Genomic DNA, 57,323 nt, shown 5'->3' with positions numbered 1-57,323 from the left:
CGGCGGCGCCCCCTGCGCAGCAGCAGGGGCAGAACACGGGCCATGGGCAGGGACAGGGCCACGGCCACGGGCAGGAGCAGGGGCAGGGGCAGAATCAGGCTCACGGCCAGGAACAGGGCCACGGCCAGGAACAGGGCCACGCGATATCCGGCCCGGACCGTTCCCCGGCGTCCGAGCCCGTGCCCGCACCAGGGCCGATGCCCGCGCCTGAACCAGGGCCCGCACCCGCACCAGGGCCGATGCCCGCGCCGGACCCGTTCTTGAACCCGGTCCTGGACCCGCCGTACGTACCGGGCCCGGTCGGCACTTCGGTCGGTACCGCCAATCCGGACCCCGCCTACGACGCCGAGACCATGGCGCTCCGTCAGGCCACGGAAGCAGGCGTCGCACACGGCGGGCCGGACGTTGTTTCACGTGAAACCGAGCCCGAAGCCCCGGCCACCGGCACGTCGACTTCGACGACACCGGCGACCGGTGGCCGTGCCGCACGCCGTAAAGCCGCCCAGGAGGCCGCCAAACGCGGTAACAGGCGTGCACGGCGTGGTTCCCCTTCGGGCGGTACGGACGCCTCCTCCTCGGCCGCTGAGACGCCTTCGGTGCCCATGACCCGGCTGGAGGCCCGTCGCGCCGAGCGGGCGAGCAAGGAGAGCCCGGGCACCGTCGTCAGCCGCGCCGTGGGCGAGGTGTTCATCACCCTCGGCGTCCTGATGCTGCTCTTCGTCACCTACCAGCTGTGGTGGACGAACGTCCTGGCGCACCAGCAGGCCGGCGGCACCGCCAGCAACCTGGAGCACGAGTGGGACGAGGGCGGCGAGGACCGCAAGCCCGACGCCTTCTCGGCCGGCCAGGGCTTCGCCATCATGTACATCCCCAAGCTGGACGTGAAGGTCCCGATCGCCGAGGGCATCGACAAGCCCGCGGTGCTGGACCGCGGCATGGTCGGCCACTACGACAAGAACAGCGTGAAGACCGCGATGCCCTGGGACAAGCAGGGCAACTTCGCGGTGGCCGGGCACCGCAACACGCACGGTGAGCCGTTCCGCTACATCAACAAGCTCACCAAGGGCGACAAGATCGTCGTCGAGACGCGCAGCACGTACTACACGTACACGATGGAGAGCATCCTGCCGCAGACCTCGCCCCGGGACATCGCGGTGCTCGACCCGGTGCCGAGGCGATCCGGGTTCACCCGCCCCGGTCGCTACCTCACGCTGACGACCTGCACGCCCGAATTCACCAGTACCTACCGGATGATCGTCTGGGGCAAGATGGTCGAGGAGCGGCCGCGGAGCAAGGGCAAGCCGGATGCGCTCGTCAGCTGAGCGAATGTAAGAGGGGTACCACGCGGTGACTGCCACCGGACACGACGAGGACACCGGCCCGGCGGCGGAGCCGTCGGCGTCCACGCCGCCGCGCCGCCTGCGCGGACGCATCGCCGCCGTCGTCAGCGTCGTCGGAGAACTGCTGATCACGGCGGGGCTGATCCTGGCCCTCTTCGTCGTCTACTCGCTGTGGTGGACGAATGTCCTCGCCGACCGCGAGGCGCACAAGCAGGGCGACACGGTGCGCAAGAACTGGGCGCAGGCCCCGAAGGGCCCCGGCGCGCTCGACACCAAGGACGGCATTGGCTTCCTGCACGTCCCGGCGATGCGCAACGGTGAGGTGCTCGTCAAGAAGGGCATCGACCCCGACGTCCTGAACGAGGGCGTCGCCGGCTACTACACCGAGCCCGTCAAGTCGGCCCTTCCGCAGGACAAGAAGGGGAACTTCTCGCTCGCCGCGCACCGCGACGGACACGGCGCGAAGTTCCACAACATCGACAAGCTCAAGGACGGCGATCCGATCGTCTTCGAGTCCAAGGACACCTGGTACATCTACAAGGTCTACGCGTCCTTGGACGAGACCTCGAAGTACAACGTCGACGTTCTGGGCGACATCCCCAAGGAGTCCGGCAAGCGCAAGCCGGGCCGCTACATCACGCTCACGACCTGCACGCCGGTCTACACCTCCAGGTACCGCTACATCGTCTGGGGCGAGCTGGAGCGCACCGAGAAGGTCGACGCCCAGCGCACCCCGCCGAAGGAACTGCGCTGAGGCCGGGACCGGCCCCACGGCCGGTCCCGGCCCCGACGACCCGTAGCGGCCCCGGCGGACAGTCCGCCTACGACAAAGCCCCGGCCTCCCAGAAGGGTGCCGGGGCTTTCCCGTACTCCGACGGTGGCCCGTCAGTGCCTGTTGTGCCGTCCCCACCAACCGCCTATGACGCCACCGTCGTCACCGCTGTCGCCGTCACCACCGTCCCCACCGTCCCCGCTGGGGCCGCCCATCGTGGTGAGTGTCACCGTCGTGGAGCCGGGGGCGGACGGGGTGTTGGGCTGCGGGTCCTGGGTGACCACGCGGGCCTTGTCGTCCTGTGAGCTGCCGCCCGCGAACTGGATGTTCGTGAAGCCGGCGTCCTGCAAGGCCTTCTTGGCGTCCTTGACGGACTGGCCGATGACGGTGGGCACCGGCTTCTGCTCGGCGGCCTTGCCGACGGTCAGCGTGATCGTGGACCCGTTCCGGGCCTGCGAGTTGCCGCCCGGGGACTGCGTGGTGACCTTGCCGACCTGGTTCGGGTCGGAGACCTCCTGCTCGTTCTTGCTGACCTGGAAGCCGAGGTCGGTGAGCTGCTTCTGCGCGGTGTTGAAGTCCTGACCGGTCACCGGCGGCACCGTCGTCGTGGGCGACTTCTTGGCGACCACCAGCGTGATCTTGGTCTTCTTGGTGCCCTCGCTCTGGCCCTTGGGGTCCTGGTCGACGACCGTGCCCTCCGGGCGCTCCGAGACCCGCTCGGTCTTCTGGACGTCCTCGAAGCCCTTGTTCTTCAGGTCGTCCTTCGCCTTGTCGAAGGTCAGGCCCGTGACGTCGGGGATGGTGACCTTCTCCGGCCCGGTGCAGAGCGTCACCGTCACCGTGTCGTCCTTGGCGACCGTCCCGCCGGCGGCCGGATCCTGCTTGGTGATCTGGTCCTTCTCGACGTTCTCACAGGCCGTGCTGCCGCCCTTGGAGACCTTGAAGCCGCCGTTGACGCCGGCCGACTTGGCCTGTTCCAGGGTCTTCCCGGTCAGCTCCGGCACCTTGACGTCGCTGCTGGTGTGCGTGTTGTTGAACATCGCCTTGCCGATGAAGATCGCACCGGCCAGGACGAGGATGCCCGCGACGACGAGCAGGATCGTGGAGGTGTGCTTCTTCTTCTGGCCGCCACCGCCGCGGCGCCGGTCGGGCCGCTCGTCGTAGCCGTAACCGCCGTCGTCCGGGTTCATCGGCGGCAGCATCGACGTCTGGCCGGCCGGGTCCTGCGGACGCAGCATCGCCGTCGGCTGGTCCTGGTCGTAGCCGACCGCGCCGAGGGCGGCGGTGGCCGCGACCGGCTGCCCGTCGAGGGCCGCCTCGATGTCGGCGCGCATCTCGTCCGCCGACTGGTAGCGGTAGTCCGGGTCCTTGACCAGCGCCTTGAGGACGATGGCGTCCATCTCGGGCGTGATCTCGGGGTCGAAGTTGCTCGGCGGCTGCGGCTCTTCCCGTACGTGCTGGTAGGCCACGGCGACGGGCGAGTCACCGACGAAGGGCGGCCGTACGGTGAGCAGTTCGTAGAGCAGACAGCCGGTCGAGTACAGGTCGGAGCGGGCGTCGACCTGCTCGCCCTTGGCCTGCTCGGGCGAGAGGTACTGCGCCGTGCCGATGACCGCGGCGGTCTGCGTCATCGTCATACCGGCGTCGCCCATCGCACGGGCGATGCCGAAGTCCATGACCTTCACCTGGCCGGTGCGGGTCAGCATGACGTTGGCCGGCTTGATGTCGCGGTGGACGATGCCGGCCCGGTGGGAGTACTCCAGCGCCTGGAGCACGCCGATGGTCATCTCCAGCGACCGTTCGGGCAGCAGCTTGCGGCCGGAGTGCAGCAGCTCACGCAGGGTGGAGCCGTCGACGTACTCCATGACGATGTACGGGATGGAGACACCGTCGACGTAGTCCTCGCCGGTGTCGTACACCGCGACGATCGACGGGTGGTTCAGCGAGGCGGCCGACTGGGCCTCACGGCGGAACCGGGCCTGGAAGGACGGGTCGCGGGCGAGGTCCACGCGCAGCGTCTTCACAGCGACGGTGCGGCCCAGGCGGGTGTCGTGGGCGAGGTAGACCTCGGCCATGCCACCGCGGCCGAGCACCGAGCCCAGCTCGTACCGGCCGCCGAGGCGACGCGGCTCTTCCATAAGCTTCTCCAGCCCTCTCCGTCAGTCCCGACCGCACCCGTGTGTGGTCCGGCGGTGTGCTGTTCGGGCATACCGTACCCGGCACGCCGTGCGGGGCCCGGTCGCGACCGGCACCTGATATCCGACCGGTATTGGCGTGACCGGGGTCACTTCTTGCCGTCGAGTACCGCCTCCATGACCTTCTTGGCGATGGGGGCGGCCAGCTTGCCGCCCGCGATGTCGCCGCGGAGCGTGTCCGAGCCCTCGATCACGACGGCGACGGCCACCGGCGTTCCCTTGGAGGTCTTGGCGTAGGAGATGAACCAGGCGTACGGGTTGTCCTTGTTGTCCTCGCCGTGCTGGGCGGTGCCGGTCTTGCCGCCGACGGTGACCCCGTCGATCTGGCCGTTGGTGCCGGTGCCGTTCTTGACGACACCCTCCATCATCTCCTGGAGCTTCTGGGCGTTCTCCGGCTTGAGCGGCTGGCTCATCGCCTCCGGCGTGTGCTGCTGCACGACGTTGAGGTTGGGGGCCACCAGCTGGTCGACCATGTACGGCTTCATCAGCTTGCCGCCGTTGGCGATGGCCGCGGTGACCATGGCCATCTGCAGCGGGGTGGCGCGGTTGGACGCCTGGCCGATGCCGGCCATCGCGTTCTGCGGCCGGTTGTCGGTCGGGTAGACGCTCTCTGCGGCCCGTACCGGGGTGTCGACCTCAGGGTCGTTGTAGCCGAACTTCTCGGCCTCGGCCTTCATCTTCTTGTTGCCGAGGTCGGCGCTGATCTTGCCGAAGACGGTGTTGCAGGACCAGCGCAGCGCTTCCTTGAGGCTGGCGTTCTCGCAGGGGATGTTGCCCTCGTTGTTCAGCGGCTGGTGCGCGGTGTCCGGCAGGTACCAGGGCAGCGGCGAGTCGGTCTTGGCGTTGATGTCGGTGTAGAGGCCGTTCTCCAGCGCGGCGGCGGCGGTGACGACCTTGAACGTGGAGCCCGGCGGGTAGGTCTGGCGCAGCGCCCGGTTGAGCATCGGGTCGTCCGGGTTGTTCTTCTTCAGCAGCCCGTTGTACGCCTTGGCGTCCTTGTCGGACATGCCGGCGAAGGTGGAGGGGTCGTACGACGGGGTGCTGGCCAGCGCCAGGATCGCGCCGGTCTCCGGGTTGATCGCGGCGACCGCGCCCTTGCTCTTGTTCAGGCCCTCGTAGGCGGCCTTCTGCGCCTTGGCGTTCAGGGTGGTGACGACGTCGCCGCCCTTTTGCTTGTCGCCGGTGAACATGTCGACCGTACGGCTGAAGAAGAGCTTGTCGTCGGTGCCGGACAGGATGCTGTCGTTGAGCTTTTCGAGCTGGTTGGAGCCGAACGCCTGGGACGCGTAGCCGGTGACCGGCGCCCACATCGGGCCGTCCTTGTAGGTCCGCTTGTACTTGAAGTCGCCGCTCTCGTTGGTGGTCGAGCCGGTGACGGCCTTGCCGTCGACGATGATGTTGCCGCGCGGCTGGCTGTAGCGCTCGATGGCCACGCGCCGGTTGTGCGTGTCGTTCTTCAGCTCGTCGGCCTGGACGAACTGCACCCAGTTGACGCGGATGAGCAGCGAGAGAACCAGCAGGCCGCAGAAGATGGCAACGCGGCGCAGAGGCTTGTTCACGGGCGGACCACCTGGGTCATCTCGGCGTCGGTCGAGGGCGCGGGGGCCGGGGCGGGACGACGGGCGGTGTCGCTGATGCGCAGCAGGATCGCGACCAGGGCCCAGTTCGCGATGACGGAGGAGCCGCCCTGTGCGAGGAACGGCATCGTCATACCGGTCAGCGGGATGAGACCGGTGACACCGCCGGCGACGACGAAGACCTGGAGGGCGAAGGCGCCGGACAGGCCGATGGCGAGGAGCTTGCCGAACGGGTCGCGGGCGGCCAGCGCCGTACGGATGCCGCGCTCGATGAGCAGGCCGTACAGCAGCAGGACCGCCATCACGCCGGCGAGACCGGCTTCCTCGCCGACGGTGGCGAGGATGTAGTCGCTCTTGGGCGCGATGCCGCCGATCAGGCGGGAGTAGCCCTGGCCGAGGCCGGAGCCGAGGATGCCGCCGGAGCCGAAGGAGTACATGGCCTGGGCGGTCTCGGTGACGCCGCCGTTGATCATCTGTAGGGGGTTGAGCCAGTTCTGCACCCGCTCCTGCACGTGCGACTCGAAGGTGGCCACCGCGACGGCGCCGCCGGCGCTGAGCAGCAGGCCGAAGACGATCCAGCTGGTCCGCTCGGTGGCCACGTACAGCATGATCACGAACAGGCCGAAGAACAGCAGGGAGGTACCGAGGTCGGTCTCGAAGACCAGGATCATCAGGCTCAGCGCCCAGATGACCAGGATCGGGCCGAGGTCGCGGCCGCGCGGCAGGTACAGGCCCATGAAACGGCGGCTGGCCAGCGCCAGCGCGTCCCGTTTGACCATGAGATAGCCCGCGAAGAAGATCGCGATGACGATCTTGGCGAACTCGCCGGGCTGCAGCGAACCGACACCGGGGATGGTGATCCAGATGCGGGCGCCGAACTTGGCCGGGAAGAAGATCGGTGCGATCAGCAGGACCAGCGCGACGACCATCGAGATGTAGGTGTAGCGCTGCAGGACACGGTGGTCCTTGAGGAAGATCAGCACGCCGAGGAAGAGGGCGACGCCGAGCGTCGACCACATCATCTGCCCGGGGGCCAGGGCGCCGCCGAGCTGCTTGGTGGTGATCTGCGGTTCCTGGTCCAGGCGCCAGATGAAGACCAGTCCGAGCCCGTTCAGCAGGGTCGCGATGGGCAGCATCAGCGGGTCGGCGTACGGGGCCCACTTGCGGACGACGAGGTGGGTGACGCCGGCCAGCAGGCCGAGGCCGAGGGCGTAGCCCAGGATGCCGGCCGGGACCGAGCCCTCCTTGGCCAGGCCCACGTTGATGTAGGCGAACACCGGGATGAGCACCGCGAAGACGAGCATGGCCAGCTCGGTGTTGCGGCGGCTCGGGGCACCGATCGTGCCCACGGTGGTCGTGGTGGTGGTACTGCTCATCAGTTCTACGGCCCCCTACGCCCTCACTGCTGGGTGCTGCAATTCTTTTCCAGCTTCTGCTGCTCCTCGGAGGGGGCGTCTGGCTGGTGGTGGGTGTGGGTTTCGGAGTCGCCTGGGGCGCGCCGGGCTTGCCGGGCTTGTTGTTCTTTCGGGCGTCTTCCTCGGCCTTCTTACGGGCCGCCTCGCGCTCCGCCGTTTCCCGCGTCTCCTTCGAGCGGCAGGCGTTGGCCTGCTTGCCCAGCTCGGTGACCTTGTCGATCGCCTGGTTGCGGCTGTCGACGGCGATGGTCTCCTTGACCTGGTTGCGCTGGTAGACGGGGAGGTACTTGAGTTCGATCTCCGGGTGGTCCTCGTCGACGTTGTTGAGCTTGATCCAGGCGAGGTCCTGGCTGATGCCCTGGTACAGCGCGACGTGATTGTCCTTGGCGCCGACGAAGTACTGCGTCTGCGTCCAGCGGTAGCCCGCGTACAGACCGCCGCCGACCGCGGCCAGCGCCAGCACGATGATCAGCGAACGTTTGATCCACCGGCCCCGGCCGCGCTCCGGCTTGAGGAACTCCTCGTCCGTGAACGCGCCGAACGAGCCCTGCGGCGGGCCCGTGACGCCGTTGTCGCCGCTGCCCGGCGGACCGAAGGAGCCGCCCGGCGCGCTCTGCGGCGTGTCCCGGTGGCGGCCCAGTTCGGCGGCGCGGGCGGCCGGCGTCTGCATCGTGCTGGGGTCGCTGAGCTGGTTCTGGTTCTCAGCGACGGCACCGACGACGACCGGGGTGTCGTTGAGGTGACCCGCGAGGGTGTCACCGGCGTCGACGTCCAGGACGTCGGCGACGATGCAGGTGATGTTGTCCGGGCCGCCGCCGCGCAGCGCCAGCTGGATCAGTTCCTGCACCGTCTCGTGGGGGCCGTGGTAGCTGGCGAGGGTGTCTTCGAGGGTCTGGTGGCTGACCACGCCGGACAGGCCGTCCGAGCAGATCAGGTAGCGGTCGCCGGCCCGTACCTCGCGGATGGACAGGTCGGGTTCGACGTGGTCGCCGCTGCCCAGCGCGCGCATCAGCAGGGAGCGCTGCGGGTGGGTGGTGGCTTCCTCCTCGGTGATCCGGCCCTCGTCGACGAGCCGCTGCACCCAGGTGTGGTCCTGCGTGATCTGCGTCAGGACGCCGTCGCGCAGCAGGTAGGCGCGGGAGTCGCCGACGTGGACGAGGCCGAGCCGCTGCCCGGTCCACAGCAGGGCGGTCAGGGTCGTGCCCATGCCCTCCAGCTGCGGGTCCTCCTCGACCATGACGCGCAGCTGGTCGTTGGCGCGCTGGACGGCCGTACCGAGGGAGGTGAGGATGTCGGAGCCGGGGACGTCGTCGTCGAGCTGGACGAGGGTGGAGATCACCTCGGAGGAGGCGACCTCGCCCGCGGCCTGGCCGCCCATGCCGTCGGCGATGGCGAGCAGGCGCGGGCCGGCGTAACCGGAGTCCTCGTTGCCCTCCCGGATCATGCCCTTGTGCGATCCGGCGGCGAAGCGCAGTGACAGACTCATACGCACCTCGCCCGTCGGCTCGGGGTACATCCGCACGGTGCCCACCCTCCGGTCGGGAGCACGCTCGGGTCCGTCGAGTGGACCGCCGCGGCTCGCTCGCTCCGCTCGCGCTCTTTCATGACGTAGCACTACTTCCGCAGCTCGATGACGGTCTTGCCGATGCGGATCGGGGCGCCCAGCGGAATCGGTGTCGGGGTCGTCAGCCGGGTCCGGTCGAGATACGTGCCGTTGGTGGACCCGAGATCCTCGACGATCCACTGGCCGTCACGGTCCGGGTAGATCCTGGCATGCCGGCTGGAGGCGTAGTCGTCGTCCAGCACGATGGTGGAGTCGTGCGCGCGTCCCAGGGAGATGGTCTGGCCCTGGAGGGCGACGGTCGTCCCCGTCAACGTGCCTTCGGAGACCACCAGCTTCGTGGGGGCCCCGCGGCGCTGACGGTTGTTGCCGCGACCGCCTTCCTGGCGGCGCTGCTGCGGCGGAGCGGCCTGCTGGCGCTGCTGCGAACGCGCCTCCTGGCCGCCGCGCCGGGCGGCGCCGCGCTGTGTGACACGCGTGCCGAACAGATCGCTGCGGATGACCTGTACGGCCACGATGACGAACAGCCACAGTACGGCGAGGAAACCCAACCGCATGACCGTGAGGGTCAGCTCTGACATTGCCCCCGCTTCACCCTTCGGCTTGCCGGTAAACGATGGTGGTACTGCCCACGACGATCCGCGAGCCGTCGCGGAGCGTAGCGCGGGTGGTGTGCTGCCCGTCTACCACGATGCCGTTGGTAGAACCCAGATCCTGGATGGTCGCAGGCGTTCCGACGCGGATCTCGCAGTGCCTACGGGAGACTCCCGGGTCGTCGATCCGTACGTCGGCGTCGGTGCTGCGGCCCAGGACGAGGGTCGACCGGGAGATCTGGTGGCGGTTGCCGTTGATCTCGATCCAGCGTCGCGTCGGCGCGCTCCGCTCCGCCCCGCCCCGGCCCTGGTACCAGCTGTCGGAGGCCGCGCCCGGCTGCGCACCGGCGCCGGGTGTCCCCGGGCGGGGCGCGGGCTGGGCGGCACCGGGCGGCGAGGTGGGCATGGGGGCGGGCCCACATGACCGCCGGGGCCGGACGGGCTGTTCCGGGGCGCGGTGGGGCGCTGGGCCGCGGCGGCGGCACCCGGATGCTCCTGGGACGTGCTGGACGCCAGGGTGCGGCTGCGGACGCGGTACAGGCCGGTGTCGAGGTCGTCGGCCTTCTCCAGGTGCACCTTGATCGGGCCCATGAAGGTGTAGCGCTGCTGCTTGGCGTAGTCGCGGACCATGCCGGAGAGCTCGTCTCCGAGCTGGCCGCTGTACGGGCTGAGCCGCTCGTAGTCGGGGGTGCTCAGTTCGACGATGAAGTCGTTGGGGACGACCGTGCGGTCGCGGTTCCAGATGGTGGCGTTGTTGTCGCACTCGCGCTGGAGGGCGCCGGCGATCTCAACGGGCTGCACCTCGGACTTGAACACCTTGGCGAAGGTGCCGTTGACGAGACCTTCGAGACGCTGCTCGAAGCGCTTCAGTACTCCCACGGGGCACCTCCTTCCTCAGTCTTCGTCAGGTCGGTCTTCGACAGGGTCGTCCTGATACTGCTTACTGATCGTATCCACGCGCCGGGAAATCGGCTGGTTCCCCTTTCCCGTCGTGAGGACGAGTGTCGCCCCTCACAAGGTTGCTCACTGCTGCTTGCTGGTGCGTCACTCCGGCGTAACCGCGATGGGGCCGCGGTGCCGCCGTGGTGAAACCCGCCGTGTCACCGGCCGCCGGGGCGGGCCCCGGCACCGCGATGGCTTCGCGATGGGACCGCGCCGGCGTTGCGATGGCACTGCGATCGTAGATGTGCCCCGCTCACAGTGTCCCGCAACCGCCGGGTTCGCCGACCGGGTGGGGCGGTGAGGCGGGGGCGGATGCGGGCGGGGGTGTGCGGGGGTGGCGGGAATCGGTCGAGGTGGCGGGATGCGGCCTGATCCCGGGGGGCGGACGCGGGTGCGGGGCGCGGGTTGGCGCCGGTGGGACCGGGGGTCGGGTGTGGCGGACGGGCTACTGCCGGGGTGGGTGGAGGGATGCCCGGGTGGGGTGAGCGGTGGCTGCCGGAGTGTGGCGGAGGGGTGATTGCCGGGTGGCTCGTAGGGGCGACCGACGGGTGGGGCGGAGGGGTGACCGGGGATCGTCCGGAGGGGGGATCGGTGCGGGGGCCGGTGCGGGGTGTGGCGGCCGGGTCGGGGTGACGGTGGTCGTGGTTCCGGCCGGTCTTCGCGGCGGCGCGGCCTTCGTGACGGGGCGACGGCGGGCGACGGCGGGATGTCGGCCGACGGGTGACGGAGGGGCCCGACGGGGTTCCGGGGCAGGTCACGGGCGGGTGCCGGAGAACGGATGTGATTCCACCCCGGACAGCGTGCTAATGTTCTGCATGTCGGAAGGCGCTCGCACAAGACCCGGACGGAAAGCCCGGATCGCGTGAGAGAATCGGATGACACACCCAATGCGCGGGTGGCGGAATAGGCAGACGCGCTGGATTCAGGTTCCAGTGCCCGAAAGGGCGTGGGGGTTCAACTCCCCCTCGCGCACAGATGAGACCCCCGGTCCGGGATTCCCGGACCGGGGGTCTTGCGTTGTCCCGGTGAATTTCCGCCCACGGCGCCACCGCCGTGCGCGCGCTGACGCCCAGTGAGTCCTACGTCACACCGGCGGGCCTGCGTCGCATCGGTGAGCGTCAGATCACGTCGCTGACGGCCGTACGGAAGGCGCGGGTGCGCGCGGTCTCGCGGTCCTGGTGCCAGACGAGTCCGAGTGCGGAGTCCGGCAGGCCGGTGACCGGTACGAACACGATGTCGCGGCGCCCGTGGTAGTCCGCCGTGGGGCGGCAGAGCAGCATCGCGCCGCGTCCGGCGGCGGCCAGGGTGAGGCCCTCCTGGAGGGTGCGGACGCCGGGCCCGGGCGGGATGGGGCGGCCGCCGGGGGTGCGGGTGGGGGCTTGGGCGTAGCGCCAGTACTCGGGGGCGGGGCCTTCGACGGTGACGAGCGGCCCGTCGGCCAGGTCCTCGGCGTCGATGGAGGCGCGGGAGGCGAAGGGGTGGCGTACGGAGACGGCCAGGGTCTGCTGCTGCTCGGAGAAGACCGGGCCCAGTACGAGGCCGGGTTCCTCGACGGGCAGCAGGACGACGGCGGCGTCGACCTCGGCCCGGTGCACCGGGCCGAAGGGGTCCTGGAGCGGGATCTCGACGATCTCCGTGGCGCACCCGGGATGGCGGGCCTGGAAGGTGTCGATGGCCCGCATGATGCGGTCGTCGGCGGTTCCCTGGAAGCCGACGCGCAGCCGGCCCTCGATGCCGCGGGCAGCGGCGACGGTGGACTCGACCGTGCCGCGCAGGGCGTCGTAGGCGGGGCGGAGGCCGGTGAGGAAGTCCGTACCCAGAGGGGTGAGCCGTACCCGGCGGCTGGTGCGTTCGACGAGGCGGGCGCCGACGCGGCGTTCCAGGGCGCGCAGGAGCTGGCTGACGCGGCTCTGGGAGACGTACAGGCGTGCGCCGGTGCGCCCGAAATGCAGTTCTTCGGCGAGGACGAGGAAACACTCCAGTTCGCGCATCTCCAGGCCGCCGGAGGTGACGGGCACGGTGTTGCCCCGGGGGAAGGGGTACTCCGGGTACTCCGGGATCGATGAGCCACGCTCATGGAAGCGTGAGACGTCCGCCGTTGTTCCCGCGGGCGGCTGCGCATTGGCTGGGGGACATGACGACGATCGAGGAAACGGCGGATCACGGCGGCGAGTTGCGGCCGGGCAGGGGCGCGGGGTGGCCCGCGGTGGGGGTGCTGGCGGCGGCCACGTTCACGGTGGTGACGTCGGAGATGCTGCCGGTGGGGCTGCTGACGCCCATCGGGGGCGCGCTGGGGGTCACGGACGGTACGGCGGGGCTGACGCTCACGGTGGCCGGTGTGGTCGCGGCGCTGGGGGCGCCGGTGCTGACCCTGGCGGTGGGCCGGGCGGACCGGCGGGTGGTGCTGTGCGGGCTGATGGCGATGCTCGCGGCGGCGAACCTGCTGGCCGCGTGGGCACCGGACTTCGGGGTGATGCTGGCGGCGCGGGTGCTGGTCGGGCTGGGCATGGGGGGCGTGTGGGCGCTGGCGGCGGGGCTCGCGGTACGGCTGGTGGCGGCGCGGTCGGTGGCCGCGGCGACGTCGTTGATCTTCAGTGGGGTGGCTGCCGCGTCGGTGCTCGGGGTGCCGATGGGCACGCTGATCGGGCAACTGGGCGGGTGGCGTGCGGCGTTCGTCGTGGTGGGCGTGCTGGCGGCGCTGGTCACGGGGGCGCTGGCCGTGCTGCTGCCGCCGCTGCCGGCCGAGGGGGCGGTACGGCTGGGCGGGGTGCTGAGACTGTTCCGGGACGCGCGGGTGCGTACCGGGCTGGTGGTGGTGGCGCTCCTGGTAGGCGGGCACTTCGCCGCGTACACCTACGTGCGGCCGGTGCTGGAGGAGGTGTCCGGGGTCGGTCCTGGGGTGATCAGCACGCTGCTGCTGGTGTACGGGGTCGCGGGGGTGGCGGGGAACTTCGCGGGCGGTGCGGGGGCGGGGCGGTCACCGCGCGGCACGCTGGTGGTGATCAGCGCGGTGCTGGCGGGGGCCGTGCTGCTGGTCCCTGTGCTGGGGGTGGGTGTGCCGGGTGCGGCGGCGTTGCTGGCGGTCTGGGGGCTGGCTTACGGAGGGGTGTCGGTCAGTACGCAGACGTGGTTGATGGTGGTGGCCCCGGAGGCGCGTGAGGGGGCGTCTGCGCTGTTCGTGGCGGTGTTCAACGCGGCCATCGCGCTGGGCGCCTTCGGTGGGGGCCGGGTGGCGGACGGTTGGGGGATCAGCGCGGTGCTGTGGAGCGGGGGCGCGTTGGCTGTGGGGGCGTTGGTTGCGGTGGGGGTGGGGAGGGGGCCGGGGATGGAGAAGGTGTGAAGGGAGAGGAGCGGAGGTGATGGGAGAGGGGGAGGGGGTGAGAGTGAGAGGGACGGGTCGGGGAGAGGTGGGGCGGGGTCGGTGTGCGGGGACGGTGGGGGTGGTGGGGTGCTGGGGCTTTGGGGGCTGCGACTTTCGTCGCGGTAGGGAGCGACGAATGGTGACTGTGTCGGCGGGCAGGGCGTGCCTACGCTCGGAGCGTGAACATCAGGGGGAAGGAACAGGTGGCGGGCCGGGCGGCGGTCGGCGCAAGGGTCCGCGCGACGGGCCGTGCGACGGCGGTCCGGGTCGCGGAAGTCCGTGCCGCGGTCGAGCGGGTGTGGCGGTGCCTGGCCCGTCCGGAGCAGTGGCCGCCGTACCGCGTCGTCGGTGAATCGCTGCTGGCCCTGCTGCTGGGGCTGATCGCGCTCGGCATGGAGAAGATCAGCGACAGCGGTGACGTCCGTACCTGGCTCGTGACGGCAGCGGTGGTGGTGCTCGTACCGCTGCGCCGCGCCCTGCCGGGTACGGTCCTGATCCTCGCGGCGGCGCTGAGCTGGCCGTGTGCGGGGATGATGGTGCTGCTGATCGTGGCGGGCTGGTCGGCCGGACGCCGGATCGCCGGCAGCGCGCGGGCCCTGGCGGTGTTCGCGGTGGCGCTGGTGGTGAGCACGGTGGTGCCGGTGGTCCAGGACCTCCCCTGGTGTCGCCGGAGAAGCTGATGATCCTGGCGGTGTCCTTCCTGGCGATAGTGGCCATGCCGGGCATCGCGAGCCGTTACTGGTCGCAGAACCGCACCTTGGTGGAGACACTCCACGCGCAGCGCACCCAACTGCTGCGGGAGAACGCGATGATCGCCCGTCAGACGCGGCTGCGTGAGCGGCAGCGCATCGCGCAGGACATGCACGACAGCCTGGGGCACCAGCTCACGCTGATCGCCGTGCACACGGGCGCGCTGGAGGTGGACTCCGAGCTGAACGGGCGGCAGCGGGAGGCCGTCGGTGTGCTGCGCGGCGCCTCGGTGGCGGCGATGCGCGAACTGCGCGAGGTCGTGGGCCTGCTGCGTGACGAGCACGAGCACGAGGACGCGGCCGCGGCACACCCGGCGCTCGGCGCGGGCACGGCTCCGGACGCGGGGCAGCGCGGGGTGGACCAGGTGGACGCGCTGGCCGAGGCGTCGCGTGGCGCGGGGGCGCGAATATCCGTCTCCCGGTCGGGGGAGCCGCGTGCGCTGACGCCGGCCGTCGACCGGGCCGCGTACCGCATCGTGCAGGAAGGGCTGACCAACGCGCACAAGCACGCGTCGGGAGCGCCGGTGGCGGTGGCCCTGCGCTACGAGCCGGACTCGCTGCTGGTGGAGGTCGTCAACGGGCCGGTGCCGCCGGGTGCGGCCGGCGGCCCCCAGGTCAGCGGCGGCCAGGGGCTGACGGGTCTGCGCGAGCGGGCGCGGCTGGTGGGCGGCATGGTGCACAGCGGCCCGGTGCCGGGCGGCGGCTTCCGGCTCGCCGGAGTCCTGCCGTACGGGCCGGTGGACGTGGCGACGACGGCCAGGAGCCCGACGCCGTGCCGACGGCCGGGCCGTCAGGGGCGGTCGACCCGGGCGGCCTGGATGGCCCGGACGGCTTGAGTGGTCCGAATGGTTTCGGTGGGCCGAATGATTTCGGTGGTCCGGGTGGCGGTTTCCCGGACACCGGTCGCGGGCGTCCCGTGGTGCGTACCGGCAAGGACGGTCAGCCGGTCATCGACTGGTCGCGGGTGTACGCGGCGCCGGACACGGCGATGTTCCGCGGGGAGGCGAGGCGCAGGGGGTTCGCCGTCGGGTGCGGTCTGGCGGCGAGCGTGGTCGTGGTCCTGGGCCTGGTGACCGTGTGGGGGACGGTCGAACTCTTCAAGGCGATGGAGGAGGGTTCGGTGTCACCGGGCACCTTCGAGCGGATGAGGACGGGGGCGCCGGAGGCCGAGGTGCGCGGACAACTGCCGTCGGAGTCGTTCCTGAACAGTGGGCTGAACGACCAGGGCCGGCGAAGCCGGAGGGCGCGCGCTGCGAGACGTTCGCATCCACCGAACCGTCCTCGGACTGGGATGAGGAGCGCGCGTTCCGGTTCTGTTTCAAGGACGGGAAGCTGGTGGAGAAGCGGACCTTCCTGGGGAAGGTCTGAGGGCGGCCGGGCGGACCGGCGCGTGAATGGGGGAAGATGGCGCTGTCCGTGGAAACAACCGAACGAGCCCGTGCGGGAGCCCGAGTGATCAGGGTGATCGTCGCTGACGACGAGCCGCTCATCAGAGCCGGTATCCGGATGATCCTCACCTCCGACCGGGACATCACGGTCGTGGCGGAGGCGAGCAACGGCAGGGAGGCGGTCGAGGCCGCGCGTGGACACGGCGTGGACGTGGTGCTCCTGGACATCCAGATGCCGGTCATGGACGGGCTGACGGCGCTCGCCGAGCTGCGCCGCGCGGCACCGGCCGTACGCGCCTTGATCCTGACGACGTTCGGGGAGCGGGAGAACGTCCTGCGGGCGATGGGCGAGGGAAGCGCGGGCTTCCTGCTGAAGGACTCCGCGCCGGACGAACTGATCCGGGCGGTGCGTGCCGCCGCCGAGGGCCATGCCTACATGTCACCGATGGCGACCCGGCATGTGGCCGATTCGCTGGTGGCGCGCGGCAGCGGTGCCGGCGGTGAGACCGGCGCGTCCCGTGCGGCACGGCGCGCGGAGGAGGCCAGACGGCGGCTGTCCGTCCTGACGGAACGGGAGAGGGAGGTGCTGTCCCTGCTCGGCGAGGGGCTTTCCAACGCCGACGCGGGCGAACGGATCCACATGAGCGAGGCAACGGTGAAGACGTACGTCAGCCGGATCCTGTCCAAGCTGGGCTGCGAGAACCGGGTACAGGCGGCGTTGCTGGCGCGCGACGCGGAGTCGGGGGCGTAAAGCCGCCCGACCCGGATCGAGTCCGGGCCGGGCGCGTGCCGGGCCTGTGCCGGATGTGCGCGGTCCCGTGCCGGATGTGTGCGGTCCTGTGCGGGCCCGGGACGGGCGCGGTGCGTCAGGCGGCGAGGCGTGCGGCGAGGGCCTTGGCCTTGTCGGCGGCTTCCTGGAACGCCTTGTCGCGGGAGGCCTCGTACAGCGGTATGAGTTCCGCCATCGCGGGGTTGGTGGGTGCCATCGTCAGCTCGGGGACGATGAAGTCGACCTCCATGCCGAACATGGTGCCGAGCACGGCCTCCAGGTAGTTCTGGACGTAGTCGAAGCCCTCGCGAGGCGTGCCCGGGGCGTACGAGCCGCCACGGCTGGTGACGACGGTCAGCGGCTTGCCCTTGAGCGTGGACTCGTCCCCGGTGGTCCGGCCCATGATGATCACGTGGTCCAGCCATGCCTTCACGGTGGAGGGGATCGTGAAGTTGTACATGGGGGCGCCGATGACGACCGCGTCCGCCTGCTCCAGCTCTTCCACCAGTTCGATGCGCTGCGCGAAAGCGGTCCGCTGCTCGGGGGAGTGGTCCTCCGGGGCACTGAAGGCGGCGGTGAATCCCGGGGCCTCCAGGTGCGGCAGCGGCGTGGCGGCGAGGTCGCGGTAGACGACGGTGCCGTCGGGGTGCTGCTCCTCCCAGGCCTTGCGGAAGGCGGCGGTCACCGCGCGGGAAGCGGATCCGTCGGCCGGGGAGAGGGAGGAGTCGAGGTGCAGGAGCGTGGCCATGATGCGGTCCTTCGGTCGTGGCCGAGTGACGGCCCGAGGATGAGTTCCGTTCGTACCTATGGATAGAACAGTAGCTTACTTTTCTTCAGTACCCAACGGCGGCGCAGTAACCTGGGTGCATGACGGAGCGCGGCGAAGAGGCATGCAGGCAGGTGGACACCGGCATGACGCGGGTCTTCGCGCTGTTCGGCAAGCGGTGGACCGGCCTGGTCGTATCCGTCCTTCTCGGCGGCCCGGTGCACTTCGCCGAACTGCGGCGGGCGGTCCCCGGCATCAGTGAGCGCATGCTCTCGGACCGGCTCACGGAACTGGCCGCGGCCGGTCTGGTCGTACGCGAGGTGGACGGCGGCCCGCCGCTGCGCGTCTCGTACCGCCTGACCGAGGCGGGGCGGGCGCTCGATCCCGCGCTCAAGGAGCTGTCCCGGTGGGCGGAGACGTACCTCGCCGACGGCGGGCAGTGCCCGGAACGCTTCCGGGGCTGAACGGGTCCGGGCGGGGCTGAACGGGTTTGGGCGGGGCTGGACAGGTCCGTGCGGGGCTGAACAGGCCTGAATGGGTCGGGACAGGCCTGAAGGGGCCGGGCAGGTCCGAACGGGGCTGGGTGGGTCTGGACGGGCCGGGCAGGCCCGGACGGGCTGGGCAGGCCTGAGCGATGGCGAAGGGCTGGGGAGCGGGGCCGGCGCGGCCCTGTCCGTGACTCTCAGCCGTGTCGTTCCTGCGCGGCGTTGTAGCGCAGCAGGTACGTGGCGAAACGGTCCAGGTCCTCCTCGTCCCAGTCGGCGAGCCGTTCGTGGAAAGCCTGGCGGCGGCTGGCGGTGACATTGGCCAGCATCTGCGCGCCCTTGGTCGTGGGGTGCAGCACCTGGACGCGGTGGTCGTCCGGATCGACGCGGCGTTCGACGAAGCCGAGCTTCTCCAGGGCGGAGATCTGCCGGCTGACCGTGGACTTGTCCAGGAGGTAGTGCGCGGCGAGGTCGGTCGCGCGGCATCCCTTCTGGTCGTCGAGGTGTGCCAGCAGCGTGTAGGAGACGAGCGAGAGCTCGGGGTGCATGCGGGCGGCGGTGGCGCGTGCCCGGCGGGCGAACGCGGTCATCTCCTGCTGGATCGTCTCGACGGATTCGTCTCTGCGGGCCACGGGTGCTTGCCTTTCGTTGAAGTAGTTGTATAGTACAACGTGAAATGAGAGTTGTATAAGCCAACTACTCGATGCTGAGCGACTAGCTTGAGAAGGCACGACGCATGAGTTCGGTCCGACGTCCTGACCACCACCGCCCCGATCACCGAGCCGATCTGCGGCACGTCCTGACCCACCTGATCACCCCGTTGCTGATGTGCATCGGGATGGGCCTGGCCTACCTGGGGGCGTTCGCGCATCCCGAGCCGCACCACCTGCCCGTCGCCGTGGTCGGTTCGGGCTCCCAGACGCAGGTGCTGGCCCAGTCGATCAGCGACAAGGCACACGGCGGCCTGGACGTCCGCACGGTCGGCAGCCGGGCCGAGGCCGAGGACCAGCTGAAGCACCAGGAGATCTTCGGCGCGTACGTGATGGACGCGCACGCCACCGGCGGCGGGGCACCGGCCTCGAAGAGCGACGGCGCGGCGGCGGCGAAGAACGGCGCCGGGGCGAAGGCGGCACCGGAACTGATGGTCGCGACCGCCGGCTCCGACACCACGGCGACCGTGGTGCAGAAGATCTTCACGCCCGTCGCGGCCCAGCAGGGCATGCCGCTCAAGGTCACCGACGTCGCCCCGCCGGCCGAGGACGACCCGACGAGCCAGGGTCTTTTCTTCCTGATGGTCGCGATCAGCATCGGCTCGTACGCCTCGGTCGCGGTGATCGGCGGCGCCGGGGCCGTCCTGCCGATCCGGTTGCGCGCGGCGCTGGCGGTCGGCACCTCGTTCGTGGTCAGCATCCTCGGGACGCTCTTCGCCGGCCCGGTCTTCCACCTCGTGGACCACGGGCTGTGGGGGCTGTGGGCCATGGCCTGGCTGTACTCGGCGGGCATCCTGCTGATCGGCACCGGGCTGCACACGTTCCTCAAGCGCTGGACCACGCTGGGCGTCATGGCGCTGTTCGTGATGCTCAACTTCACTTCTGCGGGCGGTGTCTTCCGCCCCGAGCTGCAGAACGGTTTCTTCGCCTCCCTCCACGCGTTCTGGAACGGCGCCGGCTTCGTCGAGGGCACCCGTAGCCACGTCTACTTCGACGGCAACGGGCTGGCCGGACACGTCTGGACCCTGGTGCTGTGGCTGGTCGTGGGCCTGGTGCTGGTCGGCGTGGCGTCCCTGGCCGAGGCACGCCGTCGGCGCGCGGCGGCGGCCGCGGCACAGAACGCGACGGCCGTGGCCGCGGCCGCCGTGGCCGCAACGGTGCCGGAACGCCACCCCGCCCACGCCGCGGCCGCCGGCGACGAGCACGCGGAGCAGTCCGGGCGGTCCGAGGAGGCCGAGGAGGAGATGGAAGAGGCAGTCGGCGTCTGATGCGACCGGGCTGACCGGCCGGTCGGTCCGACCGAGTCGACCGGCCCTCGCCCCCCCAAATCCGTCACACAGAGTTATCCACAGGCCCTGCCGCGAGGCGGGGCCTGTCTGTACCGTCGTGACCACGCGGCGGAGACCGCATCCCGGCGACCGGCGGCAGACCACCGGTTTCTGCGGGCGTTCCGACGCACCCGGACGACGGTGTCCGGGGCCGGGCAGGGGGCACGAAGGAGGAGGTGGCGGCGGTGACGCGATTGCCGTACGTAACGGGGTTCGCGAGGCCGGACGCGCGGGGACCCGCGCCGAAGGCGGTCGGTAAGGCGCTCCGGGAGCGGACACCACGTTCGGCGCAGGGCCGGTTCGCGCCGGATGCCGGGCGGCCCGACGCGGTGACGACCGTCGAGGAGTCCAACGCCGGCCGTCTGCCGGAACTGGTGCCCATACGGGTCGGCCGCATGGCTGCCAGTCCCTTCGCCTTCCTCCGCGGAACCGCGGGCCTGATGGCGTACGACCTGATGACCACCCCGGTGACCGGTATCGGCGCGCAGATATGCGGTGACGCGCACGCGGCCAACTTCGGTCTCTACGGCGACGCCCGCGGCAAGCTGGTGATGGATCTCAACGACTTCGACGAGACGCTGTACGGGCCTTGGGAGTGGGACCTGAAGCGACTCGTGGCCTCGTTGGTGCTGGCAGGCCGGGAAGCGGGGGCGAGCAAGGAGCAGTGTCGTGAGGCGGCCCGTGACGCGGTGGGCGCGTATCGCCGCACGATGCGGCTGCTGGCGGGCATGTCGGCCGCCGACGCCTGGAACGCGATAGCCGACGAGGAACTGGTCTCCCACGCGGACGCTCGCGATCTGCTGGGCACGCTGGAGCAGGTGGTGGCCAAGGCCCGGAAGAACACCAGCGCGCGGTTCGCGGCGAAGTCGACGGAGGAGATACCCGGCGGCGGCAGGAGGTTCGTGGACGCCCCGCCCGTACTGCGCCGCATACCGGACGCGGAGGCCGCCGCGGTCGTCTCCTCGCTCGCCGACTATCTGGACACGCTGCCGGAGGACCGGCTTCCGCTGCTGGCCAGGTACGAGGTGCAGGACGTGGCGTTCAGGGTGGTGGGCACGGGGAGTGTGGGCCTGCGCTCCTACGTGGTGCTGCTGCTGGACCACCGCGGTGAGCCACTGGTGCTCCAGGTGAAGGAGGCGAGGAGTTCGGCGCTGACTCCGTACGTGGAGAAAGTCGGCTTCCCTGCGCGGACGGTCGCCCACGAGGGCCGGCGGATCGTACGCGGACAGCGGCACATGCAGGTGGTGAGCGACAGCTTGCTGGGCTGGACAACGGTGCACGAGCCGCACGCGGGAAGCGGCGCGAACGGTGGTGACGCGGGTGAGCAAGCGGGGCGGGGACACGAGCGCGGGCGTGGCCGGGGAAGGGGCGAAGGGCGGGCAGAAGGGCCGGCCGAGCCGTCGGCCGAAGCGTGGTCGGTAGGGCCTGAGGCGCGGGACGAGAGGGCACGCGAGCTGCGGCCCGACGCACGGGACGAAGCACGGGTCGTCAGGGAGAGCGAGCTGTGGAGTCAGGGGCATGGTGAGCCTCGGGGGCAGGCGGGGTTCGAAGCGCGGGGCGGAAGGCGTGGCGAGGCGTGGGGTGGCCCACGGGCGAGGGCATCGGCCGAGGAGCTGGGGCAGCCAGGGGGAGGGCTGAGGGCTGGGACAACAGCTGATGGGGCGGACGAGACATGGGTTGGGCCGATGGGTGGGACGTCGGCTGAAGGGGTGGGGCGGACGTGGGCCGGTCCCGGGTTCGGGATATCGGCTGAGGGCGTGGGCGAGACGTGGGCTGAACCTAGCGCCGAGGGTCGCAGTGACGCGGTGGCCGAGGGGCGTGGGGCGCGGAGTGAGGGGCCTGGCGAGGCGTGGGCTGAGGGTGAGCCCTTGTCCTGGAGGCGGGGTGGGGGGCGGGGGAGGGGGCGGGGAGGCCTTACCAGGTGCGGCAGTTCCGGAACCGTAAGGGCAGCGTCGACCCGGCCGCCCTCGCCGGCGACCAGATAGACGACTACGCACGGATGACGGGTGCGTTGCTGGCCCGGGCCCATGCGCACAGTGCCGATCCGCGCGTGGTGGCGGGGTACTGCGGCAAGGGGGATGCCCTGGATGAGGCGCTGGCCGATTTCGCGGTGGCCTACGCGGACCGTACGGAGGCGGATCACGCGGAGTTGGTCGCGGCGATCAGGAAGGGGCGGATAGCCGCGGAGACGGGAGTCTGAGCGGGGTCGGTACGGGCCGTAGGGTGGCCGGGTGACGAACTCGCAGGCGGAGAACGCGCAGGACGGCCAGGACGCACACGCTGACCACTGGATCGCGGGGCATGCGGACCACGCGACGCAAGGGGGACACCAGGCCCAGACGGGCCAGGAGGGTCCGACGGGCCAGGCAGGTCAGGAGGATCTGACGGGCCAGACGGGCCAGATGGGTCAGGCAGGCCTGGTGGGCCGGGAGAGTCTGGTGAGTCAAGGGGCCCAGACGGGACCGGCAGGACAGGAGGCCCAGGCGGGGCATGAGGCCCAGGCGGGTCATGGGGCCCAGGCGGGTCAGGAGCAGGAAGGTCTGGCGGCCGATGCGGGGCCGGGTGGTCACGCCGGCCCTGGCGTCCCGGGTGCGGATGCGGGCCGCGCGCACGAGGGCGATGGCGCGGGCGGGGCTTCGACGCGGCGGTTGGCGCAGGCGGTGGAGGCCGCTGAGCAGGCACTGATCGAGTTCGAGATCGCGGTGGAGACCTTCCGGGTGGAGGTGGAGAACTTCTCCCGGCTGCACCACCAGCGTCTCGGTCCGATGTACGCGCGGCTGGACGAGCTGGATGCCCAGATCGCCGAGGCGATCGCAGCTCGTACGGGTGACCCCGAGGACGTACGCAAGGCACGGGAAGCGCGGGCGTCGGTGCTGCCCATGCCCGACGTCGAGGAACTTTTCCACGGGTGGATGGGGTCCGAGGGGCTGTACCCGGAGGCCGAGGCGATGCTCAACGAGCAGTCGGTCCGGCCGCCGCAGAAGGTGCGGCCGAGCGAGGAGGCCCGCCGGACCTACCGTGACCTGGTGCGCAAGGCCCACCCCGACCTGGCGCGCGACGAGGCCGAGCGGGGCCGCAGGGACGCGTTCATCGTGCGGGTGAACGCCGCGTACGCAGCCGGGGACGAGGCGGCGCTGCGCGAGCTGGCCCAGGAGTGGGAGGCCGGCCCGGTGCCGCGGGAGCAGCGGCCGAGCGAGAGTGAGGAGCTCTACGCGCGGCTGGAGTGGCTGGCGGAGCGCAAGGAGATGCTCGCGGCGGTCGCCGCCGAGCTGGAGAACGGTGCGATCGGCGCGATGATCAAGATGGCGCCCGAGGACCCGGACGCCCTGCTGGCGGAGATCGCCGAGAAGCTGCTGGCGGATGTGGCCGAGCGTGAGGCGTACCTGGCGCAGCTGGTCGGGTAGCGTCGGGTCCATGCATTTCGGATCTCTGCCCACGGTCAAGGTCGACGCGTTGACGCCCGACGACTTCCTTCTGGACGTCCGGGAGGACGACGAGTGGGAGGCGGGGCACGCCGAAGGCGCGCTGCACATCCCGATGAGCGAGTTCGTCGGCCGGTACGGCGAGTTGACGGAGCAGGCGCCCGACGGCGGCAAGGTCTATGTGCTGTGCCGGGTCGGTGGCCGTTCCGCGCAGGTCGCCCAGTACCTGATCCAGCAGGGCATCGACGCGGTGAACGTCGACGGCGGGATGCAGGCGTGGGAGGCTTCCGGCCGCCCGGTGAGGGACAGCAAGGGCGAGCCGGGCGCGGTCGTCTGACCTGTCGCTTTCGGCCGGTGGCTCAGCCGAGGGCGTGAGCGGCCAGCAGGTCGCCCAGAGCCTCTTCGTGTGCGGCGGCGGGGCCGAGGGAGAGTTCGAGCTGCTTCGCCCAGGCGTGGTAGCGGTGCAGCGCGTAGTCCGTGTCGGCGCCGAAGCCGCCGTGCAGGTGCTGTGCGGTCTGTACGACGCGGCGTACGCCCTCCGATGCCCAGATTTTGGCCACCGCGACGTCTCCTGCCGGTGGCAGTGCACCGTTCGCGCCGCTGCTGATGCGCCACGCGGCCTGCCAGAGGGTGGCCTCCATGGCCCGCAGGTCGATGTAGCGGTCGGCGGCCTGGACGGCGACGGTCTGGAAGGTGGCGACGGGGAAGCCGAACTGCTCGCGTTTCGCCGTGTAGGCGCTGGTCATGGCCAGTACGGTTTGGCCGAGTCCGAGAGCCAGCGCGCAGGTGCCGGTGGTGAGCAGGTTGCGCAGCCACTCCCAGGCGCCGGGGCTGGTGATCATCTCTTCGTCGCGGATCCGTACGGAGTCCAGGTGGACTTCCGCGTGACGTTCGCCGTTGGTGGAGGTCTGGTCGGCGAGGCGGACGCCGTTCCGGAGGCGGGGTACGAGGGCGAGTACGGCGGTTCCGTCGCCGGTGTGGGCGGGGATGAGGACACGGTCGGCGCTCTGCGCCCAGGGGACGGCGGTCTGCATGCCGTCGAGCACCCACTCGGCTTCTTCGCGGCGGGCGGTGACGGCGAGCTCGGCGGGGTCATGGCCGGTCCGTCCGGCGGCGGCGACCGTGAGGATCAGCTCACCGCGTCCGGTCCGGGGCAGTACGTCGGCGCGCAGCGCGTCGGCGGCACAGGTCTGGACAGCGAGGGCCGCCGCGCTGTTCTCCAGCAACGGTACGCGGGCCAGCACCTTGGCGGACTCACGGAGCACCAGGCAGAGCGCGATCGGGTCCAGGCCCGCACCGCCGTACTCCGGGGCGAGTACCAGACTCAGCAGGTCGGCGTCGGCCAGCTTGCGCCACAGGGGGCGGTCGATGTCGTCGGCCACGGCTCCGGCGGTGAGGGCGGGGCTCGGCACGCTGTCGGGAACGACGTCCCCGAAGACGGCCTCGGCCGCCTCGACGGCCGCCTGCTGCTCCTCGGTGAAGGTGAAGTCCACTGTCCTGTCCTCCCGCGTGCCCGCACGGCGACTGCCTGACGGGTCGTCAAGTTAAAACAGGTTGCAGTATTTGTGAATGGGGTCAGCGGTCGAAGTCCAGCTCGACCTCCTCCGTCACGGGATGCGACTGGCAGGCGAGGACGTATCCCGACGCGACTTCCTCGTCCTCCAGGGCGTAATTGCGGTCCATACGGACCTCACCCGTCACCAGGAACGCGCGGCAGGTGCCGCAGACGCCTCCCTTGCAGGCGTACGGGGCGTCCGCGCGGTTGCGCAGCACGGTCTCCAGCAGCGGTTCACCGTCCAGGACCGGCCAGCTGCCCGCCCGGCCGTCCAGGGTCGCGGTCACGGTGCTGTGCGCGGGGGTACGGAGGGATGCGGGGCCGCCGGGGAGGGAGGCGGGGCTCTCAAAGGTGGGGTCGGTAACCGCGGGGTCCGTGGAAACGGCGTCCGCGAAGGCGGCCTCTCCGGGCGCGGGCTCGGATATGTGGAAGATCTCTTCGTGGATGCGGTTCCGGGGGACCTGGAGGGCGCGCAAGGCGCGTTCCGCGGCCTGGACGAGGCCGTACGGGCCGCACAGGTACCAGCCGTCGACGGATGCCACGGGCAGCAGGGCGGGCAGCAGCGCGCGGAGCCGATCCTCGTCCAGCCGGCCGGAGGGCAGGCCCGACTGCTGGTCCTCGCGGGAGAGGACGGAGACGAGCTGGAAGCGTTCCGGGTAGCGGTCCTTGAGGTCGGCGACCTCCTCCAGGAACATCGTCGATGCTGCCGTACGGTCGCTGCGGACCAGGCAGAAGCGGGCGTCCGCCCGACGGGCCAGCAGCGTCGCGACGATGGACAGCACCGGTGTGATGCCGCTGCCGCCGACGATGCCGACGAAGTGCCCGGGACGGGGCTCCAGCACGAAGCGACCGGCCGGTGCCATGACGTCGACCGTGTCACCGACGGCCAGTTCCTTGAGGGCGTAGGTGGAGAACTCGCCGTCCTCGACCAGCCGTATCCCCACCCGCAGCGTGGGATCGTCCGTTGCCGGGGTGCAGATCGAGTACGTACGGCGGATCTCCCGGCCGTCCACGGTGCGGCGCAGCGCGATGTGCTGGCCCGGGACGTGCCGGAAGGTGGTGCGCAGCTCGGGTGGCACCTGGAAGGTGACGGCCACGGCGTCGTCCGTGAGCCGTTCGATCTCCGCGACCCGGAGCGGGTGGAACATCACAACTCCTTGAAGTGGTCGAACGGTTCGCGGCAGGTCTCGCAGCGGCGCAGTGCCTTGCAGGCGGTGGAGGAGAACCGGCTGAGCAGCGTCGTCTCGGCCGATCCGCAGTGCGGGCAACGGATGGCCAGCGCCACCGGCACGGGACCGCCGGCCGGGCCGGTGGGACGCGGCGGGGCTATGCCGAACTCGGTCAGCTTCCGGCGGCCCTCGGCCGTGATCGCGTCGGTCGTCCACGGCGGGTCGAGGACCGTGCGCACCTCGACTTGGGGGATGCCGTTGTCATGGAGGACGCGTTCGATGTCGGCGGACATGGTCTCGACGGCGGGGCAGCCCGTGTACGTCGGGGTGAGTTCGACCTCCACCTGCCCGGGGCCCGTGAGTCGCAGGCCGCGTAGTACGCCCAGTTCGGCCAGGGTGATGACCGGCAGCTCCGGGTCGGGTACGGAGCCGGCCAGGTCGCGCAGCCGTTCTTCGAGCGCGGTGGTCACCATGTCGCTCCCGGGTGGCTGCGGTGCAGGTGCTGCATCTCGGCGAGCATCCGGCCGAAGGGTTCGGTGTGCAGCCCCTGGCGCCCGGCCCCCGCGGTCCAGGCGCCGCGGCTCGGGCCCTCGGGGGCGGTGAGGGTGGCGCGCGTCAGGACGGACTCGACGCGGGTGGTCCAGGCGTCGTGCAGGGCGGGCAGGTCGACGTCCAGCCCCGGTACGGGCTCGAAGAGCTCGCCGGTGAAGCGCCACAGGGCGGTCAGGCCGCGTTGTATCCGCTCGTGGCTTTCTTCGGTGCCGTCGCCCAGGCGCAGGGTCCACTGCTCGGCGTGGTCACGGTGATAGGCGACCTCCTTGACCGCCTTCGCCGCCAGCGGGGCCAGGGGGCTGCTCTCGGAGGCCAGTTGGCCGTACAGCAGCTCCTGGTAGGTGGAGAAGTACAGCTGGCGGGCGATGGTGTGGGCGAAGTCGCCGTTGGGCTGCTCGACGAGCTGGCAGTTGCGGAAGGCCCGTTCTTCGCGGAGGTAGGCCAGTTCGTCCTCGTCGCCGGCGAGGGAGAGCAGGACGCGGGCCTGGCCGAGGAGGTCCAGCGCGATGTTCGCGAGGGCCACCTCTTCCTCCAGGACGGGGGCGTGCCCGGCCCACTCCCCCAGCCGGTGGGACAGGACGAGGGCGTCGTCACCGAGGGCCAGGGCCGGGGCAGCGGCGGCGACGTCCCGGGCGAGGGAGCCCGCGGGGGCGGGAGCCGCGGCGGTGCTGTCGGCGGCGGCCGGTGCCTGGGCGGTCGGTACGGGCTTCACAGGTGCTGCACCCCGTCCGGGATCTCGTAGAAGGTCGGGTGGCGGTAGGGCTTGTCGGCGGCCGGTTCGAAGAAGGAGTCCTTCTCGTCCGGGGAGGAGGCGGAGATCGCGGCGGACGGGATCACCCAGATCGAGATGCCTTCCGAGCGGCGGGTGTAGAGATCGCGGGCGTTGCGCAGGGCCATCTCGGCGTCCGGAGCGTGCAGGCTGCCCGCGTGGGTGTGGGACAGGCCGCGCCGGCTACGGACGAAGACCTCCCACAGCGGCCAGTCGGTGGGCTTCGCGGCGGGCGCGGCCGATGCGGCCGATGCGCTGCCCCGGTGAGCGGTGGGCGCGCTGCCGGGCGCTGGGGCCGGTGTGGCCGGTCCCGCTGACGCGGTCCCGGCTCCTCCGGTCCCGGCTCCGGGCCCGTCTCCGGTCCGGCTCTTCGGCCCGGTCGGGACTGCGGTGCCGTCCGCAGCCGGCCGGTTCTCCGGGTGCTCGCTGTTTTCCGTACCGTTCGCGGTCATCGGGTCCCCTCCCCGTGCTTGGCCGCGTACGCCGCCGCGGCGTCGCGCACCCAGGCGCCTTCTTCGTGGGCGCGGCGCCGTTGGGTTATCCGCTGCTCGTTGCAGGGGCCGTTGCCCTTGAGCACCTCGCGGAACTCGTCCCAGTCGATGGGGCCGAAGTCCCAGTGACCACGCTGTTCGTTCCACGTCAGGTCGGGGTCCGGGAGGGTGAGGCCGAGTGATTCGGCCTGCGGGACGCAGATGTCCACGAAGCGCTGGCGCAGTTCGTCGTTGGAGTGCCGCTTGATCTTCCAGGCCATGGACTGGGCCGAGTGCGCCGACTCGTCGTCGGGCGGGCCGAACATCATCAGTGACGGCCACCACCAGCGGTCCACGGCGTCCTGCGCCATGGCGTGCTGGGCCTCGGTGCCGCGGCTCAGGGCCAGCAGGAGTTCGTACCCCTGGCGCTGGTGGAAGGACTCCTCCTTGCAGACGCGGACCATGGCGCGGGCGTACGGGCCGTACGAACAGCGGCACAGCGGGACCTGGTTCGTGATCGCGGCGCCGTCCACCAGCCAGCCGATGGCGCCGACGTCGGCCCAGGTCAGGGTGGGGTAGTTGAAGATGGACGAGTACTTCTGGCGGCCGGAGTGCAGCTTGTCGAGCAGCTCGTCGCGGCCGGCTCCGAGGGTTTCGGCGGCGCTGTAGAGATACAGGCCGTGGCCCGCCTCGTCCTGCACCTTCGCCATCAGGATCGCCTTGCGGCGCAACGACGGGGCCCGGGTGATCCAGTTCGCCTCCGGCTGCATCCCGATGATCTCGGAGTGCGCGTGCTGCGCTATCTGGCGCACCAGTGATGAGCGGTAGGCGTCCGGCATCCAGTCACGCGGCTCGATCCGTTCGTCCGCGGCCACCGCCGCGTCGAAGCCTGTCTCCAGGGCCGCGAGGGACTCCTCGCCCGGCGCGATCGTCGTCATGTGATCCCCCTGCCTCCCGACCGACCGATCGTTCGGTTCAATGGTGTGGCCGCGCGTGCGGGGTGTCAAGCCTGTGGATAACTCAGGGGAGGATGTGCCGGGTGGGGCCGCCTAGGTACGGTTCCGGAGCGGTGAAAAGCCGCTCGGGATCTGGGAACGGGGCAGGAATGCAGCATTACGGGGACGAATCGCGGCCACCAGCCGCGCTCTCGCTACCGTCACGCGTCGTGGTGAGCGTCGTGGCGGGCGCCGTGACGCTGGCCGTCGTGATCCACCTGGCGATGATGTTCCTGCACGTGGCACCGCCCAACACGCTGAGCAAGCAGCACAGCGAAGTGATCAATGACTACGTCTTCCCGGAGTACGAGCAGAACTGGAAGCTGTTCGCCCCCAACCCGCTCCAGCAGAACATCGCGGTGCAGGTACGCGCCCAGGTGCGCACCGAGGGCGACGACCGGCTGACCACCGGCTGGACCGATCTGACCGCCGTCGACGGCCGGGCCCTGCTGCACAACCCCGTACCGAGCCACACCCAGCAGAACGAACTCCGCCGCGCCTGGGAGTACTACCTCAACACCCACGACGCACAGAACCGCACCTCCGGTGCGCGGGGTGAACTGGCGGAGCAGTACGTACGGCGGATCGTGATGCAGCGCATGAGCGCGCGGTGGGCGGCGCGCGGCAAGGTCGAGCAGATACAGGTCCGCTCGATGACCACGGCCGTCAGCCCGCCGTCGTGGAGCGCGGAGAAGATCAGCGAAAAGCCCAGGTACCGCGAGCTGCCCTGGTGGCCGGTCACCACGGACGACCTGCCCGAAGGAGCGAGGATCCAGTGACAGCGCACAGGTCGCCTTCGCAAGGGGCACGGGACGCGGCGGGCAACGGCTCCCCGGCGGCGGAGAGCCGCACGGACACGGACACGGGCACGCGCACGGGCACGGGCACGGAGGCCGCGGCGCGGGACAGCCGTACGGGCACGGACGCCCCGGCGGCCATCCCTGCTCAGAGCCGTACGGACGAAGCGGACTCCCCGGCCAAGGCCGACACCGCCTGGCCCGTCGTCACCCCACCCCCCGGCTCGCTCCCGGAGCCGCTCCCCGGTTCGTCCTCGGCGCCGTCCTCCGGCCCGGCCTCCGCACCCCCGCCCGCGCCGACGAGACGCGCATCGAACGCGCCTTCGGACAGGCCTTCAGGCGCGTCACCGGCATAGCCTTCGCCCCGTACCAGTCCGCCGTCATCCGTATCGGATTCGCGGCCACCTGGCTCTTCTTCCTGCTGCGGGAGTGGCCGAACCGGCACGAGCTCTACGGGCCCCACGGCCCCTGGAGCGGCGACATGGCGCGCCGGCTCCTCGACGGCAACGAGGCCTTCTCGATCCTGACGTGGACCGACAGCCGGGGCTGGTTCGAGCTTGTCTACGGGCTCGCCGTCGTCGCCAGCGCCCTGCTGCTGGTCGGCTGGCGGACCCGCACCATGTCGGTGCTGTTCATGGTGGGTGTGCTCTCGCTACAGAACCGCAGCATCTTCATCGGGGACGGCGGCGACAACGTCCTGCACCTGATGGCGATATACCTGGTGCTCACCCGCTGCGGGCAGGTGTGGTCGCTGGACGCGCGCCGCGCCGCGAAGCACGTGTGGCCGTCCGACGGTCCTCCGGAGCGCGACACCATCGGTGTCGTCCTGTGGGCGGGCCTCGGGCTGTGCCTCGCCGTCGCTCAGGTCCTGGGCCTGTCCGGCCTCTCCTGGTTCGGCCCCGGACCCTTCCCGAGCGTGGGCTGGGGCCTGACGTTCTGGATCCTGTGGCTCTCCCACGGTGCTTGGTGGGCGGCGCGGCGGTACGCCCCCGGAGAGCCGCGCCTCGTCCTCGACATGATCACCAAGCTGATCCACAACGGCGCCCTGCTGGTGATCGTCGTCGAGGTCTGCCTGATCTACGCCACGGCCGGCTGGTACAAGATCCAGGGGACGCGCTGGCAGGACGGCACCGCGGTGTACTACCCGATGCACCTGGACTACTTCTCGCCCTGGCCGGAGCTGTCCCGGGTGCTCGCCGACAACGGTCTGATGGTCATGCTGATCACGTACGGCACGGTGATCGTGCAGGTCGCCTTCCCCTTCACCCTCTTCAACCGCCGTCTGAAGAACGTGCTGCTGGTCGCGATGATCTGCGAGCACCTGTCGATCGCGTTCCTGCTCGGGCTGCCGTTCTTCTCGCTTGCGATGATCACGGCGGACGCGGTGTTCCTGCCGACGGTCTTCCTGGTGTGGCTGGGCGCCCGGGGCACCTCCGTACGCGACCGGGTGCTCCCACGCCGTACAGCGGTACGCGAGCGAACCCGCGCAGCGGTACGCGAGCGAACCCGTACAGCGGTACGCGAGTGACGCCGTGGACGGGAGCGGCGGATGTCCGGTCGGCGGACAGTTGAGATAGTGGGGAAATGATCGAGAACGGGACCTCGGACGATCCGGTACGGCGCTGGCGCGCGAGCGCCGGCGACCCGTCCTCGGTCCTCCTGGACGGCTTCCACGCGCTGAAGCACGCCCTGCGCTTCGGCGGGGACGTACGGCACGTCCTGACCAGCGACAAGCCCGCCCTCCTGGCGCTCGCCGAGGAACTCGCGGACGACCTGACCGCCGACCTCGAAGAGCTGGCGGAGCAGGTGCCGGTGGCGGCACTGCGCACGCTCCTGCCGAAGGTGCACCCCACGGGCGTCGCGGCCCTCGCCGTACGCCCCGACGCCGCGGCGAACCTGGCCCGGCTCCGCGAGGCCCCGCGACCCGCTCCCGTCGTACTCCTGGAGAACCCGCGCAACCTGGGCAACATCGGTGCCGTCGTCCGCCTGGCGGCCGGTTTCGGCGCCACCGGCGTGGTCACCACCGGCTCGCTCGACCCCTGGCACCCCAACGCCGTACGGGGCAGCGCCGGTCTGCACTTCGCCGGCGCGGTGGAGCGCCTGACGCTGCCGGAACTGCCGCCAGGACCGGTCTACGCCCTCGACCCCGAGGGCGCGGACATCCGTTCCGTGACGTTCCCCGACGACGCGATCCTGGCCTTCGGGTCCGAGCGGCAGGGCATCTCGGACGAGCTGAGGGAGCGGGCATCGGCGCTGGTCGCGGTGCCGATGCAGGCGCGGGTGTCCAGCTTCAACCTGGCCACGAGTGTGGCCATGGGGCTCTTCCACTGGATGTCCCGCGGCACGGCGGCACCGGCCGCCCCGGCTGGGATGACCGGAGCGGCCGCAGGGCCGACGCTCTTCTAACGCTCCCGGGCTTCAGCTCTCCCGGGCTTCAGCTCTCCTGGGCGGGCCTGCGCACCTCCACTGTCCGGAAGCGGTCGGCCACGAACGCGCCGTCGCACAGCGCCGCGTTGGCCGCCGGGTTGCCGCCCGAGCCGTGGAAGTCGGAGAAGGCGGCGGTCTGGTTGACGTACACCCCGCCGGTCAGGTTGAGGGACAGCTGCGCGCACTCCTCCAGGCACGCCTCCTCCACCAGCTTCTCCACCTCCCCGGAGGTGGTGTACGCGCCGACCGTCATGGCGCCCTTGACGCGCGTGGTGTGCCGCATCAGGTCCACCGCGTCCGCGGCGGAGTCGACGGCCACCGCGAAGGAGACCGGGCCGAAGCACTCCGAGAGGTAGGCGGCGTCGGCGCCCGCGCCCTCCCAGAGCTTGCGTGCGCCGTCCATCTTGACCATCACCGGCGTACGGACCGTGGCGTCGGGGAAGTCGGGGTTGGCCACCTCGCGGGAGGGCAGGGCCACCTCGCCCAGCCCGGAGGCCGCCTCGATCCGCTCCTTGACCTGCGGATTGACGATCGCACCCAGCAGGGCGTTGGCCCGCGCGTCGTCGCCCAGCAGCTTGTCGACGGCGGTCGCGAGGTCGCCGACCACGTCGTCGTACGACTTGGGGCCGGCGTCCGTGGTGATGCCGTCGCGCGGGATGAGGAGGTTCTGCGGGGTGGTGCACATCTGGCCGCTGTACAGGGACAGGGAGAAGGCGAGGTTGCCGAGCATGCCCTTGTAGTCGTCCGTGGAATCGATGACGACCGTGTTGACGCCGGCCTTCTCCGTGTAGACGCGCGCCTGAGGCGCGTTGGCCTCCAGCCAGTCGCCGAACTCGGTGGAGCCCGTGTAGTCGATGATGCGGACCTCGGGGCGCACCGCGAGGATCTTGGCCAGGCCCTCGCCGGGCCGGTCGACGGCCAGCGCGACCAGGTCGGGGAGAACCCGGCCTCGGCCAGCACCTCGCGTGCCACCCGGACGGTCAGCGCGAGCGGCAGCACGGCCCGCGGGTGCGGCTTGACCAGGACCGCGTTGCCGGTGGCCAGGGAGGCGAACAGGCCCGGGTAGCCGTTCCACGTCGGGAAGGTGTTGCAGCCGATCAGGAGGGCGACGCCGCGGGGAACGGCCTTGAAGGACTTGGACAGCTCGAGCGGATCGCGCTTGCCCTGTGGCTTGGACCAGGCGGCCTGCTCCGGGGTGCGGACCTGCTCCGCGTAGGCGTACGCGACGGCCTCCATGCCGCGGTCCTGTGCGTGCGGCCCGCCCGCCTGGAACGCCATCATGAACGCCTGACCGCTGGTGTGCATCACGGCCTGCGCGAACTCATGGGTGCGCGCGCTGATCCGCGACAGGATCTCCAGACAGACCAGCGCCCTGGTCTGCGGGCCTGCATCGCGCCACGCGGGCACCGCCGCGCGCATCGCGGGCAGCAGCACGTCCGGGTCCGGGTGCGGGTAGCTGATGTTCAACCCGATGCCGTACGGGGAGACTTCCTCGCCGGTCCAGTCGTCCGTGCCGGGCTGGTCCAGCTCGAAGCGCTTGCCGCGCAGGGCGTCGAAGGCGGCCTGGCCGTCCGCCGCCGCGTTCTCCCCGTAGGCCTTGGGGTGCTCGGGGTGCGGGGACCAGTACGCGCGGGTACGGATCGCCTCCAGCGCCTGGTCGAGCGTCGGGCGGTGCTTTTCGAGCAGCTGCGCTGCGGTCAGTTCGGCGGCCATCGAAGACCAACTCCTCGTCGGGCGGGCTGGGCCTGTGACGTCTCAGGGCGCCCGCCGCGTGGCGCGGACGCCACGCCGAGGCAGCGACGCCTCTGCGAGGACAGGTCCGAGGACAGGGCTGGGCACCATTTCGGCGACGGGGCTAGAGTAACCGAACGATCGGTCGGGGCAAGAGGGTCCGGCGAACCTGTGGACAACTCCGTCGGGGAGGATCAGCTGTCATGACAGCCATCGAAGCGGGCCGCACCGTCGCGGTCGTCGGCACGGGCACCATGGGGCAGGGAATCGCGCAGGTCGCGCTGGTCGCGGGCCACCCGGTGCGGCTCTACGACGCGCTGCCGGGCCGGGCCGCCGAAGCCGCCGAGGCGATCGGGCGCCGCCTGGACCGGCTGGTGGAGAAGGGCAAGATGGCGCCCGCGGAGCGCGCGGCGGCCCGCGCGCGCCTCACTCCTGCCACCGCGCTCCCCCAACTCGCCGACGCCGCACTCGTCGTCGAGGCGATCGTGGAGGAACTGGGCGCGAAGCAGGAACTGTTCGCCGCCCTGGAGGAAGTGGTCGGTGAGGACTGCCTGCTGGCCACCAACACCTCGTCCCTGTCCGTCACCGCCGTCGCGGGCGCACTCCGCCTGCCCGGGCGCTTCGTGGGCCTGCACTTCTTCAACCCGGCACCGCTCCTGCCCCTGGTCGAGGTCGTCAACGGCTTCACGACGGACGCCTCGGCGGCCACCATCGCGTACGAGACCGCCGCGGCCTGGGGCAAGACTCCCGTACGCAGCGCCGACACCCCCGGCTTCATCGTCAACCGCATCGCCCGCCCCTTCTACGCGGAGGCCCTGCGTGTCTACGAGGAGCGGGCCGCCGACCCGGCCACCGTCGACGCCGTGCTGCGCGGGTCCGGCGGCTTCCGGATGGGGCCGTTCGAGCTGATGGACCTCATCGGACAGGACGTGAACGAAGCCGTCACCCGATCGGTGTGGGAGGGCTTCTTCCGCGACCCGAAGTTCACGCCCTCACTGGCGCAGCGGCGCCTGGTGGAGGCCGGTCTGCTGGGCCGCAAGACGGGGCGGGGCTGGTACGACTACGCGGACGGCGCCCCCGGGCCGCGGCCGCACACCGCGGAACCGTGCCCGGCACCGGCGGCCGTGACGGTGCACACGTCCCTCTCCGGGCCGGCCGCCGTGCTCCAGGAGCTGATCGACGAGGCCGGCATCAAGGTCACCCGGGACGGCGCTCCAGGGGAGCACGAGGGCTGCATCCGGTTGCCGGGCGGCGCCCGCCTGGCGTTGACCGACGGCCACCCCGCTACCGGGGACGCGTCCGGCCCGACGATCCGTTTCGACCTGGCGCTGGACTACCGGGCCGCGGCCCGCATCGCCCTCGCGCCCGGTGCGGAGGCGTCCGAGCAGGACGTACGGGAGGCGGTCGGCCTCTTCCAGGCGCTCGGCAAGAAGGTGAGCGTCATCGACGACGTACCGGGCATGATCGTCGCCCGTACCGTCGCGATGGTCGTGGACTTCGCCGCGGACGCCGAGGCGCGCGGCGTCGCGAGCCGCGAGGACATCGACACGGCCATGCGACTCGGCGTGAACTACCCCGGCGGGCCTTCGGAGTGGGCCGCGCGCGTAGGACGGCGCTGGGTGTGCGACCTGCTGGAGACGCTGCGCCAGCAGTACGCCGACGGCCGTTACGGTCCGTCCCGGGCCCTGCGCCGCGGTTTGAAGCTGAACGGCCGGATGCTCTAATCATGACCATGGCCAAGCGCGACACCTACACGCCCGATTCGCTGCTGTCGGTCGCCGTCGAGGTGTTCAACGAGCGCGGGTACGACGGCACCTCCATGGAGCACCTCTCCCGGGCGGCCGGTATCTCCAAGTCCTCGATCTACCACCACGTGCGCAGCAAGGAAGAGCTGCTGCACCGCGCCATAAGCCGGGCGCTGGACGGGCTCTTCGGGGTCCTTCAGGAGCCCGGCGCGTGCACGGGGCGGGCCATCGAGCGGCTGGAGTACGTGGCCAGGCGTGAGGCGGAAGTGCTGATGGAGGAGCTGCCGTACGTGACGCTGCTGCTGCGGGTGCGCGGCAACACCGACACGGAGCGCTGGGCCATGGAGCGCCGGCGGGAGTTCGACGGCGAGGTCACCGAGCTGCTCAAGCAGGCCGCCGCCGACGGTGACCTGCGTGCGGACGTGGACGTCCGGCTGGCGACCCGGCTGCTCTTCGGCATGATCAACTCGATCGTGGAGTGGTACCGGCCGGGCCGGGGCGGCTCGGCGGACAGCGACGAGGTCGCCGAGGCCGTGGTGCGGACGGCGTTCGCGGGGCTGCGGACCTGAGGCGGGGCCGGGCCTGAGGCTGGTCCCGGACCTGAAGTGGGCCTTCGGACCCAAGGTGCCCCCGGGCCTGAGGCGGGACCCCGGACCCAAGACGGGCCCCGGGCCGGTCGCGACGCCCCTGAACGGCTCGCTTGCCTAGCTCTGCTCGGCTCCCAGATCGGTCTCCTCGAAGACGAGCAGGGTACGGGTGCTGAGCACCTCCGGGATCGACTGGATACGGGTGAGGACCAGCTCCCGCAGCTCCTGGTTGTCCTTGGTGTGCACTAACAGCAGGACATCGAAATCGCCGCTGACCAGGGCGATGTGCGCGGCTCCCGGAAGCTCGGTGAGCTGGGCGCGTACCGTGCGCCAGGAGTTCTGCACGATCTTCAGCGTGACGTAGGCGGAGGCGCCCTGCCCGGCCCGTTCCTGGTCTATGCGCGCGCTGAAGCCGCGGATCACACCGTCGTCGATCAGCCGGTTGATGCGCGCGTAGGCGTTGGCACGCGAGACGTGTACACGCTCGGCGACGGAGCGTATCGAGGCGCGTCCGTCGGTCTGCAGCATGTGCAGGATCGCGCGGTCGATGGTGTCCAAGGGGCGGGCGGGCCGCTGCCCGCCGCCGTTGACCATCTGTTCGTCCGGCATACCGCCTCGCCTCCCCTGGATGGACGCCCTGTCCTCATCTCAGGCTGTGGAGAACCGATTGTCCACAGGCTGAGCCCGCCTGTAGCCAAAATGTGCCGACGACCGAACAATCGGTAGGTGCGGGCCACTCGCCCGTCCCCGTCGTTCTTCTACCCGCCCGTCGTCCCTCACCGATCCCGGCCAGGCGCTCCGCGCCACTCTTTCCGAAGTCCAAGGAGGTGCTCGTCATGACGGTTCTTGAGCAGCGCGGCAGCAGGAGGAGCGGGAGCTACTGGCCCGCACCGCCGCCCGCGTGGCGTCCCCGCGTGGACCCCGCGCCCCTCCTGCCCGACGCGGAGCCGTACCGGCTGCTGGGCACGGACGCCGCCGGCCGGATCGATGCGGCACTGCTGTCGGACCTGTACGAGCAACTGGTGCGCGGCCGCCGGTACAACGCCCAGGCCACGGCCCTGACGCGGCAGGGCAGGCTGGCGGTCTACCCGTCGTCCACCGGCCAGGAGGCGTGCCAGGTCGCCGCCGCCCGGGTGCTGAAGGAGCAGGACTGGCTCTTCCCCAGCTACCGCGACACCCTCGCCGCCGTGGCCCGCGGCCTCGACCCCGTACAGGCCCTCACCCTCCTGAGGGGCGACTGGCACACGGGGTACGACCCGCACGAGCACCGCATCGCCCCGTTGTGCACCCCGCTCGCCACCCAGCTCCCGCACGCGGTGGGCCTCGCGCACGCCGCGCGCCTGAAGGGTGACGACGTGGTGGCGCTCGCCCTGGTGGGCGACGGCGGCACCAGTGAGGGCGACTTCCACGAGGCGCTGAACTTCGCCGCGGTGTGGCAGGCCCCGGTGGTCTTCCTCGTCCAGAACAACGGGTTCGCGATCTCCGTACCGCTCGCCAAGCAGTCCGCCGCGCCGTCCCTCGCCCACAAGGCCGTCGGGTACGGGATGCCGGGCCGCCTGGTGGACGGCAACGACGCGCCCGCGCTGCACGAGGTGCTCGGTGAGGCGGTGGAGCGGGCGCGCCGGGGCGGGGGACCGACGCTCGTGGAGGCGCTCACGTACCGCATCGAGGCGCACACCAACGCCGACGACGCCACGCGCTACCGCACCGAGGCCGAGGTCGAGGAGTGGCGTGAGCACGACCCGATAGCCCTGGTGGAGCGGGAACTGTCCGAGCGCGGACTGCTCACCGACGACTTCGTGCAGCGCACCCGGGACGGCGCCGAGGAGTTGGCCGCCGCTCTCCGGGACCACATGAACCAGGACCCGGCCCTGGAGCCGATGGACCTGTTTGCGCATGTCTACGCCGAGCAGACCGCCCAGTTGCGCGAGCAGGCGGCGCAGCTGCGGGCCGAGCTGGAGGCCGAGGCGGCGGGCGCCGAAGGGGCCACCGAAGGAGACACCGCCACCGAAGGAGACACCGCCGGTGGGGCGGCGCGCGGCGCGGCTGGGGAGGAGCGGCCATGACGGCGACAGCGGCGGAGGCCGGACGCAAGCCCGCCAGCATGGCGCAGGCGCTGAACCGCGCGCTGCGCGACGCGATGGCCGACGATCCGGCGGTCCATGTGATGGGCGAGGACGTGGCGGAGCTGGGCGGGGTCTTCCGGATCACCGACGGTCTGGCCAAGGAGTTCGGCGAGGAGCGCTGCGGCGACACCCCGCTCGCCGAGGCGGGCATCCTCGGTACGGCGGTCGGCATGGCCATGTACGGTCTGCGGCCGGTCGTGGAGATGCAGTTCGACGCCTTCGCGTACCCCGGGTTCGAGCAGCTGATCAGCCATGTCGCCCGGATGCGCAACCGCACCCGGGGCGCCATGCCGCTGCCGCTGACCATCCGCGTCCCGTACGGCGGCGGGATCGGCGGCGTGGAGCACCACAGCGACTCCTCCGAGGCGTACTACCTCGCCACCCCCGGGCTCCAGGTCGTCACACCGGCGACGGTCGCCGACGCGTACGGGCTGCTGCGGGCGGCCATCGCCTCCGACGACCCGGTGGTCTTCCTCGAACCGAAACGGCTGTACTGGTCGCGCGCCGACTGGGCCCCCGACACCCCGGAACCGGTGGCCGAACTGGGCCGCGCGGAGATCCGGCGGCCCGGGCGCAGCGCCACACTGATCACGTACGGGCCGTCGCTGCCGGTCTGTCTGGAAGCGGCCGAGGCCGCCACCGCGGAGGGCTGGGACCTGGAGGTCCTCGACCTGCGCTCGCTGGTGCCCTTCGACGACGAGACGGTCTGCGCCTCGGTACGGCGTACGGGCCGCGCGGTCGTCGTGCACGAGTCCAGCGGCTTCGGCGGTCCTGGTGGGGAGATAGCCGCGCGTGTCACGGAGCGCTGTTTCCACCACCTGGAGGCGCCGGTGCTGCGGGTCGCGGGCTTCGACATCCCGTACCCGCCGCCCATGCTGGAGCGCCACCACCTGCCGGGTGTCGACCGGATCCTGGACACCGTCAGCCGGCTCCAGTGGGAGTCGGACTGGACCGAGGGGAGCGGTGACTGATGGCCGTGGTCCGTGAGTTCACGTTGCCCGACCTCGGAGAGGGCCTGACCGAGGCGACGGTGGTGCGATGGCTGGTCGAGGTCGGCGAGGTCGTCGCCGTCGACCAGCCGGTGGTCGAGGTGGAGACCGCGAAGGCCCTGGTGGACGTGCCGTGCCCGTACGGGGGTGTGGTCACCGCGCGGTTCGGGGACGAGGGGGCGGAACTGCCCGTCGGGTCGCCTTTGCTGACGGTGGCGGTCGGGTCGCAGGCAGAGGCAGAGGCAGAAGCAGGGCAGGGGGCGGGAGCGGGTCGGGGAGCTGGGGAGGGTGATGCGGGTGGTGTGGAGACGGCGGGTGTGGCTGGCGAGGCTGGTGGCGTTGTAGAGGGCGGTGGTGCAGGCGCAGGGGCGGGTGCAGGGGCCGGTGCGGGTGCGGGTGCGGGTGCGTCCGAAGGGTCGGGGAATGTGCTGGTCGGATACGGCACGAGTGCCGCGGCGGCGCGTCGGCGGCGGGTCCGTCCGCCCAGGACGGGTGCTGGGATGGCCGGGGGCACGAGTGGCGGAGCGGGCGGGGTTTCCGGGGCGGGGCGAAGTGAGACTTCGGAATCGGAGGACATGCGGCGGGGTGGTGGGGCGACCGGCCCGGTGCCGGTGATTTCACCGCTCGTCCGACGGCTGGCGCGGGAGCACGGGCTGGACCTGCGGGAGATACGCGGGACGGGGCCGGAGGGACTGATCCTGCGTACGGATGTGGAGCTGGTGGTACGGGCACGGGCGGCCGGGGCCGGGAACCGAGCGGAGGCCGGAGCCGTTCACGGGGCAGCCGGGGTCGTGACCGAGGCTGGGACCGGTACGGGAACTGGATTCGGAGCCCGGGGCGGGTTCGAGGTTGGTGCCGGTGCCGGTGCCGGTGCCGGGGCCGGTGCTGGGTCCGGGGTGCGGGTTGGCGGCGGGCTCTGGGCCGGTAGTGGTGCGAGCGCGTCGGTGGCCGGGGCCGGGAGTCTGGCCGGTGCGGCGGCCGGTGCGGCGGGTGGCGCGGCGGGTGGCGCGGTGGCGTCCGTGGGGCTGCCCCGGGAGGCCGAGCGCATACCGTTGCGGGGGATGCGGGGCGCCGCGGCGGAGAAGTTTCGGCGCAGTCGCCAGGAGATCCCCGACGCGACCTGCTGGGTGGACGCCGATGCCACGGAACTGCTCGCCGCACGGCGGGACATGAACGCGGCCGGTGGAGCGAAGGTGTCGCTGCTCGCGCTGCTGGCCCGTGTCTGTACGGCGGCGCTCGCGCGGTATCCGCAGCTCAACGCCACCGTCGACCTGGAGGCCAACGAGATCGTACGGCTGCCTGCCGTGCACCTGGGCTTCGCGGCGCAGACCGAGCGCGGACTGGTGGTGCCGGTCGTACGGGACGCGCACCGCCGTTCGGCCGAGGGACTGACCGCCGAGATGGCCCGGCTGACCGAGGCGGCCCGGAGCGGTGCGCTCGGCCTCGCCGACCTGACCCACGGCACCTTCACCCTCAACAACTACGGCGTCTTCGGCGTCGACGGCTCCACGCCGATCATCAACCACCCCGAGGCGGCGATGCTGGGTGTGGGCCGAATAACGGCGAAGCCGTGGGTCCACGAGGGCGAGTTGGCCGTACGCCAGGTCGTGCAGCTGTCGCTCACCTTCGACCACCGGGTGTGTGACGGCGGTACGGCCGGAGGGTTCCTGCGGTTCGTCGCGGACTGTGTGGAGCGGCCGGCGGTGTTGTTGCGCACGTTGTGAGCGGGCCCGGTCGGTGACCGGGACGCTCCCGGCGATACTCAAGGGGTGACCGACCACCAGACCGCGCACGGCCAGGGTCCGCACGAGCAGGACCCGCACGATCAGGATCCGGGCGGCCGGCGTCCGGACGACCGGAGTCCGGGCGAGCAGCGTCCGTACGACGTCATCGTGCCGGCCGGAGGTGCTGCCCGGCGGCTCGGCGGGGTGGACAAGCCCGCGGTGTCCGTCGGGGGGCGGCCGTTGCTGGACCGGGTGCTCGACGCCTGTGCCGACGCGGCGACCGCCGTCGTCGTCGGGCCCGCGAGGCGCACCGCGCGGCCGGTCCTGCACGCCCGTGAGGAGCCGCCCGGCGGTGGGCCGCTGGCCGCGCTCGACGCCGGGCTGCGGCACAGTACGGCGCCGGTCGTCCTCGTGCTCTCCGCCGACCTGCCGTTCCTGACCGGCGTGACCGTACGGGCCCTGCTCGCGGCGGCCGCGGAGGACGGGGCCGACGGTGCGCTGCTCCGGGACGCGGAGGGCCGGGACCAGCCGCTGGTCGCCGCATACCGGGCGGAGCCGCTGCGCCGTGCGCTGGACGGCGTACGGGCCGAGCGCGGCGCGCTCGCCGGGCTGCCGTTGCGTGCGCTGACGGGGCGGTTGGCGCTGCGCCGGGTGCCGGATCCGACGGCCGCGGCGTCCTTCGACTGCGACACCTGGGAGGACATCGAAGCGGCACGCGCCCGCATCAGGGAGCATGGAACCGTGTTGGACGAATGGATCACCGCAGCCAAGGCCGAACTGGGCATTGAACTCGATGTCGACACGGCGGCCCTTCTCGACCTCGCGCGCGACGCCGCGCACGGCGTGGCCAGGCCGGCGGCGCCACTGACGACGTTCCTGGTCGGTTACGCCGCCGGTCAGCAGGGCCGGGACGTGTCGGCCCTGGCGGAGAAGGCGGCCGCGCTGGCCAACCGCTGGGCCGCCGAGGCCGCTGAGAACACCGGAGCCGCTGAGAGCACTGGGGGCGTCGGGAGTACTGAGGTCGCGGAGAAGAGCGGGGCCGCTGAGAACACCGGGGCCGCCGAGGGCACCGGGAAGGCCGGGGGCGCTGGGAGCACCGGGCCCGCCGACAAGGCCGGTGCCACGCCGGAGGCGGCATTCGGGGACGAGCCGGAAGCGAAGCCGGCGGAATGACGGACGGGGAGTTCGACGACGCGCTGGCGTTGGCCAACGGCGGCCAGGTCGAGATGCCGCGCCGCGACGCGCACCGGCCGGCCGGCCATGACGCCGACGCCCAGAGTGTGCCGGGCCGGTACGACGACGGGCGGCGCGAAGGAAGCCGGTACGACGACGGGCGGCGTGAGCGGAGCCGGTCTGACGACGGCCGCGCGGGACGCCGCGGTGCCGGTGCCGGCCGGGTGGCGGAGCCAGGTGACGGGTACGAGTACGGGAACGCGAGCGCTTACGGGAACGAGGCCGGGCACGGAAACGGAGCCGGGCACGGGAACGAGGCCGGTTACGGATATGGGGGCGGGCCCGCTTCCGGTGCTGCCGCGTCCGCCTCCGGTGGAGACCGTTACGCGCCGGTCTTCGACGACGGTTACGCGTGGATCTTCGAAGAGCGGGAGCCGACCCGGGACACCAGCAGAGGCGGAAGAGCGCCGACAGCCGGTACGGGCCTGGACGACGACACGCGCCGGGGCCCCTACACGCCGTGGGAGGCCGCCCCGCCCGCAGGAGCGCACGAGCCGTCGCGCGCCCCCGGTGGTGCGCCCGACCCATCGTCCGCGCCCGTGCCCCGTACGTCTCCCCCGACGCGCCCCACCCCGCCCGCGACGACCACGCCGACCACCCGGGCGGCCGACTCCAGCGCCTCGGACGGCACCGGCGCTCCCGACCGCCCCAGTGACCCCGAACGCCCCGGCGTTTTCGAAGGCCCGAGCACCCCCGGTTTCCCGCCACCCCCATCGACCCCAGCACATCCAGTACTCCCAGCACCCCCATCGACCCCAACACCCCCAGCACCCCCGACCACCACGGCCGACGCACCCGGCACGACCACCCCGCGCCGACCTCGTGGCGTACGGCTCGCAGGATCGCCGCCCGTGCGCCGCACGGCCCGTTGCCCCCGGTCGTCTGCCCGCTGGGCAGTGCGGCGCTCGGCCGTACCCTCGCCGAGCCGCTGGTCGCGCTCACCGACCTGCCGTCCTTCGACACCTCCGCGATGGACGGCTGGGCGGTGGCCGGGCCCGGCCCCTGGCACCTCGCCGCCCGTACCCGCCCGGACGAGCGGGAGCACGGCATCCTGGCCGGTCACGAGCCGTCCGAAGGCGTGGCCGACGGTGACGCGGTACCGATCGCCACGGGCGCGCGCGTCCCGCCCGGCGCCACGGCCGTACTGCGCAGCGAACACGGTGAGGTACGCGTCCGGTCCACCGGGGGCGCGCAGCTGTACGCGCCCGCCCCCGTGCCGCACGGTCAGGACATCCGGCCGCGCGGCCAGGAGTGCCGCCGTGGCGACCAACTGCTGCCCGCCGGAGCCCTGGTGACCCCGGCCGTACTGGGTCTGGCCGCCGCCGCGGGGTACGACGCGCTGACCGCGTACGCCCGGCCGCGTGTCGAAGTGCTGGTGCTCGGTGACGAGTTGCTGGGTTCCGGGCTGCCCGCCGAGGGGCTGATCCGGGACGCGCTCGGCCCGATGATCACCCCCTGGCTGCGCGCGCTGGGCGCGGAGGCCGGGCCGCCTCGCCATCTCGGGGACGACGCCGAGATGTTGTACGACGCCCTCGCGTCCTCGGAAGCCGATCTGGTGATCACCACCGGGGGTACGGCGTCCGGGCCGGTCGACCATGTGCATCCCACGCTGCGCAGGCTGGGGGCGGAGGTTCTGGTGGACGGCGTGACGGTACGCCCCGGGCACCCCATGCTCCTCGCCCGCATCCCGGACCACTCCCACCACCCGGGCCAACAAGGCCACCCGGGCCAACCGGATCACCCGGGCCACCCGACTCCCGGCCGTCTTCTCGTTGGGCTGCCCGGCAACCCCCTCGCTGCCGTGTCAGGCCTGCTCACCCTGGCGGAACCGGCACTGCGTACGCTCGCCGCCCGCCGCCGGCTGCCCTCCTACCGGGCGCCGCTGACCGCCGACGTACCCGGCCACCCGCACGACACGCGGCTGGTCCCGGTCGCCTTCCGGGACGGCGCGGCCGACGAGGGGGACGGTGACGGTGGCGCGGTCGTACCGCTGCGTTTCAGCGGGCCGGCCATGCTGCGCGGCATCGCGGCGGCCGACGCGATGGCGGTCGTACCGCCCGGTGGCGCCGCCCGCGGTGACGAGGTCGAACTCCTCGACCTGCCCTGGACCGCCGACGGAACGGCGGACGCGGTGACGGGATGGACGCCCGAGGCACCCGCCCCGTACGACGCAACCGCCCCATCCGCCCCGACCACCGAACGCGCCGCACCCGCCGCACCCGCTGCCCCCACCGCACCCAACACCAGCGACCGCCCCGAACCCCGCACCACCCCACACCCACGCTCGAACGTTTCCGCGCCCCGCCCGCCGGCCGACGCCGGCCCGGAAGCCACCCCACCCGGCCCAAAGCCGCCCGGCCCCCCTCCGTCCGGCCCAAAGCCGCCCGGCCCCCCTCCGTCCGGCCCCACGCCGTCCAGCTCCACCGAACCCGGCCCCACAAGCCAGACCGGACCCGCCGGCCCCACCGACCCGACCGGCCCGACCGGCCCCACCGACCCGACCGGCGGAGGCGCCGCGTGAAGCTCCCCACCCATGACGCCGCCGCGCGCGAGGTCCCCGAGGAGTCCAGCCACCGCGTCGTGCTGCCCCGCCGCACCCCGGTGGCGCCGCTGCGTCAGGTAGCGCGCCGGCTGCTGATGGCCCTGCTCGTGCTCGTCGCGACGGTGGCCATCGTCTGGGTCGACCGCGACGAGTACCACGACAACGCCAACGGCTCCGTCGACTTCCTCGACTGCGTCTACTACGCCACCGTCACGCTCTCCACCACCGGTTACGGCGACATCGTCCCGTACGGAGACGGCGCGCGGCTGCTGAACATCCTGCTCATCACGCCCCTCCGGGTCCTCTTCCTGATCATCCTGGTCGGCACCACGCTCGAAGTCCTCACCGAGCGCACCCGCGAGCAGTGGCAACTGAACCGCTGGAGAAACGCCTTGCGCGACCACACCGTCATCGTCGGATTCGGCACCAAGGGCCGGTCCGCGGCCCAGACCCTGCGCGCGACGGGCCTGACCCGCGACCGCATCGTCATCGTCGACCCGAGCCCCAAGGTCATCGACTCGGCGGTGGCCGAGGGCTTCGTGGGCGTGGTCGGCGACGCGACGCGCAGCGACGTCCTCGTACGGGCCGAGATCCAGCGGGCCCGGCAGGTCGTCATCGCCACCCAGCGCGACGACACGGCCGTCCTCGTCTCGCTCACCGCCCGCCAGCTCAACAAGAAGGCCAACATCGTCGCGGCCGTACGGGAGGAGGAGAACGCGCCGCTGCTCCGCCAGTCCGGCGCCGACATGGTCATCACCTCGGCCAGCGCCGCCGGCCGCCTGCTGGGGCTGTCGGTGCACAGCCCCAGCGCCGGTACGGTCCTGGAGGACCTGATCCAGCAGGGCAGCGGGCTGGACCTGATCGAGCGCCCGGTGGTGAAGGCCGAGGTCGGCAAGTCGGTACGGGAGACCGACGACCTGATCGTCTCCGTGCTGCGCGGGCACCGGCTGCTCGGGTACGACGACCCGGCGGCCAGCCCGTTGCAGGCCGCCGACCGGGTGATCACCATCGTCCGGGCCGCGTCGGCCGAACAGCAGGACGGCCCGACCAAGCCCGGCGTGAAGCCGATGATTCCCGGTACGGGGGTGTCCTCGATGGCCCCCGTGCGCCGGGACGACTAGGGCGCTTCTGACGGATCTCCGCGGCATCGCGACGCCCGGCACCCACTCTCGCCGCACGGCGCAAAGGGACAGGTGGCTCCGCCACATGACCCTTCACACCGCACACCGAGAGCACGCACCGAACACCGCTCGGTGTGCTCCACGGAGATCCATCAGAAACGCCCGAGAGCGTTCCGGCAGGTGGCGGAGTAGCCTCGCGGCCATGCGTGCGATCACCATTCCCGAACCCGGCGGTCCCGACGCCCTCGTATGGGCGGAGGTGCCCGACCCGCAACCGTCCGAGGGGAGGTCCTGGTCGAGGTGGCGGCCACGGCCGTCAACCGCGCCGACCTCCTCCAGCGCCAGGGCTTCTACGATCCGCCGCCCGGCGCGCCCCCGTACCCCGGCCTGGAGTGTGCCGGGCGCGTCAAGGCCCTCGGCCCGGGGGTCAGCGGCTGGTCGGTCGGCGACGAGGTGTGCGCGCTGCTGGCGGGCGGCGGGTACGCGGAGCAGGTCGTCGTCCCCGCGGGTCAGCTGATGCCCGTACCGAAGGGCCTCGACATGGCCGCCGCCGCGGCGCTGCCCGAGGTGACGTGCACCGTTTGGTCCAATGTGTTCATGATCGCGCACTTGCGGCCCGGTGAGACGCTGCTCGTGCACGGCGGCTCCAGCGGCATCGGCACGATGGCGATCCAGCTCGCCAAGGCCGTCGGCGCCCGGGTCGCGGTCACCGCGGGCAGCGCCGACAAGCTGGCCCGCTGCGCCGAACTGGGCGCCGACATCCTGGTCAACTACCGGGACCAGGACTTCGTCGAGGAGGTGCGCAAGGCCACCGACGGCAAGGGCGCGGACGTCATCCTGGACATCATGGGCGCCAAGTACCTCGAACCGAACGTCAAGGCGCTGGCCACCAACGGGCGGCTCGCGATCATCGGCCTCCAGGGCGGCGCCAAGGGCGAGTTGAACCTCGGCGCGCTGCTGACCAAGCGCGGCGCCGTCACCGCCACCTCGTTGCGCGGGCGTCCGCTGGCCGAGAAGGCGTCGATCGTCGCGGCGGTACGCGAACACGTGTGGCCGCTGATCGAGAACGGCCAGGTCAAGCCGATCGTGGACCGTACGCTGCCAATCGCGGAGGCCCCCGAGGCCCACCGGGTCGTGGACGCGAGCGGCCACGTGGGCAAGGTCGTCCTGACGGTCTGAGCCCACCGCCTCCGAGGCCGTCTGACGGTCTGAGCCCACCGCCTCCCGGGCCGTCTGACGGTCTGAGCCCACCGCCTCCCGGGCTGTCCGACGGTCCGAGCCCACCAGCTCCCGGGCCGTCTGACGGGTCTGGTCCCACCGCCTCCCGGGCCGCGCCACCCCCCTGGCCGTGTGCCCGATACGCCCGAGATGCCGCTGCCCACCCTCCGTGTGACGCTGAGGAGATCAGGCGACGGCTCCGCAGGCCCGGGAGGTCATGGGCGTGACTTCGGAACGCGTGACCCTGGGCCCGGTGGCTCCGGAACCTTCAATTCCGGTATGTGCGGTGCCGGAATCGCAGGTTCCAAAACCCGTGGCCGTGGCGCTGCGGCAGCAGCGGCGGCCCCGCCCTCACCGCTCTCGCCCCCGCTCCCGCCCCCGCCTCCAGACGGCCTCCGGCCTGCTGCTCTGCACCGCCGCGCTGCTGCCCCTACCCCACGCGACCGCCACCGCGTCAGCAGCCACGGCAGCGGCCATGGCTGCGGAGGCCGTTCTCGACGGCGGTGACACCTCCGGCCGTAGCCAGGCCCCCGATACGGGCCCGAGCACTCCCATCGCCACCCGCAGCCCCAGCCATCACCACAGCCATCACCACCACCCCCACAGCACCCCCCGCCCCCACGCCACCCAGCACTCCACCCCCGACCCGCTGGCCGCGCTAGAACAGGCCAACCCGCTGAGCCCCCTCCTCCCGGTCCCGCTCGGCCCCCTGTTCGGTTCCGGTGCGGGCCCCGCCCGTCCGGCCCTGCCGTCGGAGCCGCACCCGTCCACCCCGGACGCCGCTCCCTCGGCCGGCGGCGCGGGCGCTCCGGATGGTCACGCCTCCCGTACCCCGTCCCCCGCTGTCACCTCGCAACGCCCTGGAACGGCCTCTCCCGCCCCCGCGGCCACTCGGCGGGGTGATCTGACCGGACGGCTCGCCCGCCGCCCCTACGTGCCCCTGCCGCCTCTCCAGGCCCCCGCTCCGACGGCGTCCGCCGTCCGCTCGCACGGCCCCTCCCGCTACGCGCCCGGCGCGGTGCCCGGCGCCGCCTCAGCCGCGTCTCGGGCCCCGTACGCCGATTCCGGGCCGGGCAGCGGCGTCCACCGGGTCCTGCCGCTGGGCGCCGGCATGGCCCTGACCGGCCTCGGCCTCGGCTTCATCGCCCTGCGCCTGAGACGTTCCTGACCACGCTCCACATCCCCGGCCCGAAACCGGCCCAAAGCCCTCCCCGGACCTCTCCCCAAAGCCCACCCTGCCCTCTCCCCGAGCGCCCACCCGGGCCCCTCCCAAAACCCCACCCGGGCCCCTCCCCGAGCCTCTCCCCGAACCTCTCCCCAAAGCTCACCCACCCCCAGAGGTTGGATCACCTTTCTCCCAGGGCACAACCGTTCCTAGCCGGCTGTACGAGAGAATGGCGGCATGGATATGCCGATGAACGAACGGTCGCAGGAGAGCCCGCACGTCCTGGTGGTCGGCCCGGACGGAATGGCTCTCGGCAGCGCCGGCTCCGGTGGCGGGGACGGCGACGACGAGTCCCGTGAGGTTCCCGTGACGGACATGGTCGAACAGCCCGCAAAGGTCATGCGCATCGGCAGCATGATCAAGCAGCTTCTCGAAGAGGTGAAGGCGGCGCCGCTGGACGAGGCGAGCCGGGTGCGCCTCAAGGAGATCCACTCCAGCTCGGTCAAGGAGCTGGAGGACGGCCTGGCGCCCGAGCTGGTCGAGGAGCTGGAGCGGCTGTCCCTGCCGTTCACCGACGACTCGGTGCCCACGGACGCGGAACTGCGGATCGCGCAGGCCCAGTTGGTCGGCTGGCTGGAAGGTCTGTTCCACGGCATCCAGACCGCGCTGTTCGCCCAGCAGATGGCGGCTCGCGCCCAGTTGGAGCAGATGCGCCGCGCGCTGCCGCCCGGTGCGGTGCCGGCCGACGACATGGAACAGCCCAACCCCGGTCAGGGGGCGCCCGCTCGGGCCCGTACCTCTGACCCGCTCAAAGGGCCCGCCGCGCACCCCGCGCGCCGGGCCCTTCCGATGTGCGTGCCGGTGGTGCGGCCCGCCCCCGCCCCTACGAACGCTTCCCCGTGGACACGGTCAGGTGAATCTTCTCGCCGCCCTTGGGGTCCCACAGGTTGCTCGGGGACTGGCTGAGGACGGTGTTCTTGCCGTAGATGGAGCTGCTGCGCTCGGAGATCTCGTACGACCAGCCGGCCGCGTCCATGCACTGCTTCACCGAGGTCAGGTTCTTGCCGTAGAAGGAAGGCAGGAAGATCTTGCCCTTCTGGCTGTAGCTCTTGGCCGGGTCGGTGCAGCGCGTGGTGGAGATGGTGGCCGTCGGGTCCTCGGGCTTGACCGAGGGGGACGGCGAGTAGGTGTACGGGCTGGTGCGGCGCGTGTTCGTGTTCTCGCTGCCGCCGCTCAGGCCGATGCCGATGGCGATCGCGGTGACCACGACCACGCCGATGATGGCGGAGACGACGATCACCGGGGTGTTGCCACGGCCGCCGGAACGGTTGCCGCCCGGCCGCTGGCCGACCGGGGCGGGCGTCGGCGCGGGGGTCGACGGGCCCGCGTACGGCGGCGGGGTCTGGAAGCCGCTGTTGAACGGAGCCGGACCCTGAGCCGGGACCGGCCCCGACGTCCCGATCGGCCCCTGTGCCGGAACCGGCCCCTGAGCCCCCATCGGCCCCGAAGCCCCCATCGGCCCCGGACCCGGAATCGGCCCCGGATAGCCGCTGACCGGCGGCGGTGTCGCCGCCGCCGACGGCCCGAACCCCTGCCCCCCGGCCGCCGACGGGCCGGGCCCCATCCGCGGGCCGGCCTGCGGAGCGGCCTGCGTCGGCTGGTACGGCGTCTGGACGTTCGGCGGGACCGGGGTGTGGGGCCCGGCGGCGTTCGGGGAAGCGGTCGGGAAGACCGCGGAGGCCACCGAGGCGCCGCTGGTGCGGGCGCGCGGGCCCTCGCTGATGATCAGCGGGGTGGCGCCGGACTGGCCCGAACCGGCGACGCGCAGGCACTCGTCCCGCATCGCCTCGGCGGTCGGGAACCGCTCGTTGGGGTTCTTCTTCAGCGCGCGGGCGACCAGCGCGTCCACGGCGGGCGGCAGCGACCGGTTGATGCCGGAGGGGACCGGCGGTTCCTCCTGGACGTGCGCGTAGGCGATGGCCAGCGGGGAGTCCGCGTCGAAGGGGAGCCGGCCGGTCAGCAGCTCGAAGAGCATGATGCCGACCGAGTACAGGTCGGAGCGGGCGTCCACGCCGCGGCCCAGGGCCTGCTCGGGCGAGAGGTACTGCGGGGTGCCGACGACCATGCCGGTCTGCGTCATGGAGGTGACGCCGGACTGCATGGCGCGGGCGATGCCGAAGTCCATGACCTTGACGACGCCGCGCTTGTTCAGCATGACGTTGCCGGGCTTGATGTCCCGGTGGACCAGGCCCATCTCGTGGCTGGCCTCCAGGGCGGCCAGCACATCGGCGGTGATCTTCAGGGCCTTCTCGGTGGGCATCGCACCGTGCTGGGCGATGTCGGCGTCCAGGTCGGAGCGGAGCGGCCGGCCCGCCACGTACTCCATGACGATGTACGGCACCACGCCGCCGTCCCCGGCGCCGGAGGCGCTGTCGGACAGCGTGTCCTCGCCGGAATCGAACACCGAGACGATGTTGGTGTGCGTGAGCTTCGCCACGGACTGGGCCTCGCGCCGGAAGCGTTCGCGGAACGCCTGCTCGCGGCCGAGCTCGGTGTGCAGCGTCTTGATCGCGACCTCGCGGTCCAGGACGCTGTCGTACGCGAGGTGTACGGACGCCATGCCGCCGGCGCCCAGAAGATCACGGAGCTGGTAGCGTCCCCCGCCGACCGAACGGCCCTCGTACCCGTCCTGAGCGCCGTCCTGGCTCATGGTTCCGCTTCCCCCTTGGCGCGCTGTTCCCGCGCACGTGTTGCGGCGCGCCGCGCCTCGTGGCTGTTGCCGTGCCCGTCCGTGCCGCCCTGTGTGACCTGTTGACGTGCACAGACGTTACTCAACGTGGTGGGCCCCCGGTACCTGCGGCAGGTGGTGGGCCCGCGGCACGTGCGCCTGCGGACGTGCCGAGATCAGTATGGGTTGTACCGGGATCGTGGCCGAATCCCAGCCCAGTGTCCACCAGGGCGCGGACACGTCAAGCTGTGTGCCCGTTCCGTGACCGGATGCGCAAGATCCCATTACGGTCCCGGACCGTCCGGGCCGCCGATCGGCGTGCGACCGCCCGGGGTTAACTTGCGACAATGGGGCCGTAGAAGGTGTGATGACCGGTCCATCACGGGACCGGCGTGTGCCGCGGAGCCTGTAGCGTGCTCTAGCGAAGACCGAGACCTTACCGCTGTGATGCGGATCGATACGACGGCGAGGACCGATGGCACCGACGCAGAGCCCCCAGGGCCCGTCCGATCCTGATGCCACCGGCTCCCACTCTCCTGATGCAAATCCTTCCGATGCACCGGAGATGTGGGGCAATGGCGGTTTGGTGGGCGACGGACGCTACCGGCTCACGCACCGGCTCGGCCGTGGCGGCATGGCGGAGGTGTTCGCCGCCGAGGACGTGCGCCTCGGCCGCACCGTCGCCGTCAAGCTGCTGCGCGCCGACCTCGCGGAGGACCCGGTCTCCAAGGCCCGCTTCACCCGTGAGGCACAGTCCGTCGCGGGGCTGAACCACCACGCGGTGGTGGCGGTGTACGACTCCGGCGAGGACTACGTCGGCGGCACCACCGTGCCGTACATCGTCATGGAGCTGGTCGAGGGCCGCACCATCCGCGACCTGCTGCTGAACGCGGACGCCCCGCCGCCGGACCAGGCGCTGATCATCGTCTCCGGGGTGCTGGAGGCGCTGGCCTACAGCCACCAGCACGGCATCGTGCACCGTGACATCAAGCCCGCGAACGTGATCATCACGCACGGCGGCGCGGTCAAGGTGATGGACTTCGGCATCGCCCGCGCGCTGCACGGCGCGCAGTCGACGATGACCCAGACCGGCATGGTCATGGGCACGCCGCAGTACCTCTCGCCCGAGCAGGCCCTCGGCAAGACCGTGGACACCCGCTCCGACCTGTACGCGACCGGCTGCCTGCTGTACGAACTGCTGGCCCTGCGTCCCCCGTTCACCGGCGAGACCCCGCTGTCGGTCGTCTACCAGCACGTCCAGGACATCCCGGTGCCGCCGTCCGAGGTCGCCGGGGCGGTCCCGCCGGAGCTGGACGGCCTGGTCATGCGCTCGCTGGCCAAGGACCCGGACGACCGTTTCCAGACCGCGGAGGAGATGCGCGGGCTGGTCCAGTACGCCCTGCAGATGCTGCACGAGCAGGGCGGCCACTCCGGTACGTGGAACACCGGCCCGGTCGCCGTGCACGGGGGCGGACACACCCCGGCCCTGGGGTCGGCCGCCGCCACCACGGCCCTGCCGCACCCGGACCACGGGCAGACCACGGCCCAGCCGATCCTGCCCCCGGTATGCGGGACGGCGACGGCGGCTACGAGGGCGGGCACCGGCCCGCCAAGGGCAGCCGCGGCAGGATCTGGCTGATCGCGGCGCTCGCGGTGATCGCCATCGCGGTCGGTGTGGCCATCGCGCTGCAGAAGACGGCCGGTGACGGGAAGAAGGACACGAAGCCGACCCCGAGCCCGTCGGTCTCCCAGAGCTCGGAGCAGAAGCCCTCCGACGAGCCGTCCGACGAGCCGACCAACACGTACTCGGAGCCGGGCAGCTCGGGCGGCAACTCGCACACGTACAACCCGCCGACGACGCGCTACCCGAGCACGCCGCGCACCTCCAAGCCGCCCAGCTCGCCGCCGCCGTCGAGCAACCCGCCCACGACGACGCCGACCACCAGGCCGACCAACGGCGGCACCACCCAGGGCAACACGAGCAGCGGTGCCAACGGCGGCAACGGCGGGGACTCCAACGGCAACACGTCGAACGGCAACACGAGCAGCGGCAACACGAACGCCGGGACGACCGCGGGCAGCGGCCCGGGCGGCAGCGGCGCCGTCGGCGACCTGGACGGGAACTGACCGCCTTCCCGCCTGACCACCGCACCGCCTGACCACCGGTCAGCGCCCGCCTGACCACCGGTCAGGGGCCGCACGACCACCCCTCACCCCTTCGTCCGAACACAGCGGGCGGCCGGACCACCGGCCGCCCGCTGCGTCGTCCCCGGCCCCCTCACTCCGTGCAAGCCCCCTTCACTCCGTGAAAGCCCCCGCACCGCCGCGTACTCCCGCGTCCACCACACCGCCAGCGCGGCCGCAGCCGGGAACTGCGGGTCGGCCCGCCGGTCGCCGAGCCGGTAGCGCCAGTCGAGCATCCAGAAGTCGTTGAGGCGCTCCCACCACACCCGGTGGACGGCGGCGGCCAGTTCCGCCGCGCAGGCGCCCGAGGCGCGGCGGTAGGCGCCCGCGTACGCCCGTACCTTCGGCAGGTCGAGGGTGCCGGCGGGCTGGACGAAGAAGATGGCCGCGGCCCGTACGGCCTCCTCGGCGCGGGGCTGCACGCCCAGCCGGTCCCAGTCGACGATGGCGGCGGGCTCGGCGCCCCGGTAGAGCAGGTTGAGCGGGTGGAAGTCGCCGTGGACCCAGCCGGCGGCCGGTACCTGCGCCGCCGCCGGCCGCCGGTGCGCCTCCCGTTCCAGCAGCGTCCGGCGCTCCAGCAGGCGGTGTTCGGCGAGTTCGTCGAAGCTGCTGCGCGGGCGGGTCCGGCGGGCCAGCGCGAGCAGTTCGCCGATCATCTCGAAGGTCCGTGCCGGGTCGGCGCCCGGATGCTCGTACGGAGTACGGGGCCCCGCCGGGTCGCGCGTTATGACCTGCTCCAGCGCGGTGTGCACATGGCCCAGCAGGGCGCCCAGGCGGCGTGACTGGAGCCGGGTGAGGGCGGCGCCGTCGCGGTGGCGGCCCTCGACCCACGGGTGCAGCGCGTAGCACCGGCCGCCGAGGACCGTGACCGTGCGGCCGTCCGCGTCGGCGAGCGGCGGGGCGACCGGCAGGCCGAGCGCGCCCAGGCGGCGCGTGGCGCGGTGCTGGCGGGCGATGGCGGCCTGGTCGCCGTCGAGGTGGTGTTTGAGGAAGTAGCGGCCGTGGGTGGTGGCGAGGCGGTAACCGCGGTTGAGCAGCCCCTCGGCGACCGGCTCGCACGTCAACGGCTCCCCGGCGCCGTAACGGCGCAGCAGGGAGCCGAGGATGTGTCCGTCGGGCGTGGTCACCGTCCGGACATCGGATGAGCGCAGCACGCGCCAGATGTTAGATCACCGCGTCACGCTGAGTGGGCGTAACGGAACACAGGGACATCACAGAGGTAGTGGACCTTGACAAACTCCGGTTCTATGCGGAGGAAAACCGGGTCGAAGGGCTCTCCGTCGGCCAGCCGCGGCGTGGGTCCGAACAGTTCGAACTCGGCTGGCGTGGGCGCGATGGCCCGGGCGGTGCCGGTGAACTGGACGGACCAGGTGTCGTTGGCGCCGGAGTTCACGTTGTCGGCCTCGTAGGCGACGACGTTGCCGTCCAGGGCGCGGTGGTAGCCGTGGCCGCGGTGCAGCCGCAGCAGTAGCCGGCCTTCGGTCACGACATGCCGCGTGACGGCGGTGAAGGGCAGCGCCCGCTGGCTGGCCGACACCCGTCCGTAAGGGACGCGGTTCAGCAGCTCGATGGCGTGGAGGTCGTCGGTGGGCATGGCTACACCCTGCCGTGCCGGTGCGTACGAAAGTAGAGGCACCCGCCCTGGTGGAAACGGGACGTTGGTCCTGAATCGTGCGGCAATTCTCTGCTTCGGTGCCGTTTCAGGAGGTCAGAGCGGTTACGGGCGCCGAATTTTTCCCACTCTTGAACGTTCGCCCACGTCCGCCCATGTCCATCCTCGTCCACCCAAGACATTTTCCACACGGAAAAACCCCAGGATTTTCACGCGGCGCTACTGCCGCTCCGCCTGCATCCGCGCCACATAGGCGGCCGCCTGCGACCGGCGCTCCATGCCCATCTTGGAGAGCAGGCTGGAGACGTAGTTCTTGATCGTTTTCTCGGCGAGGTGCAGCCGCTCGCCGATCACCCGATTGGTCAGCCCCTCGCCGATCAGGTCGAGGATCTTGCGCTCCTGCTCGGTCAGGTTGGCCAGCCGCTGGTCGCCGCGCGGATTGTTGCCGTCGCGCAGACGTTCCAGTACGCGGGCGGTGGCCACCGGGTCCAGCAGCGACTTGCCGGCCGCCACGTCCCGTACGGCGGTCAGCAGCTCGTTGCCGCGGATCGCCTTGAGCACGTACCCGGACGCACCCGCCATGATGGCGTCGAACAGAGCTTCGTCGTCCGCGAAAGACGTGAGCATCAGGCATTTGATCGACTCGTCCTGGGAGCGGATCTCCCGGCAGACCTCCACACCGCTGCCGTCCGGCAGCCGGACGTCCAGCACGGCCACGTCCGGACGCGTCGCAGGGATCCTGACCAGGGCATCTGCGGCGGTACCGGCCTCGCCGACCACCTCGATGTCCGCCTCCACCGAGAGCATCTCGTGGACGCCGCGCCGTACGACCTCGTGGTCGTCGAGCAGGAATACCGTGATTTTTCCGTCGTCGCGCACACGATCAGTCTCACACACCAACTCTTCCCGTGCTCCAGGTCACCGATATAACGTGCCGTTGTCCCGGCGGACTGCAACGCTGTGAACAGGGGATTGCCGACTGGTCGGCGCGCATGCTCGGAAATCCAAGCAAAATACTTGGAACCCCAAGCAAAGTCGCAGGTCAGGGCCCCTTTCGCCTAGGCTCCGGAAGTAGGGCACAACGCCCCTTCCGGCAGGCCGTGGCCGGGGCACCTTGTTCCACCCGGGCCGCGCCGTGCCGCACACACCCCGTGCGCCGTATCGGATACCGGGTGAGCCGCAATACGGCCACCGGCGGACCCCGGGGGCCGGACAGACGGAGGAGCAGCACGTGACCGTGGAGAGCACTGCCGCGCGGAAGAACACCCGCGGTGGCGGCAAGCGCACCACCGCAAAGAAGGCGTCACCCGCCAAGGCGAAGGCGGCCGCCCCGGCCCCTGCCGAGGCGGAGCAGGATCAGCTGGTACAGCTGCTGACCCCCGAGGGCAAGCGCGTCGAGCACCCCGAGTACGCGATCGACATCTCGGACGGGGAACTGCGCGGGCTGTACCGGGACATGGTCCTCACGCGGCGCTTCGACGCCGAGGCGACCACCCTCCAGCGCCAGGGCGAGCTGGGCCTGTGGGCCTCGCTGCTGGGCCAGGAGGCCGCCCAGATCGGCTCCGGGCGCGCGCTGCGCGACGACGACTACGTCTTCCCGACCTACCGGGAGCACGGGGTCGCCTGGTGCCGCGGTGTGGACCCGACGAACCTGCTGGGCATGTTCCGCGGCGTGAACAACGGCGGCTGGGACCCCAACAGCAACAACTTCCACCTGTACACGATCGTGATCGGCTCCCAGGCGCTGCACGCGACCGGCTACGCCATGGGCGTCCAGAAGGACGGCGCCGACTCGGCCGTCATCGCGTACTTCGGTGACGGCGCCTCCAGCCAGGGCGACGTGGCCGAGTCCTTCACCTTCTCCGCGGTCTACAACGCCCCCGTGGTGTTCTTCTGCCAGAACAACCAGTGGGCGATCTCCGAGCCCACCGAGAAGCAGACCCGCGTCCCGCTCTACCAGCGCGCCCGCGGCTACGGCTTCCCCGGCGTGCGGGTGGACGGCAACGACGTCCTGGCCTGCCTGGCGGTGACCAGGGCGGCCCTGGAGCGGGCCCGTGCGGGAGAGGGCCCGACGCTGGTCGAGGCGTTCACGTACCGGATGGGCGCCCACACCACCTCCGACGACCCGACGCGCTACCGCGCCGACGAGGAGCGCGAGGCGTGGGAGGCCAAGGACCCGATCCTGCGGCTGCGCACCTACCTGGAGACCGAGGGCATCGCCGACCAGGCCTACCTGGACTCCGTCGAGGAGGAGAGCGAGACGCTGGGCAAGCGGGTGCGTGAGGTGGTGCGCACGATGCCCGACCCGGACACCATGGCCATTTTCGAGAACGTGTACGCCGACGGACACGCGCTCGTGGACGAGGAGCGCGCGCAGTTCGCCGCGTATCAGGCGTCGTTCGCGGACGCGGAGGAGAACTGACCATGGCTGTCTTCGAGAAGATCACGCTGTCCAAGGCGATCAACGCCTCGCTGCGCGCCTCCATGGAGGCCGACCCCAAGGTCCTGATC

At 71.6% G+C, this 57,323-nt stretch carries 45 protein-coding genes, 1 tRNA gene and 7 pseudogenes (2 of these 53 running past the window's edge); 30 read left to right on the top strand and 23 right to left on the bottom strand.

Annotated features, from left to right (window positions below):
* Together ACEXOX_RS24645 and ACEXOX_RS24640 are read left to right on the top strand one after the other, a co-directional pair.
* On the top strand, nucleotides 1-1,322 hold the 3' portion of the coding sequence (locus ACEXOX_RS24645; RefSeq protein WP_406526459.1) for a class E sortase. The gene continues 148 nt to the left of window position 1, outside the view; only the last 1,322 of its 1,470 coding nucleotides appear in the window; the start codon falls outside the window, past its left edge; it ends in the stop codon at nucleotides 1,320-1,322.
* A gap of 25 nt (nucleotides 1,323-1,347) precedes the next feature.
* On the top strand, nucleotides 1,348-2,094 hold the full coding sequence (locus ACEXOX_RS24640; protein ID WP_406523315.1) for a class E sortase: 747 nt from the start codon (nucleotides 1,348-1,350) through the stop codon (nucleotides 2,092-2,094).
* A gap of 131 nt (nucleotides 2,095-2,225) precedes the next feature.
* Here the strand turns inward: ACEXOX_RS24640 and pknB are convergent, their stop codons facing one another.
* From pknB to ACEXOX_RS24610, 6 genes and pseudogenes are all read right to left on the bottom strand, one after another.
* On the bottom strand, nucleotides 2,226-4,250 hold the full coding sequence (gene pknB / locus ACEXOX_RS24635; RefSeq protein WP_406523313.1) for a Stk1 family PASTA domain-containing Ser/Thr kinase: 2,025 nt from the start codon (nucleotides 4,248-4,250) through the stop codon (nucleotides 2,226-2,228).
* 146 nt (nucleotides 4,251-4,396) lie between these two features.
* Nucleotides 4,397-5,866, bottom strand: a complete 1,470-nt coding sequence (locus ACEXOX_RS24630; protein ID WP_406523312.1) for a peptidoglycan D,D-transpeptidase FtsI family protein — start codon at nucleotides 5,864-5,866, stop codon at nucleotides 4,397-4,399.
* Nucleotides 5,863-7,260: an FtsW/RodA/SpoVE family cell cycle protein gene (locus ACEXOX_RS24625; RefSeq protein WP_406523311.1), complete on the bottom strand. Its 1,398-nt coding sequence runs from the start codon at nucleotides 7,258-7,260 to the stop codon at nucleotides 5,863-5,865. The genes ACEXOX_RS24630 and ACEXOX_RS24625 overlap by 4 nt, the downstream gene beginning before the upstream one ends.
* A 23-nt stretch (nucleotides 7,261-7,283) precedes the next feature.
* Nucleotides 7,284-8,785: pseudogene (locus ACEXOX_RS24620) on the bottom strand (PP2C family protein-serine/threonine phosphatase).
* Nucleotides 8,786-8,913: 128 nt separating this feature from the next.
* Complete coding sequence (locus tag ACEXOX_RS24615; protein ID WP_030017036.1) at nucleotides 8,914-9,441, bottom strand: FHA domain-containing protein; 528 nt, start codon at nucleotides 9,439-9,441, stop codon at nucleotides 8,914-8,916.
* Between the two features lie 10 nt (nucleotides 9,442-9,451).
* Nucleotides 9,452-10,332: pseudogene (locus ACEXOX_RS24610) on the bottom strand (FhaA domain-containing protein).
* Nucleotides 10,333-11,283: 951 nt separating this feature from the next.
* Here ACEXOX_RS24610 and ACEXOX_RS24605 point away from each other — a divergent pair.
* A tRNA-Leu gene (locus ACEXOX_RS24605) sits at nucleotides 11,284-11,368 on the top strand.
* Nucleotides 11,369-11,513: 145 nt separating this feature from the next.
* Here the strand turns inward: ACEXOX_RS24605 and ACEXOX_RS24600 are convergent.
* Nucleotides 11,514-12,386 carry a LysR family transcriptional regulator gene (locus ACEXOX_RS24600; RefSeq protein ID WP_406526458.1) on the bottom strand — a complete coding sequence of 291 codons (873 nt, stop codon included), beginning with the start codon at nucleotides 12,384-12,386 and terminating at the stop codon, nucleotides 11,514-11,516.
* Nucleotides 12,387-12,529: 143 nt separating this feature from the next.
* Between ACEXOX_RS24600 and ACEXOX_RS24595 the strand changes: the two genes are divergently transcribed.
* From ACEXOX_RS24595 to ACEXOX_RS24585, 3 genes are all read left to right on the top strand, one after another.
* Nucleotides 12,530-13,735, top strand: coding sequence for an MFS transporter (locus tag ACEXOX_RS24595; RefSeq protein WP_406523309.1), 1,206 nt, complete (start codon nucleotides 12,530-12,532; stop codon nucleotides 13,733-13,735).
* Nucleotides 13,736-13,935: 200 nt separating this feature from the next.
* Nucleotides 13,936-14,436, top strand: a complete 501-nt coding sequence (locus tag ACEXOX_RS24590) for a hypothetical protein (protein ID WP_406523308.1) — start codon at nucleotides 13,936-13,938, stop codon at nucleotides 14,434-14,436.
* Nucleotides 14,418-15,341, top strand: a complete 924-nt coding sequence (locus ACEXOX_RS24585; RefSeq protein ID WP_406523307.1) for a sensor histidine kinase — start codon at nucleotides 14,418-14,420, stop codon at nucleotides 15,339-15,341. The genes ACEXOX_RS24590 and ACEXOX_RS24585 overlap by 19 nt, the downstream gene beginning before the upstream one ends.
* A 103-nt stretch (nucleotides 15,342-15,444) precedes the next feature.
* On the opposite strand, the gene ACEXOX_RS24580 is transcribed toward ACEXOX_RS24585, so the two are convergent.
* A complete protein-coding gene (locus ACEXOX_RS24580; RefSeq protein ID WP_406523305.1) occupies nucleotides 15,445-15,639 on the bottom strand; it encodes a hypothetical protein in 195 nt (64 codons plus the stop codon).
* 318 nt (nucleotides 15,640-15,957) lie between these two features.
* Here ACEXOX_RS24580 and ACEXOX_RS24575 point away from each other — a divergent pair, with 318 nt between their 5' ends.
* On the top strand, nucleotides 15,958-16,644 hold the full coding sequence (locus ACEXOX_RS24575; protein WP_406523304.1) for a response regulator: 687 nt from the start codon (nucleotides 15,958-15,960) through the stop codon (nucleotides 16,642-16,644).
* Nucleotides 16,645-16,759: 115 nt separating this feature from the next.
* Here the strand turns inward: ACEXOX_RS24575 and ACEXOX_RS24570 are convergent, their stop codons facing one another.
* A complete protein-coding gene (locus ACEXOX_RS24570) occupies nucleotides 16,760-17,410 on the bottom strand; it encodes an FMN-dependent NADH-azoreductase (RefSeq protein WP_406523302.1) in 651 nt (216 codons plus the stop codon).
* A 119-nt stretch (nucleotides 17,411-17,529) separates the two neighbouring features.
* Here ACEXOX_RS24570 and ACEXOX_RS24565 point away from each other — a divergent pair, with 119 nt between their 5' ends.
* Nucleotides 17,530-17,892 (top strand): winged helix-turn-helix transcriptional regulator, encoded by a 363-nt coding sequence (locus ACEXOX_RS24565; protein WP_406523301.1) that lies wholly within the window; start codon nucleotides 17,530-17,532, stop codon nucleotides 17,890-17,892.
* Between the two features lie 218 nt (nucleotides 17,893-18,110).
* Here ACEXOX_RS24565 and ACEXOX_RS24560 read toward each other — a convergent pair whose 3' ends face one another.
* On the bottom strand, nucleotides 18,111-18,545 hold the full coding sequence (locus tag ACEXOX_RS24560; protein WP_406523300.1) for a MarR family winged helix-turn-helix transcriptional regulator: 435 nt from the start codon (nucleotides 18,543-18,545) through the stop codon (nucleotides 18,111-18,113).
* 104 nt (nucleotides 18,546-18,649) lie between these two features.
* On the opposite strand from ACEXOX_RS24560, the gene ACEXOX_RS24555 reads away from it, so the two are divergent.
* From ACEXOX_RS24555 to ACEXOX_RS24535, 5 genes and pseudogenes are all read left to right on the top strand, one after another.
* Nucleotides 18,650-19,891 carry an ABC transporter permease gene (locus tag ACEXOX_RS24555; protein WP_406523298.1) on the top strand — a complete coding sequence of 414 codons (1,242 nt, stop codon included), beginning with the start codon at nucleotides 18,650-18,652 and terminating at the stop codon, nucleotides 19,889-19,891.
* A gap of 245 nt (nucleotides 19,892-20,136) precedes the next feature.
* On the top strand, nucleotides 20,137-21,936 hold the full coding sequence (locus ACEXOX_RS24550) for a DUF2252 domain-containing protein (RefSeq protein WP_406523297.1): 1,800 nt from the start codon (nucleotides 20,137-20,139) through the stop codon (nucleotides 21,934-21,936).
* Nucleotides 21,858-22,151: pseudogene (locus ACEXOX_RS24545) on the top strand (DUF2252 family protein); the annotation flags it as partial. The gene ACEXOX_RS24550 and the pseudogene ACEXOX_RS24545, both read left to right, overlap by 79 nt.
* A 202-nt stretch (nucleotides 22,152-22,353) precedes the next feature.
* A complete protein-coding gene (locus tag ACEXOX_RS24540; RefSeq protein ID WP_406526457.1) occupies nucleotides 22,354-23,355 on the top strand; it encodes a hypothetical protein in 1,002 nt (333 codons plus the stop codon).
* 10 nt (nucleotides 23,356-23,365) lie between these two features.
* Nucleotides 23,366-23,710: a rhodanese-like domain-containing protein gene (locus ACEXOX_RS24535; protein WP_406523295.1), complete on the top strand. Its 345-nt coding sequence runs from the start codon at nucleotides 23,366-23,368 to the stop codon at nucleotides 23,708-23,710.
* Between the two features lie 22 nt (nucleotides 23,711-23,732).
* On the opposite strand, the gene ACEXOX_RS24530 is transcribed toward ACEXOX_RS24535, so the two are convergent.
* The 6 genes from ACEXOX_RS24530 to paaA form a co-directional block, all read right to left on the bottom strand.
* Nucleotides 23,733-24,866 (bottom strand): acyl-CoA dehydrogenase family protein, encoded by a 1,134-nt coding sequence (locus ACEXOX_RS24530; RefSeq protein ID WP_406523293.1) that lies wholly within the window; start codon nucleotides 24,864-24,866, stop codon nucleotides 23,733-23,735.
* A gap of 82 nt (nucleotides 24,867-24,948) precedes the next feature.
* The gene (locus ACEXOX_RS24525) at nucleotides 24,949-26,076 is read right to left on the bottom strand and encodes a 2Fe-2S iron-sulfur cluster-binding protein (RefSeq protein ID WP_406523292.1); all 1,128 of its coding nucleotides are present in this window, start codon (nucleotides 26,074-26,076) and stop codon (nucleotides 24,949-24,951) included.
* Nucleotides 26,076-26,570 (bottom strand): 1,2-phenylacetyl-CoA epoxidase subunit PaaD, encoded by a 495-nt coding sequence (gene paaD, locus ACEXOX_RS24520; RefSeq protein WP_406523290.1) that lies wholly within the window; start codon nucleotides 26,568-26,570, stop codon nucleotides 26,076-26,078. The genes ACEXOX_RS24525 and paaD overlap by 1 nt, the downstream gene beginning before the upstream one ends.
* Entirely contained in the window at nucleotides 26,564-27,361 is a 798-nt protein-coding gene (paaC, locus tag ACEXOX_RS24515; protein ID WP_406523288.1) for a 1,2-phenylacetyl-CoA epoxidase subunit PaaC, read from the bottom strand. Before paaC ends, paaD begins: the two co-directional genes overlap by 7 nt.
* Entirely contained in the window at nucleotides 27,358-27,624 is a 267-nt protein-coding gene (paaB, locus tag ACEXOX_RS24510) for a 1,2-phenylacetyl-CoA epoxidase subunit PaaB (RefSeq protein WP_406526456.1), read from the bottom strand. Before paaB ends, paaC begins: the two co-directional genes overlap by 4 nt.
* A gap of 242 nt (nucleotides 27,625-27,866) precedes the next feature.
* A complete protein-coding gene (paaA, locus tag ACEXOX_RS24505; RefSeq protein ID WP_406523286.1) occupies nucleotides 27,867-28,826 on the bottom strand; it encodes a 1,2-phenylacetyl-CoA epoxidase subunit PaaA in 960 nt (319 codons plus the stop codon).
* A gap of 227 nt (nucleotides 28,827-29,053) precedes the next feature.
* On the opposite strand from paaA, the gene ACEXOX_RS24500 reads away from it, so the two are divergent.
* The 3 genes from ACEXOX_RS24500 (at nucleotide 29,054) to ACEXOX_RS24490 (ending at nucleotide 32,086) form a co-directional block, all read left to right on the top strand.
* Complete coding sequence (locus ACEXOX_RS24500) at nucleotides 29,054-29,662, top strand: DUF5819 family protein (protein WP_406523284.1); 609 nt, start codon at nucleotides 29,054-29,056, stop codon at nucleotides 29,660-29,662.
* Between the two features lie 328 nt (nucleotides 29,663-29,990).
* Entirely contained in the window at nucleotides 29,991-31,208 is a 1,218-nt protein-coding gene (locus ACEXOX_RS24495; RefSeq protein ID WP_406526455.1) for an HTTM domain-containing protein, read from the top strand.
* Nucleotides 31,209-31,264: 56 nt separating this feature from the next.
* Nucleotides 31,265-32,086, top strand: a complete 822-nt coding sequence (locus ACEXOX_RS24490; protein ID WP_406523282.1) for a TrmH family RNA methyltransferase — start codon at nucleotides 31,265-31,267, stop codon at nucleotides 32,084-32,086.
* Between the two features lie 28 nt (nucleotides 32,087-32,114).
* Here ACEXOX_RS24490 and paaN read toward each other — a convergent pair.
* Nucleotides 32,115-33,820 (bottom strand): annotated as a pseudogene (paaN, locus tag ACEXOX_RS24485) (phenylacetic acid degradation protein PaaN).
* Nucleotides 33,821-34,041: 221 nt separating this feature from the next.
* Here paaN and ACEXOX_RS24480 point away from each other — a divergent pair.
* Both ACEXOX_RS24480 and ACEXOX_RS24475 read left to right on the top strand, forming a co-directional pair.
* Nucleotides 34,042-35,562 carry a 3-hydroxyacyl-CoA dehydrogenase gene (locus ACEXOX_RS24480; RefSeq protein WP_406523281.1) on the top strand — a complete coding sequence of 507 codons (1,521 nt, stop codon included), beginning with the start codon at nucleotides 34,042-34,044 and terminating at the stop codon, nucleotides 35,560-35,562.
* 2 nt (nucleotides 35,563-35,564) lie between these two features.
* Nucleotides 35,565-36,152 carry a TetR/AcrR family transcriptional regulator gene (locus ACEXOX_RS24475; protein WP_406523279.1) on the top strand — a complete coding sequence of 196 codons (588 nt, stop codon included), beginning with the start codon at nucleotides 35,565-35,567 and terminating at the stop codon, nucleotides 36,150-36,152.
* Nucleotides 36,153-36,287: 135 nt separating this feature from the next.
* Here ACEXOX_RS24475 and ACEXOX_RS24470 read toward each other — a convergent pair whose 3' ends face one another.
* The gene (locus ACEXOX_RS24470) at nucleotides 36,288-36,779 is read right to left on the bottom strand and encodes an Lrp/AsnC family transcriptional regulator (protein WP_406523277.1); all 492 of its coding nucleotides are present in this window, start codon (nucleotides 36,777-36,779) and stop codon (nucleotides 36,288-36,290) included.
* A gap of 227 nt (nucleotides 36,780-37,006) precedes the next feature.
* Between ACEXOX_RS24470 and pdhA (ACEXOX_RS24465) the strand changes: the two genes are divergently transcribed.
* From pdhA (ACEXOX_RS24465) to ACEXOX_RS24450, 4 genes are all read left to right on the top strand, one after another.
* A complete protein-coding gene (gene pdhA / locus ACEXOX_RS24465) occupies nucleotides 37,007-38,236 on the top strand; it encodes a pyruvate dehydrogenase (acetyl-transferring) E1 component subunit alpha (RefSeq protein WP_406523275.1) in 1,230 nt (409 codons plus the stop codon).
* Nucleotides 38,233-39,267 carry an alpha-ketoacid dehydrogenase subunit beta gene (locus tag ACEXOX_RS24460; RefSeq protein WP_406523274.1) on the top strand — a complete coding sequence of 345 codons (1,035 nt, stop codon included), beginning with the start codon at nucleotides 38,233-38,235 and terminating at the stop codon, nucleotides 39,265-39,267. The genes pdhA (ACEXOX_RS24465) and ACEXOX_RS24460 overlap by 4 nt, the downstream gene beginning before the upstream one ends.
* A complete protein-coding gene (locus tag ACEXOX_RS24455; RefSeq protein ID WP_406523272.1) occupies nucleotides 39,267-41,009 on the top strand; it encodes a dihydrolipoamide acetyltransferase family protein in 1,743 nt (580 codons plus the stop codon). Before ACEXOX_RS24460 ends, ACEXOX_RS24455 begins: the two co-directional genes overlap by 1 nt.
* A gap of 165 nt (nucleotides 41,010-41,174) precedes the next feature.
* A complete protein-coding gene (locus ACEXOX_RS24450; RefSeq protein ID WP_406526454.1) occupies nucleotides 41,175-42,182 on the top strand; it encodes an NTP transferase domain-containing protein in 1,008 nt (335 codons plus the stop codon).
* A 511-nt stretch (nucleotides 42,183-42,693) separates the two neighbouring features.
* Here the strand turns inward: ACEXOX_RS24450 and ACEXOX_RS24445 are convergent.
* Nucleotides 42,694-42,873 carry a hypothetical protein gene (locus ACEXOX_RS24445; RefSeq protein WP_406523270.1) on the bottom strand — a complete coding sequence of 60 codons (180 nt, stop codon included), beginning with the start codon at nucleotides 42,871-42,873 and terminating at the stop codon, nucleotides 42,694-42,696.
* A 237-nt stretch (nucleotides 42,874-43,110) separates the two neighbouring features.
* Between ACEXOX_RS24445 and ACEXOX_RS24440 the strand changes: the two genes are divergently transcribed.
* From ACEXOX_RS24440 to ACEXOX_RS24420, 5 genes and pseudogenes are all read left to right on the top strand, one after another.
* Complete coding sequence (locus ACEXOX_RS24440; RefSeq protein ID WP_406523269.1) at nucleotides 43,111-44,763, top strand: molybdopterin molybdotransferase MoeA; 1,653 nt, start codon at nucleotides 43,111-43,113, stop codon at nucleotides 44,761-44,763.
* Nucleotides 44,760-45,905, top strand: coding sequence for a potassium channel family protein (locus ACEXOX_RS24435; protein WP_406523268.1), 1,146 nt, complete (start codon nucleotides 44,760-44,762; stop codon nucleotides 45,903-45,905). The genes ACEXOX_RS24440 and ACEXOX_RS24435 overlap by 4 nt, the downstream gene beginning before the upstream one ends.
* A gap of 202 nt (nucleotides 45,906-46,107) precedes the next feature.
* Nucleotides 46,108-47,084, top strand: a pseudogene (locus ACEXOX_RS24430) (NAD(P)H-quinone oxidoreductase).
* A gap of 352 nt (nucleotides 47,085-47,436) precedes the next feature.
* Nucleotides 47,437-48,291, top strand: coding sequence for a hypothetical protein (locus ACEXOX_RS24425; protein ID WP_406523266.1), 855 nt, complete (start codon nucleotides 47,437-47,439; stop codon nucleotides 48,289-48,291).
* A 234-nt stretch (nucleotides 48,292-48,525) separates the two neighbouring features.
* Nucleotides 48,526-49,091: pseudogene (locus ACEXOX_RS24420) on the top strand (bacterial proteasome activator family protein).
* A gap of 80 nt (nucleotides 49,092-49,171) precedes the next feature.
* Here the strand turns inward: ACEXOX_RS24420 and ACEXOX_RS24415 are convergent.
* Nucleotides 49,172-50,998 (bottom strand): protein kinase domain-containing protein, encoded by a 1,827-nt coding sequence (locus ACEXOX_RS24415; RefSeq protein WP_406523264.1) that lies wholly within the window; start codon nucleotides 50,996-50,998, stop codon nucleotides 49,172-49,174.
* Between the two features lie 493 nt (nucleotides 50,999-51,491).
* Here ACEXOX_RS24415 and ACEXOX_RS24410 point away from each other — a divergent pair.
* Nucleotides 51,492-53,143: pseudogene (locus ACEXOX_RS24410) on the top strand (protein kinase domain-containing protein).
* An 83-nt stretch (nucleotides 53,144-53,226) separates the two neighbouring features.
* Here the strand turns inward: ACEXOX_RS24410 and ACEXOX_RS24405 are convergent.
* The 3 genes from ACEXOX_RS24405 to ACEXOX_RS24395 all read right to left on the bottom strand — a co-directional run bounded on the left by ACEXOX_RS24405 (nucleotide 53,227) and on the right by ACEXOX_RS24395 (nucleotide 55,691).
* A complete protein-coding gene (locus tag ACEXOX_RS24405; RefSeq protein ID WP_406523263.1) occupies nucleotides 53,227-54,354 on the bottom strand; it encodes a phosphotransferase in 1,128 nt (375 codons plus the stop codon).
* Between the two features lie 23 nt (nucleotides 54,355-54,377).
* Entirely contained in the window at nucleotides 54,378-54,794 is a 417-nt protein-coding gene (locus ACEXOX_RS24400) for a pyridoxamine 5'-phosphate oxidase family protein (protein WP_406523262.1), read from the bottom strand.
* A 237-nt stretch (nucleotides 54,795-55,031) separates the two neighbouring features.
* A complete protein-coding gene (locus ACEXOX_RS24395; protein WP_406523260.1) occupies nucleotides 55,032-55,691 on the bottom strand; it encodes a response regulator in 660 nt (219 codons plus the stop codon).
* A gap of 352 nt (nucleotides 55,692-56,043) precedes the next feature.
* On the opposite strand from ACEXOX_RS24395, the gene pdhA (ACEXOX_RS24390) reads away from it, so the two are divergent.
* Together pdhA (ACEXOX_RS24390) and ACEXOX_RS24385 are read left to right on the top strand one after the other, a co-directional pair.
* Nucleotides 56,044-57,234 carry a pyruvate dehydrogenase (acetyl-transferring) E1 component subunit alpha gene (gene pdhA / locus ACEXOX_RS24390; protein ID WP_406523258.1) on the top strand — a complete coding sequence of 397 codons (1,191 nt, stop codon included), beginning with the start codon at nucleotides 56,044-56,046 and terminating at the stop codon, nucleotides 57,232-57,234.
* Between the two features lie 2 nt (nucleotides 57,235-57,236).
* Nucleotides 57,237-57,323: the start of an alpha-ketoacid dehydrogenase subunit beta gene (locus ACEXOX_RS24385; protein WP_406523257.1), read on the top strand. Its footprint extends 897 nt past the window's final position; only the first 87 of its 984 coding nucleotides appear in the window; its start codon is at nucleotides 57,237-57,239; its stop codon lies beyond the right edge, outside the window.

Source organism: Streptomyces sp. Ac-502, assembly GCF_045222935.1.
Taxonomy (GTDB): Bacteria; Actinomycetota; Actinomycetes; order Streptomycetales; family Streptomycetaceae; genus Streptomyces; species Streptomyces monomycini.
This window is presented reverse-complemented; position numbering and strand designations above follow the sequence as displayed.

Coding starts and splice junctions, on each gene's coding strand:
- pknB (WP_406523313.1), bottom strand. CDS start 4,250: ATGGAAGAGCCGCGTCGCCTCGGCGGCCGGTACGAGCTGGGCTCGGTG.
- ACEXOX_RS24625 (WP_406523311.1), bottom strand. CDS start 7,260: ATGAGCAGTACCACCACCACGACCACCGTGGGCACGATCGGTGCCCCG.
- ACEXOX_RS24615 (WP_030017036.1), bottom strand. CDS start 9,441: ATGTCAGAGCTGACCCTCACGGTCATGCGGTTGGGTTTCCTCGCCGTA.
- ACEXOX_RS24600 (WP_406526458.1), bottom strand. CDS start 12,386: ATGCGCGAACTGGAGTGTTTCCTCGTCCTCGCCGAAGAACTGCATTTC.
- ACEXOX_RS24595 (WP_406523309.1), top strand. CDS start 12,530: ATGACGACGATCGAGGAAACGGCGGATCACGGCGGCGAGTTGCGGCCG.
- ACEXOX_RS24570 (WP_406523302.1), bottom strand. CDS start 17,410: ATGGCCACGCTCCTGCACCTCGACTCCTCCCTCTCCCCGGCCGACGGA.
- ACEXOX_RS24565 (WP_406523301.1), top strand. CDS start 17,530: ATGACGGAGCGCGGCGAAGAGGCATGCAGGCAGGTGGACACCGGCATG.
- ACEXOX_RS24555 (WP_406523298.1), top strand. CDS start 18,650: ATGAGTTCGGTCCGACGTCCTGACCACCACCGCCCCGATCACCGAGCC.
- ACEXOX_RS24540 (WP_406526457.1), top strand. CDS start 22,354: ATGGGTCAGGCAGGCCTGGTGGGCCGGGAGAGTCTGGTGAGTCAAGGG.
- ACEXOX_RS24535 (WP_406523295.1), top strand. CDS start 23,366: ATGCATTTCGGATCTCTGCCCACGGTCAAGGTCGACGCGTTGACGCCC.
- ACEXOX_RS24525 (WP_406523292.1), bottom strand. CDS start 26,076: ATGTTCCACCCGCTCCGGGTCGCGGAGATCGAACGGCTCACGGACGAC.
- paaD (WP_406523290.1), bottom strand. CDS start 26,570: ATGGTGACCACCGCGCTCGAAGAACGGCTGCGCGACCTGGCCGGCTCC.
- paaA (WP_406523286.1), bottom strand. CDS start 28,826: ATGACGACGATCGCGCCGGGCGAGGAGTCCCTCGCGGCCCTGGAGACA.
- ACEXOX_RS24490 (WP_406523282.1), top strand. CDS start 31,265: ATGATCGAGAACGGGACCTCGGACGATCCGGTACGGCGCTGGCGCGCG.
- ACEXOX_RS24480 (WP_406523281.1), top strand. CDS start 34,042: ATGACAGCCATCGAAGCGGGCCGCACCGTCGCGGTCGTCGGCACGGGC.
- ACEXOX_RS24475 (WP_406523279.1), top strand. CDS start 35,565: ATGACCATGGCCAAGCGCGACACCTACACGCCCGATTCGCTGCTGTCG.
- ACEXOX_RS24470 (WP_406523277.1), bottom strand. CDS start 36,779: ATGCCGGACGAACAGATGGTCAACGGCGGCGGGCAGCGGCCCGCCCGC.
- pdhA (WP_406523275.1), top strand. CDS start 37,007: ATGACGGTTCTTGAGCAGCGCGGCAGCAGGAGGAGCGGGAGCTACTGG.
- ACEXOX_RS24460 (WP_406523274.1), top strand. CDS start 38,233: ATGACGGCGACAGCGGCGGAGGCCGGACGCAAGCCCGCCAGCATGGCG.
- ACEXOX_RS24455 (WP_406523272.1), top strand. CDS start 39,267: ATGGCCGTGGTCCGTGAGTTCACGTTGCCCGACCTCGGAGAGGGCCTG.
- ACEXOX_RS24415 (WP_406523264.1), bottom strand. CDS start 50,998: ATGAGCCAGGACGGCGCTCAGGACGGGTACGAGGGCCGTTCGGTCGGC.
- ACEXOX_RS24400 (WP_406523262.1), bottom strand. CDS start 54,794: ATGCCCACCGACGACCTCCACGCCATCGAGCTGCTGAACCGCGTCCCT.